Source organism: Stenotrophomonas sp. SKA14, assembly GCF_000158575.1.
Lineage (GTDB): Bacteria > Pseudomonadota > Gammaproteobacteria > Xanthomonadales > Xanthomonadaceae > Stenotrophomonas > Stenotrophomonas forensis.
Window position 1 is genome coordinate 1,309,909 of sequence record NZ_DS999412.1, and the last position, 55,620, is coordinate 1,365,528.

The 55,620-nt window shown below is 67.3% G+C and carries 54 protein-coding genes, 1 tRNA gene and 1 other RNA gene (2 of these 56 cut by a window edge); 25 read left to right on the forward strand and 31 right to left on the reverse strand.

Annotation, left to right across the window (positions count from 1 at the left end):
- Positions 1–1,243, reverse strand: the 5' portion of a protein-coding gene (locus SSKA14_RS06035; protein WP_008267687.1) for a 6-phosphofructokinase. It extends 14 nt beyond the left edge of the window; the window shows 1,243 of its 1,257 coding nt (coding positions 1–1,243); its start codon is at positions 1,241–1,243; its stop codon lies off the left edge, out of view.
- Between the two features lie 136 nt (positions 1,244–1,379).
- On the opposite strand from SSKA14_RS06035, the gene SSKA14_RS06040 reads away from it, so the two are divergent.
- The 3 genes from SSKA14_RS06040 to SSKA14_RS06050 all read left to right on the forward strand — a co-directional run bounded on the left by SSKA14_RS06040 (position 1,380) and on the right by SSKA14_RS06050 (position 4,212).
- On the forward strand, positions 1,380–1,943 hold the full coding sequence (locus SSKA14_RS06040; protein ID WP_008268721.1) for an adenylate kinase: 564 nt from the start codon (positions 1,380–1,382) through the stop codon (positions 1,941–1,943).
- Positions 1,944–2,272: 329 nt separating this feature from the next.
- Entirely contained in the window at positions 2,273–3,637 is a 1,365-nt protein-coding gene (gene mpl / locus SSKA14_RS06045) for a UDP-N-acetylmuramate:L-alanyl-gamma-D-glutamyl-meso-diaminopimelate ligase (RefSeq protein ID WP_008266496.1), read from the forward strand.
- Positions 3,634–4,212 carry an LON peptidase substrate-binding domain-containing protein gene (locus tag SSKA14_RS06050; RefSeq protein ID WP_008268241.1) on the forward strand — a complete coding sequence of 193 codons (579 nt, stop codon included), beginning with the start codon at positions 3,634–3,636 and terminating at the stop codon, positions 4,210–4,212. Before mpl ends, SSKA14_RS06050 begins: the two co-directional genes overlap by 4 nt.
- A 94-nt stretch (positions 4,213–4,306) precedes the next feature.
- Here the strand turns inward: SSKA14_RS06050 and SSKA14_RS06055 are convergent, their stop codons facing one another.
- Complete coding sequence (locus SSKA14_RS06055; RefSeq protein ID WP_040007145.1) at positions 4,307–6,304, reverse strand: bifunctional DedA family/phosphatase PAP2 family protein; 1,998 nt, start codon at positions 6,302–6,304, stop codon at positions 4,307–4,309.
- 85 nt (positions 6,305–6,389) lie between these two features.
- Here SSKA14_RS06055 and SSKA14_RS06060 point away from each other — a divergent pair, with 85 nt between their 5' ends.
- On the forward strand, positions 6,390–7,052 hold the full coding sequence (locus SSKA14_RS06060; protein ID WP_008265091.1) for a serine/threonine-protein kinase: 663 nt from the start codon (positions 6,390–6,392) through the stop codon (positions 7,050–7,052).
- On the forward strand, positions 7,049–7,555 hold the full coding sequence (locus SSKA14_RS06065; protein ID WP_040007147.1) for a DUF2867 domain-containing protein: 507 nt from the start codon (positions 7,049–7,051) through the stop codon (positions 7,553–7,555). The genes SSKA14_RS06060 and SSKA14_RS06065 overlap by 4 nt, the downstream gene beginning before the upstream one ends.
- A gap of 111 nt (positions 7,556–7,666) precedes the next feature.
- Here the strand turns inward: SSKA14_RS06065 and SSKA14_RS06070 are convergent, their stop codons facing one another.
- Complete coding sequence (locus SSKA14_RS06070; protein ID WP_008267214.1) at positions 7,667–8,350, reverse strand: hypothetical protein; 684 nt, start codon at positions 8,348–8,350, stop codon at positions 7,667–7,669.
- Between the two features lie 108 nt (positions 8,351–8,458).
- Between SSKA14_RS06070 and SSKA14_RS06075 the strand changes: the two genes are divergently transcribed.
- The 3 genes from SSKA14_RS06075 (at position 8,459) to SSKA14_RS06085 (ending at position 11,473) form a co-directional block, all read left to right on the forward strand.
- Positions 8,459–9,277 carry an NAD(P)-dependent oxidoreductase gene (locus tag SSKA14_RS06075; protein WP_040007149.1) on the forward strand — a complete coding sequence of 273 codons (819 nt, stop codon included), beginning with the start codon at positions 8,459–8,461 and terminating at the stop codon, positions 9,275–9,277.
- A gap of 93 nt (positions 9,278–9,370) precedes the next feature.
- Complete coding sequence (locus SSKA14_RS06080; protein WP_040007151.1) at positions 9,371–10,363, forward strand: YiiG family protein; 993 nt, start codon at positions 9,371–9,373, stop codon at positions 10,361–10,363.
- A 177-nt stretch (positions 10,364–10,540) separates the two neighbouring features.
- Positions 10,541–11,473, forward strand: a complete 933-nt coding sequence (locus SSKA14_RS06085) for a YiiG family protein (RefSeq protein WP_008267926.1) — start codon at positions 10,541–10,543, stop codon at positions 11,471–11,473.
- A gap of 62 nt (positions 11,474–11,535) precedes the next feature.
- Here SSKA14_RS06085 and SSKA14_RS06090 read toward each other — a convergent pair whose 3' ends face one another.
- Positions 11,536–12,408 carry an ion transporter gene (locus tag SSKA14_RS06090; RefSeq protein ID WP_008267646.1) on the reverse strand — a complete coding sequence of 291 codons (873 nt, stop codon included), beginning with the start codon at positions 12,406–12,408 and terminating at the stop codon, positions 11,536–11,538.
- A gap of 63 nt (positions 12,409–12,471) precedes the next feature.
- On the opposite strand from SSKA14_RS06090, the gene SSKA14_RS06095 reads away from it, so the two are divergent.
- Positions 12,472–13,698: an acetylornithine transaminase gene (locus SSKA14_RS06095; protein ID WP_008267566.1), complete on the forward strand. Its 1,227-nt coding sequence runs from the start codon at positions 12,472–12,474 to the stop codon at positions 13,696–13,698.
- Between the two features lie 33 nt (positions 13,699–13,731).
- On the opposite strand, the gene SSKA14_RS06100 is transcribed toward SSKA14_RS06095, so the two are convergent.
- Positions 13,732–14,334, reverse strand: a complete 603-nt coding sequence (locus SSKA14_RS06100) for an HAD-IA family hydrolase (protein WP_008267502.1) — start codon at positions 14,332–14,334, stop codon at positions 13,732–13,734.
- Positions 14,335–14,456: 122 nt separating this feature from the next.
- On the opposite strand from SSKA14_RS06100, the gene azu reads away from it, so the two are divergent.
- The gene (gene azu / locus SSKA14_RS06105) at positions 14,457–14,906 is read left to right on the forward strand and encodes an azurin (RefSeq protein ID WP_040007155.1); all 450 of its coding nucleotides are present in this window, start codon (positions 14,457–14,459) and stop codon (positions 14,904–14,906) included.
- Between the two features lie 168 nt (positions 14,907–15,074).
- Here azu and hemL read toward each other — a convergent pair whose 3' ends face one another.
- Together hemL and thiE are read right to left on the reverse strand one after the other, a co-directional pair.
- The gene (gene hemL / locus SSKA14_RS06110) at positions 15,075–16,364 is read right to left on the reverse strand and encodes a glutamate-1-semialdehyde 2,1-aminomutase (RefSeq protein ID WP_008267215.1); all 1,290 of its coding nucleotides are present in this window, start codon (positions 16,362–16,364) and stop codon (positions 15,075–15,077) included.
- A 16-nt stretch (positions 16,365–16,380) separates the two neighbouring features.
- On the reverse strand, positions 16,381–17,007 hold the full coding sequence (thiE, locus tag SSKA14_RS06115; RefSeq protein ID WP_008264571.1) for a thiamine phosphate synthase: 627 nt from the start codon (positions 17,005–17,007) through the stop codon (positions 16,381–16,383).
- 34 nt (positions 17,008–17,041) lie between these two features.
- Here thiE and SSKA14_RS06120 point away from each other — a divergent pair, with 34 nt between their 5' ends.
- Positions 17,042–17,266, forward strand: coding sequence for a rubredoxin (locus SSKA14_RS06120; RefSeq protein ID WP_006467103.1), 225 nt, complete (start codon positions 17,042–17,044; stop codon positions 17,264–17,266).
- 48 nt (positions 17,267–17,314) lie between these two features.
- On the opposite strand, the gene SSKA14_RS06125 is transcribed toward SSKA14_RS06120, so the two are convergent.
- From SSKA14_RS06125 to SSKA14_RS06155, 8 genes are all read right to left on the reverse strand, one after another.
- Positions 17,315–18,160, reverse strand: coding sequence for a SirB1 family protein (locus SSKA14_RS06125; protein ID WP_008268113.1), 846 nt, complete (start codon positions 18,158–18,160; stop codon positions 17,315–17,317).
- Positions 18,161–18,342: 182 nt separating this feature from the next.
- Positions 18,343–18,786, reverse strand: coding sequence for a DUF192 domain-containing protein (locus SSKA14_RS06130; RefSeq protein ID WP_008266483.1), 444 nt, complete (start codon positions 18,784–18,786; stop codon positions 18,343–18,345).
- Between the two features lie 20 nt (positions 18,787–18,806).
- Positions 18,807–19,454, reverse strand: a complete 648-nt coding sequence (rpiA, locus tag SSKA14_RS06135) for a ribose-5-phosphate isomerase RpiA (protein WP_008266405.1) — start codon at positions 19,452–19,454, stop codon at positions 18,807–18,809.
- Positions 19,455–19,476: 22 nt separating this feature from the next.
- Positions 19,477–19,956, reverse strand: a complete 480-nt coding sequence (locus SSKA14_RS06140) for an EVE domain-containing protein (protein WP_008264983.1) — start codon at positions 19,954–19,956, stop codon at positions 19,477–19,479.
- Positions 19,953–20,546 carry a 5-formyltetrahydrofolate cyclo-ligase gene (locus tag SSKA14_RS06145; RefSeq protein WP_008266179.1) on the reverse strand — a complete coding sequence of 198 codons (594 nt, stop codon included), beginning with the start codon at positions 20,544–20,546 and terminating at the stop codon, positions 19,953–19,955. The genes SSKA14_RS06140 and SSKA14_RS06145 overlap by 4 nt, the downstream gene beginning before the upstream one ends.
- Positions 20,547–20,629: 83 nt before the next feature.
- Positions 20,630–20,815, reverse strand: a non-coding RNA gene (ssrS, locus tag SSKA14_RS23290) — 6S RNA.
- Positions 20,816–20,912: 97 nt separating this feature from the next.
- Complete coding sequence (locus SSKA14_RS06150; RefSeq protein WP_006467013.1) at positions 20,913–21,209, reverse strand: cell division protein ZapA; 297 nt, start codon at positions 21,207–21,209, stop codon at positions 20,913–20,915.
- Positions 21,206–21,427, reverse strand: coding sequence for a TIGR02449 family protein (locus SSKA14_RS06155; RefSeq protein WP_005410898.1), 222 nt, complete (start codon positions 21,425–21,427; stop codon positions 21,206–21,208). The genes SSKA14_RS06150 and SSKA14_RS06155 overlap by 4 nt, the downstream gene beginning before the upstream one ends.
- Positions 21,428–21,578: 151 nt before the next feature.
- Between SSKA14_RS06155 and SSKA14_RS06160 the strand changes: the two genes are divergently transcribed.
- Positions 21,579–22,127 carry a UPF0149 family protein gene (locus SSKA14_RS06160; RefSeq protein WP_008265035.1) on the forward strand — a complete coding sequence of 183 codons (549 nt, stop codon included), beginning with the start codon at positions 21,579–21,581 and terminating at the stop codon, positions 22,125–22,127.
- A 5-nt stretch (positions 22,128–22,132) separates the two neighbouring features.
- Complete coding sequence (locus SSKA14_RS06165; protein ID WP_087944940.1) at positions 22,133–23,455, forward strand: aminopeptidase P N-terminal domain-containing protein; 1,323 nt, start codon at positions 22,133–22,135, stop codon at positions 23,453–23,455.
- A 624-nt stretch (positions 23,456–24,079) separates the two neighbouring features.
- Here SSKA14_RS06165 and pepQ read toward each other — a convergent pair.
- From pepQ to rph, 7 genes are all read right to left on the reverse strand, one after another.
- Positions 24,080–25,411 (reverse strand): Xaa-Pro dipeptidase, encoded by a 1,332-nt coding sequence (gene pepQ / locus SSKA14_RS06170; protein WP_008266915.1) that lies wholly within the window; start codon positions 25,409–25,411, stop codon positions 24,080–24,082.
- A gap of 75 nt (positions 25,412–25,486) precedes the next feature.
- Positions 25,487–25,861 carry a PilZ domain-containing protein gene (locus SSKA14_RS06175; protein WP_008265534.1) on the reverse strand — a complete coding sequence of 125 codons (375 nt, stop codon included), beginning with the start codon at positions 25,859–25,861 and terminating at the stop codon, positions 25,487–25,489.
- A complete protein-coding gene (locus SSKA14_RS06180) occupies positions 25,858–28,140 on the reverse strand; it encodes a DUF1631 family protein (RefSeq protein WP_008264622.1) in 2,283 nt (760 codons plus the stop codon). Before SSKA14_RS06180 ends, SSKA14_RS06175 begins: the two co-directional genes overlap by 4 nt.
- A gap of 199 nt (positions 28,141–28,339) precedes the next feature.
- Positions 28,340–29,566 carry a radical SAM family heme chaperone HemW gene (gene hemW / locus SSKA14_RS06185; protein WP_008266304.1) on the reverse strand — a complete coding sequence of 409 codons (1,227 nt, stop codon included), beginning with the start codon at positions 29,564–29,566 and terminating at the stop codon, positions 28,340–28,342.
- Positions 29,567–29,623: 57 nt separating this feature from the next.
- Positions 29,624–30,220, reverse strand: a complete 597-nt coding sequence (gene rdgB, locus SSKA14_RS06190) for an RdgB/HAM1 family non-canonical purine NTP pyrophosphatase (RefSeq protein WP_008267199.1) — start codon at positions 30,218–30,220, stop codon at positions 29,624–29,626.
- On the reverse strand, positions 30,217–30,606 hold the full coding sequence (locus SSKA14_RS06195; protein WP_008266541.1) for a VOC family protein: 390 nt from the start codon (positions 30,604–30,606) through the stop codon (positions 30,217–30,219). The genes rdgB and SSKA14_RS06195 overlap by 4 nt, the downstream gene beginning before the upstream one ends.
- On the reverse strand, positions 30,603–31,328 hold the full coding sequence (rph, locus tag SSKA14_RS06200; RefSeq protein WP_008267511.1) for a ribonuclease PH: 726 nt from the start codon (positions 31,326–31,328) through the stop codon (positions 30,603–30,605). Before rph ends, SSKA14_RS06195 begins: the two co-directional genes overlap by 4 nt.
- 124 nt (positions 31,329–31,452) lie before the next feature.
- On the opposite strand from rph, the gene SSKA14_RS06205 reads away from it, so the two are divergent.
- Entirely contained in the window at positions 31,453–32,313 is an 861-nt protein-coding gene (locus SSKA14_RS06205; protein ID WP_040007165.1) for a YicC/YloC family endoribonuclease, read from the forward strand.
- A 42-nt stretch (positions 32,314–32,355) separates the two neighbouring features.
- Here the strand turns inward: SSKA14_RS06205 and selD are convergent, their stop codons facing one another.
- The 9 genes from selD to fdnG form a co-directional block, all read right to left on the reverse strand.
- Positions 32,356–33,435, reverse strand: coding sequence for a selenide, water dikinase SelD (gene selD / locus SSKA14_RS06210; protein WP_040007167.1), 1,080 nt, complete (start codon positions 33,433–33,435; stop codon positions 32,356–32,358).
- A 26-nt stretch (positions 33,436–33,461) separates the two neighbouring features.
- A tRNA-Sec gene (locus SSKA14_RS06215) sits at positions 33,462–33,557 on the reverse strand.
- 24 nt (positions 33,558–33,581) lie between these two features.
- A complete protein-coding gene (selB, locus tag SSKA14_RS06220; RefSeq protein WP_008267379.1) occupies positions 33,582–35,513 on the reverse strand; it encodes a selenocysteine-specific translation elongation factor in 1,932 nt (643 codons plus the stop codon).
- Positions 35,510–36,934 carry an L-seryl-tRNA(Sec) selenium transferase gene (gene selA, locus SSKA14_RS06225; RefSeq protein WP_008265789.1) on the reverse strand — a complete coding sequence of 475 codons (1,425 nt, stop codon included), beginning with the start codon at positions 36,932–36,934 and terminating at the stop codon, positions 35,510–35,512. Before selA ends, selB begins: the two co-directional genes overlap by 4 nt.
- A gap of 4 nt (positions 36,935–36,938) precedes the next feature.
- Entirely contained in the window at positions 36,939–37,922 is a 984-nt protein-coding gene (gene fdhE, locus SSKA14_RS06230; RefSeq protein WP_008268058.1) for a formate dehydrogenase accessory protein FdhE, read from the reverse strand.
- Positions 37,903–38,052, reverse strand: a complete 150-nt coding sequence (locus SSKA14_RS23755) for a hypothetical protein (protein WP_008265633.1) — start codon at positions 38,050–38,052, stop codon at positions 37,903–37,905. The genes fdhE and SSKA14_RS23755 overlap by 20 nt, the downstream gene beginning before the upstream one ends.
- Positions 38,053–38,377: 325 nt before the next feature.
- Entirely contained in the window at positions 38,378–39,025 is a 648-nt protein-coding gene (locus SSKA14_RS06235) for a formate dehydrogenase subunit gamma (protein WP_008264964.1), read from the reverse strand.
- A complete protein-coding gene (gene fdxH / locus SSKA14_RS06240; RefSeq protein WP_008265598.1) occupies positions 39,022–39,936 on the reverse strand; it encodes a formate dehydrogenase subunit beta in 915 nt (304 codons plus the stop codon). The genes SSKA14_RS06235 and fdxH overlap by 4 nt, the downstream gene beginning before the upstream one ends.
- Positions 39,937–39,946: 10 nt before the next feature.
- The gene (gene fdnG / locus SSKA14_RS06245) at positions 39,947–43,015 is read right to left on the reverse strand and encodes a formate dehydrogenase-N subunit alpha (protein WP_157635916.1); all 3,069 of its coding nucleotides are present in this window, start codon (positions 43,013–43,015) and stop codon (positions 39,947–39,949) included.
- 293 nt (positions 43,016–43,308) lie between these two features.
- On the opposite strand from fdnG, the gene gmk reads away from it, so the two are divergent.
- The 11 genes from gmk to SSKA14_RS06305 all read left to right on the forward strand — a co-directional run.
- Positions 43,309–43,974 carry a guanylate kinase gene (gene gmk, locus SSKA14_RS06255; protein ID WP_006466566.1) on the forward strand — a complete coding sequence of 222 codons (666 nt, stop codon included), beginning with the start codon at positions 43,309–43,311 and terminating at the stop codon, positions 43,972–43,974.
- A gap of 110 nt (positions 43,975–44,084) precedes the next feature.
- The gene (gene rpoZ / locus SSKA14_RS06260; protein WP_005410877.1) at positions 44,085–44,384 is read left to right on the forward strand and encodes a DNA-directed RNA polymerase subunit omega; all 300 of its coding nucleotides are present in this window, start codon (positions 44,085–44,087) and stop codon (positions 44,382–44,384) included.
- 105 nt (positions 44,385–44,489) lie between these two features.
- A complete protein-coding gene (locus tag SSKA14_RS06265; protein WP_006466563.1) occupies positions 44,490–46,652 on the forward strand; it encodes a bifunctional (p)ppGpp synthetase/guanosine-3',5'-bis(diphosphate) 3'-pyrophosphohydrolase in 2,163 nt (720 codons plus the stop codon).
- A gap of 232 nt (positions 46,653–46,884) precedes the next feature.
- Entirely contained in the window at positions 46,885–47,271 is a 387-nt protein-coding gene (locus tag SSKA14_RS06270; protein WP_005410875.1) for a RidA family protein, read from the forward strand.
- A gap of 7 nt (positions 47,272–47,278) precedes the next feature.
- Positions 47,279–49,390, forward strand: coding sequence for an ATP-dependent DNA helicase RecG (gene recG, locus SSKA14_RS06275; RefSeq protein WP_008268112.1), 2,112 nt, complete (start codon positions 47,279–47,281; stop codon positions 49,388–49,390).
- 431 nt (positions 49,391–49,821) lie between these two features.
- Entirely contained in the window at positions 49,822–50,760 is a 939-nt protein-coding gene (locus SSKA14_RS06280; protein ID WP_040009406.1) for a nucleoside hydrolase, read from the forward strand.
- An 88-nt stretch (positions 50,761–50,848) separates the two neighbouring features.
- Positions 50,849–51,091 (forward strand): type B 50S ribosomal protein L31, encoded by a 243-nt coding sequence (locus tag SSKA14_RS06285; protein ID WP_005410871.1) that lies wholly within the window; start codon positions 50,849–50,851, stop codon positions 51,089–51,091.
- Between the two features lie 296 nt (positions 51,092–51,387).
- Positions 51,388–52,665: a citrate synthase gene (locus tag SSKA14_RS06290; protein ID WP_006466260.1), complete on the forward strand. Its 1,278-nt coding sequence runs from the start codon at positions 51,388–51,390 to the stop codon at positions 52,663–52,665.
- Positions 52,666–53,005: 340 nt separating this feature from the next.
- Positions 53,006–54,100, forward strand: coding sequence for a hypothetical protein (locus SSKA14_RS06295; protein ID WP_008264894.1), 1,095 nt, complete (start codon positions 53,006–53,008; stop codon positions 54,098–54,100).
- A 413-nt stretch (positions 54,101–54,513) separates the two neighbouring features.
- A complete protein-coding gene (locus SSKA14_RS06300) occupies positions 54,514–55,017 on the forward strand; it encodes a CS1 type fimbrial major subunit (RefSeq protein WP_008265457.1) in 504 nt (167 codons plus the stop codon).
- Between the two features lie 53 nt (positions 55,018–55,070).
- Positions 55,071–55,620, forward strand: partial view of a TcfC E-set like domain-containing protein gene (locus SSKA14_RS06305; RefSeq protein WP_040007177.1) — the start only. It continues 2,183 nt past the right edge of the window; only the first 550 of its 2,733 coding nucleotides appear in the window; it begins with the start codon at positions 55,071–55,073; its stop codon lies beyond the right edge, outside the window.

Here is a 55,620-nt window from a genome sequence, read left to right on the forward strand (position 1 = left end):
GCGGCAGCTTCTGCTTCACGGCCACGTTCTTCAGCGTCACGTACTTCGGCAGGCCGTCGGGGCCGTAAGGCAGCGGTGCTTCGCCCTTGATCAGCGGCGACAGGTAGGCGCGTGCCTTGGCGGTGATGCCGAAGCCATCGCGGCGGATGAAACCGGCCGGCATCTTCTTCTCGTGGTTGGCGATCTTCGACAGCGGCGCGGCTTCGATCTTCCAGCGGTACGGCGCGTCGCTGCTGCGCACGATCACCGGCATCACGCCGTTCTGGCCCTTCAGCGCCAACTGCACCGCAGCCTTGCCCACCGCCTGCGCCTGCTCCCAGTCGGTCTTGCTGGCCAGGTGCCGGGCCGAGCGCTGCAGGTAGTCCGGCAGGGCCCAGTGCACCTTCAGGCCCAGCTGGTCCTTGACCCGTCCGGCCAGGTGCGCGGCCACCCCGCCCAGCTGCGAATGCCCGAACGAATCCTTGCCGCCGCCGGCATCGGCAACGAAGCGGCCATCGGCGGTGGCGATGCCCTCCGAGGCCACCACCACGCAGTAGCCGACGCGCTCGACCACCGCCTTCACCTTGGCCAGGAACACCGCCTCGTCGTAGGCGCGCTCGGGCAGCAGGATGATGTGCGGGGCTTCGTCATCGCCGTTGCCGGCCAGGCCTGCCGCCGCCGCCAGCCAACCGGCGTGGCGACCCATCGCTTCGTAGATGAAGACGCGGGTGGAGGTCTCGGCCATCGCCGCCACGTCCAGCGCGGCCTCGCGCACCGACACCGCGGTGTACTTGGCGGCCGAGCCGAAGCCGGGGCAGGTGTCGGTCACTGCCAGGTCGTTGTCGATGGTCTTGGGCACGCCGATGCAGGTCAGGTCGTAGCCCGACGCCTTGGCCAGCTGCGAGACCTTCAGTGCGGTATCGGCCGAGTCGTTGCCGCCGTTGTAGAGGAACCAACGCACGTCGTGCGCGCGCAGCACTTCCAGCAGGCGGTCGTAACGCGCACGGTCGGCGTCCAGTGATTTCAGCTTGACCCGGCACGAGCCGAAGGCACCGCCCGGGGTATGGGCGAGGGCGCGGATGGCCGCGGTGCTCTCCTTGCTGGTGTCGATCAGCTCTTCGCGCAGGGCGCCGAGGATGCCGTTGCGGGCAGCGAGGACCTTGATGCCCTTGGCCCGGGCCTGCTCGATCACCGCGGCCGCGGTGGCGTTGATGACTGCGGTGACGCCACCGGACTGGGCATAGAGGAGAGTACCGTTGCGCATGCTTCTACCTGCTCGGGGGAGGGGACATTGCAGGGACATTACCCGGATGCGGTAAAGTGGCGCTATTGCGGTGCAGCGATACCGGTCCGTCCGGGACGCGAACCTTCTTTGTTTTCAACACGTTGGAGTCAGGTCAATGCGATTGGTTCTGTTGGGACCGCCCGGTTCGGGCAAGGGGACACAGGCGACGCGCCTGAAGGAAAAGCTGGGGATCGCCCACATTTCGACCGGTGACATGCTGCGCGCGGAAATCGCCGCCGGCACCGAGCTGGGCAAGCAGGCCAAGACGGTGATGGATGCCGGCAACCTGGTGTCGGACGACATCCTGCTGGGCATGCTGGAATCGCGCCTGACCCAGGCCGATGTCGCCAAGGGCTTCATCCTGGATGGCTACCCGCGCAATGTGGCCCAGGCCAATGCGATGGACGGCCTGCTGGCCAAGATCGGCCAGCCGCTGGACGCGGTGGTTCAGCTGGACGTGGCCACCGAGCTGCTGGTCGAGCGCATCGCCGGTCGTGCCAAGGAGCAGGGCCGTGCCGATGACACGCCGGAAGCGGTGCGCCAGCGCCTGCAGGTCTACAACGACCAGACTGCCCCGGTGGTCGACTTCTACGCCGGCCGTGGCACCCTGGCCCGCGTCGACGGCGTCGGTGAGCTGGACGAGATCGAAGCGCGCATCCTGGCGGCGATCAAGGCTTGATCCGGCGCGGCCGGGACACTGTTCCGGCCCCCGGCGCAAAAAAACACAGGCCTGGTCCGCGAGGATCAGGCCTGTGTCGTTTGATAGGCGCCAGCAGAGGGCTTGCTCAGGGCCCCGCAGCATGAGCTCCCTTGGGGATGGCCTCTTGGGGAGTAGGACCGGTTCGGGTACTGCGGCTGGCAGTTCGAATTGTGTCCGGGTTCACAGAACATCGCTATCGGGAATTCCCTGACAGATGATTGGAGTTTTCTCACATCCTGTGTAGGACTTGTCTTACCCAGGCGCGGACATTGGCCCTATACAGCCGTCATCGGTCACAATCCTCGGTCATGAGCAGCGTACATATCCTTGCAATCGCCGGCACCTTCATGGGCGGCGTGGCCGCCCTGGCGCGGGAACTGGGCCATCCGGTCAGCGGCAGCGACCAGGCCATCTATCCGCCGATGTCCACCCAGCTGGAACAGCTCGGCATCACCCTGGACCAGGGCTATCGCGCCGACAGCGTGCCGGCCGGCACCGATGAGGTGGTGATCGGCAATGCGCTGTCGCGTGGCAATCCGGCCGTGGAGGCCGTGCTCGATGCCGGCCAACGCTACATCTCGGGTGCGCAGTGGCTGTCCGAGCAGGTGCTGCCAGGCCGCGACACGCTGGCCGTGGCCGGTACCCATGGCAAGACCACCACCACCACCATCCTCACCTGGCTGCTGGAAAGCGCGGGGCGTTCGCCGGGCTTCCTGATCGGCGGCGTGGCCGAGGATTTCGGCGTCTCCGCGCGCCTGGGCCAGGGCCGCGAGTTCGTAGTCGAGGCCGACGAGTACGACACCGCATTCTTCGACAAGCGCAGCAAGTTCGTGCACTACCGGCCGCTGGTGGCCATCCTCAACAACCTTGAATACGACCACGCTGACATCTTCCCGGACGTGGCGGCGATCCAGCGCCAGTTCCACCATCTGGTGCGTACGGTGCCGGCACGTGGTCGGCTGATCGTCAACGGCGAAGACAAGTACCTGGCCGAAGTGCTGGCGATGGGCTGCTGGACTCCGGTCGAGCGCTTTGGCTTCGACCCGTCGCTGGAATGGCATGCCGAGCTGCTGGCTGCCGATGGCAGCGCGTTCCGCGTGCATCATCGTGGCCAGGCGCTGGGTGATGTGCGCTGGTCGCTGCTGGGCCGCCACAATGTGCTCAATGGCCTGGCCGCGCTGGCCGCCGCGCATGCGGTGGGCGTGGCACCGGCCGACGTCATTCCGGCGCTGGCGCGGTTCCGCAGCGTCAAGCGCCGCATGGAGGTGATCGGCAGCCATGACGGCATCACCGTCTACGACGACTTCGCCCATCACCCGACGGCGATCGCCACCACGCTGGAAGGGCTGCGTGCCAAGGTAGGCGATGCGCGCATCGTGGTCGCGATGGAACCGCGCAGCAACTCCATGCGGCTGGGCGCACATGCGCAGGCGCTGGCGCCGTCGCTGGCGCTGGCCGATGAAGTGGTGTTCCTGCACCGCCCGGAACTGGCCTGGGACGCTGCCGCGGTGATCGCCGCGGTGCGTGGCCAAGCGCACGCGGTACCCGATACCGATGCACTGCTGGCACAGCTGCAGTCCCGTGCACGCAGTGGTGACCATGTGGTGTTCATGTCCAACGGTGGCTTCGACGGCGCACCGCGCCGCTTCCTTGCCGCGCTGCAGGCCCGATGAGCGTCGACAGCTCGCTGCCACTGTTTCCGCTGCACAGCACGCTGGTGCCGGGCGCGGCGGTGGGCCTGCGCGTGTTCGAGCGGCGTTATCTTGATCTGGTCCGCGACAGCGGCCGCAATGGCGAGGGCTTTGGCGTCTGCCTGATCCTCGACGGCCAGGAAGTGGGCGCGCCGGCGACGCCGGCGGCGTATGGCGTGCAGGTGCGCATCGAAGATTTCGATGTCGGCGCCGATGGCGTGCTGCAGCTGCGCCTGCGTGGCACCCGCCGCTTCCATGTCGAGCGCACGCGGGTCCGTGACAACGGCCTGGTGGTGGCCGACGTGAGTTGGTGCGAGGAAGACCCCGACGACGAACTGCGGCCACAGCATGCGCTGCTGGCCACGGTGCTCGGGCACATCATCGAACAGGCGGGCGAGGCGTATGCGCCGGCCCACCCGGCGTTACTGGACCAGGCAAGCTGGGTCGGCTGGCGGTTGGCCGAACTGCTGCCGCTGAGCGAGCAGCAGCGCCTGCAGCTGCTGCAACTGGACGATCCGCACCAGCGCCTGCAGCAGTTGCTGGGCTGGATGCCGTAGCAGCCTGCCTCGGGTGGGTGTGCACCTTGGTGCACACGTTGGGGCTTGCGTGGAATGCCATCCACGCGTGGCGTGGATCGCGCACCGGTACCGGTCAGCGCGCGGTGGTCTTCAACCGCAATACCGGCAACCCGGTCTCGCCGTGCACGTCCTCGCGCTGCGGCAGGCCCTGTACGGCCTCCTTCACCGCGTTCATGGCCGGGTCGACGCCGCGCAGCGGGTGCCACATGCCGATCCATTCGAAGTGGCGCTCGTAGCGCAGGGTCTGTGCGCTGCCCAGCCACAGCGGAACACCGCCCGGCTGCAGCTGGGCCGGGGCCGGCCACAGGCGCAGTACGTAGCGCTCATCCGGCTGCGCACCCTGCCGCACCATCAGCAGCGCTTCCACCCGCGTTTCCAGCGTTGCCGGCAACACCGGCAGTTGGTCGGCGCCGGTGTTCTTGTCCAGCATCAGCAGGGCTTCCTGCCAGCCGGCCTGTTCCTGCCGCTTCCAGCCGCGGGCTTCCAGCTGTGCCTGCAGCGGCGCCAGCGGGCCGGCCACCTGCACGTCCAGCGGCCAGCGCTGGTCATCGTCGAACTCGTTGCGGCGCGCCGGCAGCGTCGACCAGTCGTGCTGCCACCACGCCTGCATGTCCATCGCCTGCGGCGCCGGCAGGGTCGGTTCAAAGCGCTCCAGCTTCACCGGGATGTGGCGCGGCGCGTACCACATCGCCGCCAGGGCGAAGACACCGTAGAACAGCCACGCCACCGGCTTCACCCAGAACGAGCGGTTGAAGCGGCGGCGGTAGGCGATGCCCAGCACCAGCAGCCAGAACGTGCCGAACAGCATGCCGCCGATCACATCGCTCAGCCAGTGTGCGCCCAGGTACAGGCGCGAGAAGCCGATCAGGCTGACCACGATGCCCGACACCAGGTACGGCCAGACGCGGGTGCGGCCCGGCATCTCGCGCGCGATCAGCACCGCGAAGAAGCCGAAGGTGATGGTGGCCATGGTCACCGACACCGACGGGAAGCCGAAGCCACTGCTGGCATCGACCGGGCGCACCACATCCACGGTGGCGCCGAGCAGCATGGTCAGCGCCAGGCCGAAGGCCAGTGCGGCCAGCCAGTGCGCAGCGGCCATCCAGCGTCGGCGCCAGATCAGGTAGCCCATCGCCGCCGCGGTGGCCGGCAGCAGTACCTGCCAGGCCCCCAGCGACGCCAGTGCCGCCATCGGGTAGTCGGCCAGCGGGTTGCGCAGCGCCAGCATGGCCTGGTGCACCAGCAGGTCGATCGCCAGCGGTTCGCCATGCGCGACCACCACGGTCAGCAGCGCGAACCAGCCCCAGCCAAGCACCAGCAGCATCAGCGCCAGCATCGCCAGCGGCACCGATTCACGGCGTTTCGGGTCGAGCACGCCGACGGTATAGCGGCCCAGCGTCGGGTGGCGGTTGGACCAGTCCAGCAGGCGCGCCAGCCAGTTGTCCATGCGTGCGGCCGACCAGCGGTAGCCGTACAGCACGATGGCCCAGACCAGGCCGAGGATCACCATCAGCAGGCCGACCACCACCACCAGGCGCCCGGCCACGGCGGCCACCGCGTCGTACGCTTCGCCCAGAACCCAGCCCGGGGCCAGGAACAGCACGGCCCAGGAAATGCTGGCGATGCCGCTGGCCTGCATGTAGCGGCTGGCCGGCATCTTCATCATGCCGGCGATGGCCGGCACGAATGGGCGGATCGCGCCGACGTAGCGTGCGATCAGGATGCTCTTGAACGCATTGCGGCGGAACAGGTTCTCGCCGCGATCGAGCAGCTGCGGATACCGGCTGAACGGCCAGACGCCGCGCAGGCGGTCGCCCCAGCGACGGCCGATCCAGTAGCTGATGCCATCACCAGCGAACGCACCCAGTGCCGCCGCCGCCACCGCGTACGGCCCGGAGATCTGGCCCAGGCCGATGAACACGCCCACCGCGAACAGCAGCGGCAGGGCCGGCACGATGGCGCCGAGAATGATGACCGCATCGCAGAAGGCGATGAGGAAGATAACGGCACCCGCCAGCACGGGGTGAGCGGCAATCCACGCGAGGGTGGCGTCGATCCATGAAGAGTCCATTGCCCGATTATAGGGGCGTGAAGGTGACTGGTTCCCAGCCGCTTCGTGACCGTTTGCAACCGGCGCCATCGCCTAGAATGGGCCCATGCCGCATTCGCCAGACTCGCCATCGCGCGCCCTCAAGGCCGACAGCTTCGGCCGCATCCTCCTTGTGAAAGGCCCCGATGGCCCGTTCGTGCGCCGCGATCTGGGCGCCACGCCGCTGTGGCTGCGGCTGCCTGCGTGGTGGCTGGCACGCCGCGAAGCCCGCGCGCTGCAGCACATCCATGGCATGCCTGACGTACCGCAGCTGCTGGCCTGGGATGGCCAGCACCTCGACCGCAGCTTCATGGCCGGTGATGCGATGTACCAGCGTCCACCCCGCGGCGACGTGGCCTGGTTCCATTCGGCGCGACGGCTGCTGCAGCACCTGCATCGGCGCGGCGTGGCCCACAACGATCTGGCCAAGGAAGCCAACTGGCTGGTCACGGAGGATGGCCGTCCAGCGCTGATCGACTTCCAGCTGGCGGTGATCGGCGATCCGCGTTCGCGCTGGATGCGCCTGCTGGCCCGCGAGGATCTGCGCCACCTGCTCAAGCACAAGCGCATGTACTGCCGCGAGTCGCTCACCCCGGTGGAAAAGCGTGTGCTCAAGCGTACTTCGTGGGTGCGCGAGCTGTGGTTCGCCACTGGCAAGCCGGTCTACCGCTTCGTCACCCGGCGCATCCTGCACTGGGAAGACAACGAGGGGCAGGGGCCGAAGCCGTGAGGGCACCGCAGGTGGTGACCGCCGCGCCGAGTGCGAGCAACGTGCTGCGCGCGCAGATGGCCGGTGCCGACTTTGTACATGCCTGCCAGGCCAGCACACACCGCGAGCGTCGAACTGCGTTGCAGGCCTACCGTGACTTGGCGGCGAGCATTCCCGGCTGGTTCGACGGGCTGATGGCACTGCGCAACCGCGGCATGCGCCTGCTCGGCATGAAGGACCTGGGTTCGCTGCGCGCAGTGCAGGACATCGAGCAGCCGCGTCCGGGGCAGCGGCTCGGCATCTTCACCCTGCAGTCGCTGGATGCCGATGCCATCGTGCTGGAAGACAACGACCGCCACCTGCGCGTGCAGCTGGCCCTGCAGTGGCAGGACGATGTGCTGGAAGTGGCGACGGTAGTGCACACCCACAACGCGTTCGGGCGCCTGTACATGCTGCCGGTGGCCCCGGTGCACCGGCTGATCGTGCCGCACTTGCTGCAGAAGCAGGTCCGCGCCTATGGGTAGGTCCACGCAAAGCGTGGATTCGCCGAGGCCGTTGTAGAGTCGAGCTCGCTCGACTGAAATGCCTGAATCAGTCGAGCAAGCTCGACTCTACGAAGATGAGTGCCGGTGACCTTACGGTGCCGCCGGCACCACCTGTTGACCGATGAAGTTGCGCTTGGCGTCGAAGTCGTAGGCCATCTGCAGCTGGCCCACATCCGGGCAGGCGTGGCAGTCGCGCAGCGGCGTGCGGTACAGCAGGCGGATGCCGCCGTTCTCCAGCGGCGTCGCTCCCGCCGACTGCGCGGGTGCGAACGGCGTCGCCTGCGGGTTGGCCTTCAGCAGTTCCTGCACCGTCGGATCCGCGCGCAGGGTGTCGTCCAGCTGCACGGCATCCACATCGATGCGCTTGCCGCTGGCGTCGACCAGGCGGGTGCCTTCGTTGGTATTGGCGCGGAACGGGTACTCCACCGTGGCCACGCCCAGCCCGTCACTCTCATGCCAGGCGGTCACGTAGGCCAGTTCGCCGCCGGTGGACAACTGTTCGGCGGCGGTGATCGCATCGGCGCTGGCGCCACCGGCGTGCATCGCATCGCGCAGGCAGTCGCGCGTGGCCGCATTCTCGCCCTGGCGGCAGGCGTTCAGGTCGCCATCCCAGACCACCGCCTCACTCCAGCGCATCCTGCCATCCGCAGCGGCCTTGGCTGCGCTGGGCGCGTCACCGGCGGGCGGCTCCTTGCCGGGTTCCGGCGAACGGCCCTGGCAGGCGGTCAGCAGGGCGAGCCCCAGGGCAGGCAGCAGCAGGCGGGAACGGCGCATGGCGTGGACCTCGTGCGTTGTCTGGAGGCCCGAGTATCGTCAAGGCCGGGTGAACTCCGCGTCGGCGCGGCATACTAGCGGCTCATTGCATACGCTGGAGTGTGGAACGTGGGCAGTCTGCAGGGCAAAACGCTTTTCATCACCGGAGCCTCGCGTGGCATCGGCCTGGCCATCGCGTTGCGCGCCGCGCGTGACGGTGCCAACGTAGCGATCGCCGCCAAGTCGTCGGTGCCGAACCCGAAGCTGCCGGGCACCATCCACAGCGCGGCCGAGGCGGTTACGGCGGCCGGTGGCCAGGGCCTGGCCCTGAAGTGCGACATCCGCGAGGAAGAGCAGGTGCAGGCGGCCGTCGCCGCCACCGTCGACACCTTCGGCGGCATCGACATCCTGGTCAACAACGCCAGCGCAATCTGGCTGCGCGGTACGCTGGATACGCCGATGAAGCGCTTCGACCTGATGCAGCAGGTCAACGCGCGCGGCAGCTTCCTGTGCGCACAGGCCTGCCTACCTTACCTGCTGCAGGCGCCGAATCCGCACATCCTGACCCTGGCACCGCCGCCCAGCCTGGAGCCGAAGTGGTGGGGCCCGCACACCGGCTATACGCTGGCGAAGATGGGCATGAGCTTCGTCACCCTCGGCCTGGCCGCGGAGTTCGGTCCGCAGGGCGTGGCGGTCAATGCGCTGTGGCCGCGCACGGTGATTGCCACCGATGCGATCAACATGATTCCGGGCGTGGATGCCGCCGGCTGCCGCACGCCGCAGATCATGGCCGACGCCGCGCACGCCGTGCTGGTGCGCGAAGCGGCCGGCTTCCACGGCCGCTTCCTGATCGATGATGAGGTGCTGGCACAGGCCGGTGTCACCGATCTGTCGGGCTATGCAGTGGATGCGTCGCGGCCATTGCTGCCGGACCTGTTCCTGGATTGAGCTTGAGCCGCTGGATGGGGCCGAAGGCTGCGACCCTCGGCCTGCTGCGCTAGAATGCGCGGCTGTAACCGTTTTCAACAAGGAAGTGAACGCATGTCACGCACTCTTTCCCTCGCGGCGCTGGCCGCGTCGCTGTCATTGATGCTGAGCGCCTGCGGTGACAAGGCGCCGGCAACCGCGGGTGACGCTGGCCCTTCAGGCAAGCCGGAGGCCAGCACCGCGACCTCCGACGCACAGCAGCAGTTGACCGCAAAACTCAACGCCTACATCGGCTGCTTCAACGCGCTTGATTCGAAAACACACGGCAGCATCGAGTCCTACACGCGCTGGATCAAGGACGTCGACGCCGGCCCGAGCGGGCGCGAGACGCAGGTGTACGGGCCGTTCGAGATCAGCGACTACGACATGAAGCAGTGCGACGCGCCGGTGACCGAAGCGATCGCTGCCAAGCCGGCCCTGGCCGATCTTGATACCGCTGCCGGCCGGTATCAGCAGGCGCTGAAGGCACTGGTGCCGCTCAGCAAGGACGCGCACGACTACTACGATCGCCAAGACTACGAAGACGATCAGTTTGCCAAGGGCAAGCAGATGCATGCGCCTTTGATGGCCGCCTTCAAGGACTTCGTGGTTGCCAGCGAAACGTTCAACACCGCACTGGAGCGCCACAACGACGCTGCCCAGCGCGAGCAGCTCAAAGCACTGGAACAGGCCGAGGGGCGCACGCGCGAGTACTACCGCCTGGCGATGATGCTGGAAGCGAAGGCGATCGTGGAGCTGATGACCGATGACGGCTTTGATCAGGCCGCGGCCCGCGAACATCTGGATGCCTTCAACCGCATTTCCGATGAAGCGCACGCCAAGGTTGCCGACCAGCAGCCGGGCAAGACGGACTGGGAAGGCTTCGAGCGTGGAGCCGAGAATTTCCGCCGCGAAGGCAAGGAGCGGCTGCAGCGTGTCAGCGAGAACAAGCCCTACACCGATTTCGAACGGCGCATGCTTGATTCGCCCTCGATGGCGCCGCGCGGCTCTGCCAGCAAGCTGATGCAGGAATACAACACGCTCGTTTTCCAGAGCAACCGCCAGTAACCGAGGCGTTCATCGCGTCATTTTGTCGTAATCGAACATGTCGATTGCGGCGCGACCCAGGACGGGGCTCCGAAGGGCGGCCTCTTCCGGCGCTGCCGGGACGGGCGTGGGCGCGATGAACCACGATGACTGCAGTTTTTACTTGTGCAAGGAACTGATTTGAACGCATCCACACGCATGCTCCCGTTGCTTCTGCTTGGCTCGCTGGCAGGCCTGACCGGCTGCAACAAGCCGGCGGGGCTGGCCGTGGCCGACCCGGGGCTGGTAAAGGTCAATGCCTACATCGAGTGCTACAACGGCGTCGAACAGCCCGTTCACGAAGGCTTCCAGACCTACACCGGCTGGATGAAGGATCCCGAGGCCGGCCCGACCGGCAAGGAAGCGCAACCGCGCTCGCCCGGCAAGGTGCTGTCGCACCGGATCGAGTATTGCGGCCAGCCGATGACCGACGCACTGGCGAAGACCCCGGCACTGCCGATGGATGGCCCCGCGCGCGACTATCAGCAGGCGTTCCAGGCCCTGAATGCCCTGACCGAGCGCGCCGATGGCTACTTCACCCGCGAAGACTATCGTCGTGATGGCGGCGAAGGCATGCGCGCGCAGCATGCGCCGCTGATGCAGGCCTATGCCGCCTTCTTCAAGGCCAGCGAAGCGATGGATGTGGCGCTGGAGAAGAACGAAAACGAGCGCCGCGCCGCGGAGCTGAAGCGGATCGAGGAAAGCGAGGGTCGCTCGCTGGCCTACTACCACCTGCGCATCCTCGGTGATGGCAAGCAGCTGGCCATGGCGTTCCAGGGGGACGCGCCGGACCTGGCGGTAGTGCGCAAGCAGCTGGCCGAGTATCAGGCGCTGGTGACCGAAGTGCAGAACGGCGGTGTCGGCAAGGACAACCCGATGTGGGGCCATGTGCAGCGCTCGGCCGACAAGCTGGTGCGTACCGCAGGCCGCGGCGTCGAGCGCCTGGAACAGGGCAAGCCGATCAGCGCCGAAGCGCTGGCGGCCGAGCGCAAGGCCTCGGGCAGCTGGCTCACCACCGATCCTGAAGGCGCGCAGTCGACGATCCTGGACGCGTACAACGATCTGGTGACCACCAGCAATCGCATGCGTTGAGGAGGATCCACGCATGGCGTGGATCTACCGAGGGTAGTGCCGGCCGCTGGCCGGCATGTGCCTCAATGGCTGAACGCATCCGGCAGTTCACCGCCGCACCTGCGGCAGTGGCGGGCGTCCGGCTCGTGGCCCTCCAGCCCGCAGTGCGGGCAGCCGCGGGCATCGCGGCGTGCGGCCAGCTCGGCCTCGCGCATGGTGCTGGCCAGTTCGGCGGTATAGATGCCGGTGGGCACGGCGATGATGCTGTAGCCGATCAGGATCAGCACCGAGGTGACGAAGCGGCCGAGTACGGTCTGCGGCACGATGTCGCCGAAGCCGACCGTGGCCATGGTCACCACCGCCCAGTACATGCTGGCCGGAATATTGCTGAAGCCATGTTCCGGCCCTTCGATCACGTACATCAGCGCTCCGGCGATGATGGTGATGGTGATCACCGTGAACAGGAACACCAGCACCTTGCGCCGGCTGCGCCACAGCGACGTCATCAGGACGCCGCTTTCCTCGATGTAGCGGGTCAGCTTGAGGATGCGGAACACGCGCAGGATGCGCAGCGCGCGCACCACCAGCAGGCTCTGCGCGCCGGGAATGAACAACGACAGGTAGGCGGGCAGGATCGACAGCAGGTCGATGATGCCCCAGATGCTTACCGCGTAACGCAGCGGGCGCTTGACCACCGCCAGGCGAAGCAGGTACTCGGCGGTGAAGATGATCGTGAACGCCCATTCCAGGATGTACAGGCCGGTGGACCATTCGGCATGCAGGTGCTGCACGCTGTCGATCATCACCACCAGGATGCTGGCGATGATCGCCACCACCAGGATCAGGTCGAAATTGCGCGAAGGCCGCGAGTCGTGGCGGTAGATGATGTCGAACCACCGACGGCGCCAGCCGGTCTCGGTGGCGGGGTTCAGCTGGGGGGCGGAAAACGGTCGCATGGGCGCATTGTGCCGCAGGGGTTCCGGCGCGAGAATGGGGATTCCTGAACCCTGCCGACTGCCATGACCGCCGCGACCGACCCGCTGATCTCCCTTTCGCACTACTACCTGCCGGTCTACAAGCCCCGCCAGGTGGTACTGGAGCGAGGCCAGGGCGCCCGCGTGTGGGACAGCCAGGGCCGTGAGTTCATCGACCTGGCCGCCGGCATCGCCGTGTGTGGCCTGGGCCACAACGATCCGGACCTGGTGGCCGCGCTGGTCGAGCAGGCCGGCAAGCTCTGGCACACCAGCAACGTGTTCTACAGCGCGCCGCCGCTGCACCTGGCCGAAGAGCTGGTCAAGGCCAGCCGTTTCGCCGAGCGCGTGTTCCTGTGCAATTCCGGCGCCGAAGCCAACGAAGTGGCGATCAAGATGGTCCGCAAGTGGGCCTCCAGCCAGGGCCGCCCGGCCGACAAGCGGGTGATCATCACCTTCCGTGGCAGCTTCCACGGCCGCACCCTGGGCGCGGTGACCGCCACTGCCCAGCCGAAGTACCAGGAAGGCTACGAGCCGCTGCCCGGCGGCTTCCGCTACATCGATTTCAACGATGAAGTGCAGCTTGAAACCGCAATGGCCGCCGGTGACGTGGCGGCGGTGATGCTGGAGCCGATCCAGGGCGAGGGCGGCGTGATGCCGGCCAAGTCCGGTTTCCTCAAGCGCGTGCGCGAACTGTGCGACCAGCACAACGCGCTGCTGGTGCTGGACGAGATCCAGGCCGGCATGGGCCGCACCGGCACGCTGTTCGCACACTGGCAGGACGATGTGGTGCCGGACATGGTCACCCTGGCCAAGGCGCTCGGCGGTGGCTTCCCGATCGGCGCGATGCTGGCTGGCCCGAAGGTGGCCGAGACCATGCAGTTCGGCGCGCACGGCACCACGTTTGGTGGCAATCCGCTGGCCGCAGCGGTCGCCCGCGTGGCCCTGCGCAAGCTTGCCTCGGCGGAGATCGCCGCCAACGTCAGCCGCCAGTCGAAGGCGCTGCGCGATGGCTTTGCGCGTATCAACGACGAGTTCGGCGTGTTCAGCGATGTGCGCGGTCGTGGCCTGATGCTGGGCGCGGTGCTGAGCAAGGACTTCGCCGGCCAGGCCGGTGCGATCCTCGACCATGCCGCCGAGCAGGGCCTGCTGACCCTGCAGGCCGGCCCGGACGTGCTGCGCTTCGTGCCGTCGCTGAACATCACCGACGAAGAAGTGGCCGAAGGCCTGAAACGCCTGCGCGCAGCGATTGCCGCGTTCATCGCCACGCGCTGATCCTTGGCGGTAGAGCCGGGCCGATGCCCGGCTCTACAGGATTGCGTAGCGCTTCAACACCTTCCCCAACCCGCGCCCGTCGCGTACCGTTTCGGCATGCAGGCCGGCCGCGCGCGCGCCACGCACGTTGGCGAAAAGATCATCGAGGAACAAGGTGTGCGCAGGCGCAACCTGCAGTGCCTCGAGCACGCGCTGGAACACCGTCGGCTGCGGTTTGCGCAGGCCGAAATCGGCACTGCAGAACACGCGGTCCTGCAGCGCCGGGAACAGGTCCGGCAGCAGGGCGGGCAATGCCTGCACCATCAGCGCGCCGTTGTTGGTCAGTACCGCCATGGGTAGTTGCAGGGTCTGCAGCCGCTGCAGCACGGCCACCTGCGGATGGCTGGCGGCCTGCCGTGCAGCCACCCAGGTGGCCATATCGACCGTCCTGCCCAGAAGCCCGCCCAGCTGCGCCAGATAGGTTGGGCCATCCAGTGCACCACGGTCATGCGCAGCTTCCAGCCCGCTGTCGTACAGCGCGGCCTGCACGGCCTGCGGGGAAACGTCCAGCGCTTGCGCCAGGTGCAGCACGCGCTGCGCGCGCTGGTACTGCACCAGCACGCCGTCCACATCCAGCAGCAACAGATCGATCCGCATTGGCCGAGCATGCCATTGCCATGGATGCGCGCAAACCCTGGAGCGTGCATGCGACAGACGGTCGCAGACGGGAGCACATGGGCCTGCCTAGAATGGCGTTTGAATCCGCAGGAGATGCAGCGATGAAGGCTTGGACGGTGGCGATTGGACTGGGTGCGCTGATGCTGGCGCCGTCGGCAATGGCGCGGGTGTGTGCGGTGAGCATCGACAGCACCGACCAGATGAGTTTCAGCAGCCGCGAGATCAAGGTTGCCGCCGACTGCAGTGCGGTGGACCTGACCCTGCGCCACACCGGCAAGCTGGCCGCTACCGCGATGGGCCACAACTGGGTGCTGACCCGCACGGCCGACTACCAGCCGGTGGCGATGGCGGGCATGCGCATGACCCTGGCCGACAGTTACCTGCCGAAGGCCGACAAGCGCGTGCTGGCCCACACCAAGGTCATTGGAGGTGGCGAGACCACGCGCGTGCGCTTCTCCACCCAGGGCCTGCAGAAGGGCGGCGACTACACCTTCTTCTGCTCGTTCCCCGGCCACTTCGCGATGATGAAGGGCAAGCTCGTCTTCGGTTGAGCGCAGTCACGCATGGCGTGGCTCTACTGGTAGATCCACGCCATGCATGGATGGGCCACGGCGGTAGATCCACGCCATGCGTGGATGGACCACGGCAGTAGATCCACGCCATGCGTGGATGCCGTACACGGCAGTGCCAACCAAGGTTGGCACCTACCGGGGCAGCACTCAGCCCTTGGCGGCCTTGAATGCCACGCGTGCAGCGGCGAGGGTGGCCTCGATCACGGCATCGTCATGGGCGCTGGACAGGAAACCGGCTTCGTACGCCGACGGTGCCAGGAACACGCCCTGTTCCAGCATCGCGTGGAAGAAACGGTTGAACGCCGGGATGTCGCAGGCGGTGGCCTGCGCATAGGTCTCTACCTTTTCGCTGGTGAAGAACAGCCCGAACATCGCGCCGACGCGGGTGGTGGTTACGGCCACGCCTGCTTCGGCTGCCGCCGCTTCCAGGCCGGCACACAGGCGCGCGGTGCGCTCGGCGAGGTCGGCATGGAAACCCGGCTGCTGGACAAGTTCCAGCATCGCCAGGCCGGCGGCCATCGCCACCGGATTGCCGCTGAGCGTGCCAGCCTGGTAGATCGGGCCGGCCGGGGCGATCTGCTGCATCAGCTCGCGTCGACCGCCATAGGCACCGACCGGCATGCCGCCGCCGATGATCTTGCCGAAGGTGGTCAGGTCCGGAGTGATGCCGTAGTGCGTCTGCGCACCGCCAAGGGCAACCCGGAAACCGGTCATCACTTCGTCGAAGATCAGCAGCGCGCCATGCTTCGTGCACAGTTCGCGCAGGTGCTGCAGATAACCGTCGCGCGGCGGAATGCAGTTGGCGTTGCCGACCACCGGTTCGATGATCAGGCCGGCGATGTCGTTACCCTGTTGTTCGAGCAGCGCCGTGGCCGCGTCGAAGTCGTTGTAGGGCAGGGTCAGGGTCAGCTCGCTCAGCCCGGCCGGTACGCCCGGCGAGGTCGGCACGCCCAGGGTCAGCATGCCGCTGCCGGCCTTGACCAGGAACGAGTCGCCGTGGCCGTGGTAGCAGCCTTCGAACTTCACGATGCGGTTGCGGCCGGTGGCGCCGCGCGCCAGGCGGATCGCCGACAGCGTCGCCTCGGTGCCGGAGTTGACCATGCGCACCATCTCGCACGACGGCACCAGGCGGGTGATGGTCTCGGCCATGGTCACTTCGGCCGCGCACGGCGCGCCGAAGGAGAGGCCGTTGTCGATGGCCTTCTTCACCGCCTGGCGCACCGCCGGGTGGTTGTGACCGACGATCATCGGGCCCCAGGAACCGACGTAGTCGATGTAGCGGTTGCCGTCGACGTCGTACAGGTAGGCGCCGTCGGCGCGCTCGACGAAGAACGGCTCGCCGCCGACCGACTTGAACGCGCGCACCGGCGAATTGACGCCGCCCGGCAGCAGCTGCTGGGCGCGGGAGAACAGGGCGTGGGACTGGTCGTGGTTCATGGGGCTTTCCTGGGTGTTACGCGAACTGGGCGAGGAGGGCGTGCTGGGTTGCGACCGGGTCTTCGGCGGCGAACACGCTGCTGACCACGGCGACCAGATCGGCGCCGGCGTCGATGATGGGACCGACATTGTCCGGGGTCAGCCCGCCGATCGCCACCCGCGGCACGCCCAGTGCGGCGCTTTGCCGCAGCAGGTCGGGGTGGGCGCGGCTGGTGGTGATCTTGGTGGTGGTGGGGAAGAAGGCGCCAAAGGCCACATAGCTGGCACCGGCGGCCACGGCCTTTTCTGCATTGGCCAGCTGGTCGTAGCAGGAGGCGCCGATGATGGCCTCGGCCCCCAGCAGGGCACGCGCGCTGGGGATGTCGCCGTCGGTGCCGCCCAGATGCACGCCGGCCGCGCCGACCGCCTTGGCCAGCAGCGGGTCGTCATTGATGATGAGCGGTACGCCATGGGCAGCGCACAGGCCCTGCAGGGCCCTGGCCTGCTCCAGCCGCAAGGCATCGCTGGCGGTCTTGTTGCGGTACTGCAGCCAGGTGGCACCGGCGGCCAGCAGCGGCGCGGTGCGCACCAGCAGGCGTGCGGTATCGGGTTCATCCGGGGTGATCAGGTAGACGCCGCGGGGCGCCGGGGAAGCTGAAGTCATCGATGGCTACCGGTGAGTGGACCGCGATGGGACAATGGCGGCCCGTGAATCCAGCCCTGATTATCCGATGAGCGATGCCACCCCCACCACCTTGCGTACCTGGATGTGCGTGGTCTGCGGCTTCCTGTACAGCGAAGCGGACGGCTTGCCGGAGGAGGGCATCGCGCCGGGCACGCGCTGGGAGGACATTCCCGAGACCTGGACCTGCCCGGACTGCGGGGTGACCAAGGCCGATTTCGAGATGGTCGAGGTCGATTGACCAGACCCTCCGGTGGGTGCGGACCGTTGGTCCGCACACCTGACAGAATCAATGCAGCCGCGGCATCGGCCCGCCGAGGTCGATCAGCTTCTCGCGCAGCCACTGCGCATCGCTGGCCTCCGGGTTGCGCTTCAGGTACTGGCCCAGGTCATGACGGGCACCTGCCAGGTACTCCAGCTGCAGGTAGGCCAGGCCGCGGTCGCGCAGGGCGTCGTTCTGTTCCGGGGCCAGCTTGAGCAGGCGATCGGCGCTGCGTGCAGCGCGGTCCCACTCGCCGGCTTCGGCATAGACGCCGTGCAGGTTGCGCAGCATGCGCATCAGGATCGCGCGCGCCGGCGCCGGGTCGAGGATCTGCGCCAGCACCTGGTCGTCGGGCATCTGCCCGCCCAGGTGTGACTTGGCCCGCTCGCGCAGTTCGTCCACGTCCAGTGGCCGGCCGCCGTTGAACGGGTCCATCACCAGCACGCCGTCATCCACCGGCAGGCGCACCAGGAAGTGGCCGGGGAAGGACACGCCATCAAGGGGAATACCCAGCCGGCGCGAGACTTCCATCTGCACCAGGGCCAGCGAGATCGGATTGCCCAGGCGGCGCTCGAACACCTGGTTGAGGTAGCTGTTGCGTGGGTCGTAGTACTCGTCGTGGTCGCCGCTGTAGCCCAGCTCGTCGAACAGGTGGCGGTTGATCGCCGCCATCTTCAATGGGCTGTTGTCGATGGCCTCCACTTCCGAGCGGAGGTGGTCGACATGGCTCTGGATCAGCGCGTCGTAGGTGGACGGCTGCAGATCGGGGTATTCATCGCGCGCGATCAGCAGCGCGGTCGGCAACAGTGGCAGCGCCTCGTCTTCGAGGTCGGCCAGTGCATCCCAGTCGGGGAGTGTGATCCGGTCCTGCATGGTCACAGACTGGCGTCATTCGCAGGCGGTTTCAAGCGGTGCCGCGTGAAAAAGCCATGGCCTGGGCCGATGGGCCTCCGGTGGGTGTGGACCTTGGTCCACACCACAGCCTGCCCGTGCACGGCAAGCCAGTGCCGACCAAGGTCGGCACCCACCGGTCCTGCTCAACGCAGGGCGAAGATCTACTCGATGCCCGGGCCGAAGGTCAGCGCGGTACCGTCCTTCAGCTTCAGCTTCTCGGCCTGGCCGGCATTGAGTTCCAGCACGTAGCGCGCCGGGCCGCCGCTGGGGTAGGGCGGGCACATGTCGCCGGCCGAGCACGGCGGCACGTCGCGCTGCTGGCTGACCAGTTTGCGTTCGTTGTCGAAGTACAGGATGTCCAGCGCGATCTTGGTGTTCTTCATCCAGTACGCCTGCATCTCTTCGCGGTCGTGGACGAACAGCATGCCGTGGTCGGCCGCCATCTGGTCGCGGAACATCAGCCCGCGTGCGCGGGTTTCATCATTGGTAGCCAGCTCGACCTGGTAGCGGGCGCCGTCCAGCTCGACCCAGTGGCGGGCCGCGTCGGTGGCGCAGCCGGCCAGGGCCAGCAGCGGAAGCATCAGCAGCGAACGCAACAGCGACATCGTCAGGATCCTTGGAAGGGTCAGAGCACGACCGGCGGCTCGCCGCCGACGATCACCACGTCGGCGCGACGGCGCGCGAACAGGCCCACGCAGACTACGCCCGGCAGCTGGTTGAGCTCGCGCTCCAGCTTTTCCGGATCGGTGATCTGCAGATTGTGGATATCCAGGATCTGGTTGCCGTTGTCGGTGACCACGCCTTCGCGCCAGGTCGGCTGGCCGCCGGTCATGTCGCGGATCTGGCGGGCGACCAGGCTGCGTGCCATCGGGATCACCTCCACCGGCAGCGGGAACGCACCCAGTACGGGCACCTGCTTGCTCGGGTCGACGATGCAGATGAAACGCTCGCTGGCCTCGGCGATGATCTTCTCGCGGGTCAGCGCGGCACCGCCGCCCTTGATCAGGCACTTGTTCGGGTCGCACTCGTCGGCGCCGTCCACGTACAGCGACAGGTTGCCGCTGTGGTTCAGCTCGATCACCTCGATGCCGTGCTGCTTCAGGCGCGCGGTGCTCTGCTCGGAGCTGGACACTGCGCCCTTGATGCGGTGCTGGATGCGGGCCAGGGCATCGATGAAATAGGCCACGGTGGACCCGGTGCCGACACCGACAATCATGCCGTCTTCGACGTATTCGATGGCTTTCTCGGCGGCCAGGCGCTTGGCTTCGGACATGGGAGAACTCTCAGGCAGGGAATCAGGATTTCTTTTCCAGCGACAGCAGCAGCTTCCACTGCGCGGCGGTCACCGGGAACACCGACAGGCGGTTGCCCTTGGCAACCAGCGGGAAGCCTTCGCCGAGTTCGTCGGCGTGCAGCTTGATCTCGTCCAGCGCGATCACCTGCTTGAGCTTGCGGTCGAAGGCCACGTCCACCAGCATCCAGCGCGGGTTCTCGCGCGTGCTCTTGGGGTCGTGGTAGTCGGATGCCGGGTCGAACTGGGTGTCGTCCGGATAGGCCGCGCTGGCCACCGTGGCCAGGCCGACGATGCCCGGCACCTTGGTATTGGAGTGATAGAACAGAATGCCGTCGCCGACCTGCATGCCATCGCGCATGAAATTGCGCGCCTGGTAATTGCGCACCCCGTTCCAGGGTTCGACCTTGACCTTGGCCAGGTCATCGATGGAGAAGGCGTCCGGTTCGGACTTCATCAGCCAGTAGCGCTTGCGGGCGGTCATGCGTTCACGGGGGCAGCGGAGGGGAACAGGGTGCCGCCTTCGGTGCAGATCGCATCCACCGGCACGTCCCACGACGCCACCGGCAAGGACTCGACCTGCTGCACCGCGAACGCCGCACCGACCAGCCAGGGCGGCGCCGGCCGGTCGTGGCGGAAGGCGAAGCTGCGATCATACCAGCCGCCTCCCATGCCCAGCCGCCGGCACTGCGTGTCGAAGCCCACCAGCGGGGCCACCACCAGCGCCATCTGCGCCGGTTCCAGGGTGTCCTGCAGTGCGATGTCCGGCTCGGGAATGCCGTAACGATTGCTGGTCAGTGGCTGCCCGGGCCGCCATGGCGCGAAGCGCAACACGTCGCCGGCCAGCACCGGCAGGCAGTAGGTCAGGCCGTCGGGCAGTTGCAGCTGCCAGCGGTGCAGGGCGATTTCGCCGTCCAGCGCCCAGTAGCCGGCCACGGCGCCTTCGCGCGGGGCGAACGGCAGTGCCAACAGGGCATCGGCAAGCGATTCGGCGGCGGCGATGCGCTCAGCGGCGGAAAGGTCGCGGCGGCGTTGCCGCAGGTCGTGGCGCAGGGCCTGGCGCGGGTCGGTCATGGCAGCGTGCGGCAAGGAACAGCCGTCATTGTGCCGCAAAGAACAAGGGCGACGCCCGAAGACGCCGCCCTTGCTGGAATATTGCATTCTCCGCAATGTCGATGCATGCGAAACGACCTTGAACCCGGGGGCTCAAGTGGGAACGCTGGAGAACCATCGGGCTTCCCGCTACAAGGCGGACCTGCACTCCCGGCGCTGTCGCGCTCCCGGTGTCGTTCTTAAGGGACAAGGCGAATGTTTGCACATGCCGTCGAGTACCGCAGAGAACGCGTGGCCATTATAGCCAGCGCGCAGGATCTGGATAGGCCGTTCGTCGGCAACAGTCCGTGCCAATTCAGATACGAGAAGACGCGTTGTGCGCGTTCTTCAGGCGCCGCCGTCGATCGCGCGGTCCAGGCGCCGGTTCAGGTCGGCCAGCGTCTGCTGCAGCGCCACCGCCTGGCGGGCGTTCTCGTCGCGCAGCAGTTGCAGTTCATGGGCCAGGTTCAACGCGGCCAGTACCGCCACGCGGTCCACGGCGGCCATGCGGTTGCTGCCGCGGATCTCGCGCATGCGGGCATCGAGCAGGCGCGCGGCGGCCATCAGGCTGTCGCGTTCATCGCCACCGACGCCCACGGTGTATTCACGATCGAGGATGCGGACACTGACCGGTTCGGCGCTCATGTGTGCTGCTCCAGGGATTTGAGCCGGCTGATCATTGCTTCCACCCGCGAGCGTGCCTGCTCGTTCTTGGCCAGTAGCGTGGAACGCTCGGCCACCAGCTGTTCCTGCTGGTGGCGCAGGCTGCGGTTCTCCTCGGCCAGGCGCTGGTTGCGTTCAAGCAGCGCCTCCACGCGGGCGGCGAAGTCCTGCAGCTGGGCAAGGGGATCGGCGGGTTCCATGCGGGCACGATAGGCAAGCCGGGCAAGGGCGGTCAAGCGTTGTCGCAGCAAGGCTGGACGGCCACGGGGAGGACGCCGCCGGATTGCTACACTACGGGGTCTCACGGGCGCGCCGGCGCGCCCCGGGTTTCCTTTCCGAACGAGCCGCACGATGACTGAACTTCCCTCCGTCGACGACGTTAACCGCGCCAGCCAGGAACTGGGCCTGGGCGCCACCGCTGCCGAGCTGCACGGCGCACTGTGCGGCTGGCTGGCCGCCGGCGGCGCCCCCGGCAACGACTGGCCGGCGCGCGTGCTGGCCGACGACAACCTGCCGCCGGTGGCCGCCGACAGCGTGCTGGGCCAGCTGCTGCAGGTCACCATCAAGCAACTGGAAGACCGCGACTTCGCCTTCGAGCTGTTGCTGACCGACAGCGATGACGTGGCCGCGCAGGCCGATGCCATGTTCAGCTGGACCCGCTCGTTCCTGGGCGGTTTCGGCCTGGGCAGCGGCGGCCGTCGCCCGACCCTGTCCGAAGAGGGCGAAGAGGCGCTGACCGACATGGCCAGCCTGGCCCGTGCCTCCAGCGAGGATTTCGAGGCCGGTGGCGATGATGACGACGACGCCCTGTCGGAGATCGAGGAATTCATCCGCGTGGCGGTGCTGCTGCTGCACGGCGACGTGGTGCTGGCCTCGCGCCATCGGCAGCGCCTGAACTGATGGATATCAAGCAGCGCACCGGCATCGCGGCCGGCGAATACAAGCGTCGCCGCCGCCAGCTGATGGACATGGCCGGCGAGGACGCGATCCTGGTGCTGCCGGCTGCGGCGGAGAAGGTGCGCAGCCTCGATACCCATTATCCGTTCCGGCAGGATTCGGATTTCCAGTACCTGAGTGGCTTCCCGGAGCCGGAAGCGGTGCTGGTGCTGATTCCCGGCCGTCGCCATGGCGAGGCCATCCTGTTCTGCCGCGAGCGTGATGCCGAGCGCGAGGCCTGGGACGGCAGCCGTGCCGGCCAGGAAGGCGCGGTGGCGCAGTTCGGCATGGACGATGCCTACCCGATCGACGATCTGGACGACATCCTGCCGGGCCTGCTGGAAGGGCGTTCGCGCGTCTACTACCACTTCGGCCGCGATGCGGATTTCGACCTGAAGCTGATCGGCTGGGTCAACCGCGTGCGCTCGCAGGTGCGTCACGGCGCACAGCCGCCACATGAGTTACTGGAGCTGGGCCACCTGCTGCACGAACAGCGCCTGTTCAAGTCCGGTGCCGAAGTGGCGCTGATGCAGCATGCCGCGCAGATCAGCGTGCGCGCCCACCTGGCGGCGATGAAGGCGGCCAAGGCGGGGATCCACGAGTACGAACTGCAGGCCGAGCTGGAACGTGTGTTCCGCGCCAATGATGCCGTACCGGCCTACTGCAGCATCGTCGGTGCAGGCCGCAATGGCTGCATCCTGCACTACCGCGACAACAACGCGCGGTCGCGTGATGGCGAGCTGGTGCTGATCGATGCCGGTGCCGAGTACCGCGGCTACGCCAGCGACATCACCCGCACCTTCCCGGTGAACGGCCGCTTCAGTGCCGAGCAGCGCGCGCTGCATGACCTGGTCGGTGAGGCACAGGCCGCGGCACTGGCGCAGGCGAAGCCGGGCGTGCCGTACGAGAGCGGCCACCTGGCGGCGGTGCAGACCCTGACCGAGGGCCTGCTGCGGTTGGGCCTGTTGAAGGGCACGCTGGAAAAGAACCTGTCCGAAGGCCTGTACCAGCGCTTCTACCGGCACAAGACCGGGCACTGGATCGGGCTGGATGTGCACGACGTGGGCGATTACCGCCTGGCCGGTGATTCGCGCCTGCTGGAGCCGGGCATGGCGTTCACCATCGAGCCGGGGTTGTACATCGGCGTGGATGACACGACGGTGGAGCCACGCTGGCGCGGTATCGGCATCCGTACCGAGGATGATGTGCTGATCACCGATGATGGCCATCGCGTGTTGACCGAAGGCCTGGCGCGCAGCGCCGACGAGATTGAAGCGGTGATGGCGGGGTAAGGGGCTTTTCTGCAGGGCTTGCAGCCCTGCACCTGCTCAATGCAACGGCAACGGCCAAAGCAAGAGCGGCATTCCGTGGGATGGCGGGGCGGTGTGGGTGGTCAGGACACGCCGTAAACCCCCCTCCGGGGTCCGGCCCAGCCGCTGGCGGCTGGGCGTTCGGGCGCTTGCGAAGCAGTGCTTCGCAAGCAAAGCGCCCTCACCCATGGGGGCTCGATGGCGCCATCCATGGCGCCAACGGTCCTGTCCACCCACACCGCCCCGCCTCTGACAGATCCCTGCGATCTGTCGGTGGGTGCAGACCGTTGGTCGGCACATCTGTCAGATATCGAATGAATCATCCACGCATGGCGTGGATCTACTGGCCACTGCGGCTGTTGGTGGGTGTCGACCTTGGTCGACACGGAGCGAGCGCAGCAAGCGACCCGCTTCTGCTTTTCTTTTTTCTTTTCCGTGGTTGGACGCGGCAGGAAACTGTCAGAGGTGGGGCGGGGTGGGGTCGCGGGGGTGTCCGCGGCATGGATGCCGCGGCCAAGCCCCCATGGATGGGTTCACGGCGTCCCCCGCGCCCCCACCCCGCCCCGCCAGGCGCGGCTTTTGATCCAGCATCCAACCACGAGGGGCTCAGCCGTTGGCCGCAGCAAACACCGGCCGCGTCAGGTTGTCCGCTTCGCCCTCGGTGCACAGCACTTCGTCCTCGATGCGGATGCCGCCATACGGACGGAAGAAGTCCACGCGGTCCCAGTTGATCGCATCGCCATGGCCGGCGTCCTTCACTTCGTTCAACAGCATGTCAATGAAGTACAGGCCCGGTTCGATGGTCACCACCATGCCCGGTTCCAGCACGCGGGTCAGGCGCAGGTAGGGATGCCCCGCCGGACGCTCGACGCGGCCGCCTTCGTCGCTGGCCGCGAAACCGGCCACGTCGTGCACCTGCAGGCCGATCAGGTGGCCAATGCCGTGCGGGAAGAATGCGGCGCTGACGCCGGTCTCCACGGCGGTCTGCGGCGACACCTTGATGACGTCGAAGTCCTTCAGTACGCCCATCAGCGAGAGATGCGCGTCCACGTGCAGCTGCTTGTAGTCGAAGCCGGCGCGCACCGCCGCACACATCTTCTGCTGGGCGGCATCGACGGCGGCGATCATCGCGGCGAACTCGTCGTGGCCGTGCGCGGCGTAAGTGCGGGTGATGTCGCTGGCGTAGCCGTGCGCGCTGGCGCCGGCATCGATCAGGAAGCTGCGCAGCGGCTGCGGCGCCTTGCGGCCCAGCTCGGTGTAATGCAGCACGGCCGCATGTTCGTTCAAGGCCACGATGTTGCCGTACGGCAGCTCGTTGGCATCCTGGCCCACGGCTTGGCAGTAGGCCATGTGGATGCTGAATTCGTCGGCGCCATTGCGGAATGCGGCCTCGGCGGCACGATGGCCACGCACGCCCAGCACCTGCGCCTGGCGCATCAACGCGATTTCATACGGCGTCTTGTAGGCGCGGTGCCATTCCAGGTAGTTCACCACCGGCGCCGGGTTGTTCGGCACGAATGCGCCCAGCGCGCTCTGCGGCTCGCCGAGGATCGCGCAGCGCGACGGGTCGGCCGGCAGCAGGGCCAGCGCCTCTTCCGGCTTGCGGATGATGTGGATGTCGAAGTGCTCCACCCACCAGCCGCTCGGTGCATCCGGCACCACGTGCCAGTAATCGAAGGGCTGGTGGAAGATCACCGCCGGGCGCTTGCCGGGCGTGAACACGATCCAGCTGTTCGGCACGCGGGTGAGCGGCAGCCAGGCCTTGAACTGCGGATTCACCGCATACGGGTAGTCGCGGTCGTCGAACACCTGGTAGTGCAGGGTGCCGCTGGGCACCACCAGGTGATCGAAGCCGCCGCGGGCCAGCGCCTGTTCGGCGCGCCGGCACAGCACGGCCAGGTGGTCGGAATACAGGGCGCCGGGGTCTTGCTGGATCATTGCGGTGGCTCGACACGGAAAACGGCCCTAGATTCTGCCGCATGCCGCGAAAAACCGCTGTGCCGGAACCGGCACTCAGGCCGTCGAAACCGGTCCCTCGTCGCTGTCTTCGCCCACCCACTGGCGCAGCAGCTGCCGATGTTCGCGTGACAGGGTGAGGAAGCGGAAGCCGGTCCAGCTCTGTCCCGGCACGTGCGCCGGTTCGCTCCACAGCAGGTGCACGCCCACGTCGATGGCTTCCTGGTGGCCATCGGCCATCGGCAGCGGGAATCGCAGCTGGTACAGCGCATCCTCGCGCAACGGCACGCTGGCCAGCATCAGCATGCCGGTTTCGGAGACGTTGCCGAGGCGGCCCACCACGCTGTCGCGCATCTGGTCGGTGACCGGCACCAGGTCCGCGACCTGGCGGCGCGGTGCGCGACGGGTGTCCTGTGGCGGCTGGGTGTTCATGCAGGGGTTTTCCGGCTGTTGCCTGCGGCCAGCGCACGCAGCGCATCGAGGCTGGCCTGCCAGGCACGATCGACCAGGCGGCCCTTGTCTTCGGTGACCAGCTGCGCGCGGCCGGCGCTGAGCTGGCGGGCGAGGGTGTCCAGGTCGGTATCGGCGATCTTCTGTCCGCGTGGATTGACCATCAGCGCGTGGCCGGTCAGCAGGCTGTACCACGACAGGCGCTGGCGGCGCAGCGTGCCATCGCCGGTGTCGATGTCGAACCAGCTGCCGAACGGCAGGGTGGACAGCTGCTGGTAGGCGGCTTCTTCGGCACTGCTGCGTGGCTCGGCGGGCGCGCCTGCGCTGGACGTGCCGGCATGTTCGCCCAGTCGCGCGCGTGCTTTCAGGCGTGCGCTGAGTTCGGTACGCGATGTGCTTTCGTCCTCGCCGCCGGGCGTGGCCAGGCGACGCGCGACGGCGGCGGCCTCCTCGGCGTGGTAGCCAACCTGCACCAGCGCCGCTTCCACCTCGGTGGCCAGCGCAGCGTCGGTGCCATCGGCAGCGTCCGCGGCCTGGGCGGTCACCGCCGCGATGCGCTGGGTCTGCTGCAGGCGCTCCTGCCACTGCGGTGAATCGTCACCATGGCGCAGGCGGGTCAATGTCAGGGCGTCGGCCCACGCCTGGCGCAGCAGGGTCTGCACGAAGCGCGGCGGCGCCTGCGTATCACAGCACTGGTCGATCTGTGCGCTGGCCTGGCGTCGTGCCAGGTCCAGGCGTTCCTTGCCGCGCGCGGCCTCGACGTGGCGGCGCTCGGCCAGCTCGGCGCGATGGGCGGCCGCGCGCTGGTGCTGCTGCACGTCTTCATTGGCGGCAGCGAAGGCCTCGGGCGTGCGCGCATCCTGGCCGAGCAGCCCCTGCACGCTCTGCGCCATGCGCTGCAGCAGCTGGGGGTCGACGTCATCATCGCCGAGCCAGTGGGCGCCGGCTTCGGCGATCTGGTTGAGCAGTTCGCGGGCGGGGTGCTCGTCACGCACGAAGAAGCCTGGGTCGGCCATGGCCGCGCGCGCCAGCGGCACCTGCAGGCGCGCCAGCAGCGCGGCCGGTACCGGGTCGGGACGTTGCTGCTGCTGTACCTGCTGCATCAGCAGGCGCAGCAGGTCGAGATTGTCGCGGTCGTGGCTGCCCAGCTGGGCCTGCGCGCCGTGTTCGCTGCGCAGCTGGGCGACCACCGCGGTCTGCAGGTCGGCAAGGCCGGTGGCGGCGCTGGACTGGGCCTGCAGGCGCGCGAGCACCGCATCCACGGCGGCGCTGGGTACCGCAGCGGACGGCGCGGGCGCGGTGCTGGCGTGCCGGGCCTGCTGCAGCAGGTCGTGCAGCGCACTGCCGGTGGAGGTGGTCAGCCCAGGCACGGCGGTGTCGCGGCCACCGGCGTCGCTGACCGCCTCCTGCACCAGGTTCGACCACGAGCCTGACGGTGCCGACCCGTTCCAGCCGGTCAGCGGCGCTGCCGGGGCACGCTTGGCCGGCTGCGTCGCGCGGCCACCGCCGACGGAGTGGGTGATGATGCGTCGCGTGCTCGACGAACGGGCCAGGTAAGGCGTGTAGACCAGGCCGGGCAGAACGCCGTTCTGGGCCAGCAGCGCGTTGGCGCGGTCGAGCACATCGCCCAGCCGTTCCAGTACCTGGCGCTCGAAGCTGCGATACAGCGCCAGCTGTACGTCGGCGCCGAGGGTGTCCTGCTCCGCGAGCCGGCGCACCATCGCGCACAATGCCTGCGGTGCCAGCGGCAGCGCGTCGGCCTCGAATGCCGGCGCCGCAGCCAGTACACCCAGCCGCTGCCCGAGCAGGTTCAGGGTATTGGTCGAGCGCAGGGTTTCGCGCCGGATCATCTCGGTCAGCAGCAGGTCGCGGTCGACGTCATGCTCGGCCACCAGCGACAGCCCCAGCATGCCCGGCAGCGGCGGCGGGGTGGCCCCGGCGGGGGTTGCAGCCGCAGGCTCGCGCAGGCGCGCCAGGGCCTCGGCAACGGCATCCAGCATCCGGTCGGGGAAATGACCGGCAAAGGCATGCAGCTGGCCGCGCTGGGCCATCAATTCGGCTTGTTGCAGCGGATTGCGCGCACGATCGGCGTCGTGCAGCAGGGTCTGTTCCAGCGCTTCGACGGTCAGGATCAGCGGCGCGGCCAGGGTCTGCCGGCACAGGCCGATCAACGCGCCCAGCAGTTCGCGCACCCGCGGCGGCAGGTCGGCCGCGGCCAGGCGGGCCTTGTCGGCAGGGGTGGGGGAAAAAACAGCTGACATCGGCGAGCGGTACCCGGATTCCCTCGGATCGATCTGGTGAATCTACCGTGTCGGCCGATGTCGGCGCTACTTTAGGGTGAATGTGAAATGCATCTGCCGGGCATGGCCCCGATGCGCGGTAGTGCCGGCCGCTGGCCGGCAACGCGATCCGCACCGGATTGCCGGCCAGCGGCCGGCACTATCCGTTACGGCGGAGGCCTTACTCGTCCAGGAACAGGCTCACCACATCATTGGTGAAGCGGCGGCCCAGCTCGGTTGGCTGCACGTGGCCGTCCGCCATATGCAGCCAGCCGCGCTGCACGGCGTCGGCCAGCGGTGCGTCCAGCACGCTGCGCGGCAGGCCGGTGCGCGATTCAAAATCGCGCAGGCTGAAACCTTCGTGCAGGCGCAGCAGGTTCAGCATGTACTCGAACGGCAGCCGCCCGGGGGCGATGACATCGTCGCCGCCGAACGAGGCGGGGGTGCCCGCGCTCTCGAGGTAGGCCTGCGGATGTTTCAGTTTCCAGCGTCGCAGTACGTGCTCCTCGGCACCGGAACTGATCTTGCCGTGCGCGCCGGCGCCGATGCCCAGGTAGTCGCCGAAGCGCCAGTAGTTCAGGTTGTGCGCACTCTGCCGGCCAGGGCGCGCATAGGCGCTGACCTCGTACTGGCCAAAGCCGGCCTGTGCCAGCAGGGCCTGGCAGTGTTCCTGCATGTCCCAGGCGTTGTCCTCATCGGGAATGCCCTGCGGCGGCCGTGCGAAAAACACCGTGTTCGGTTCCAGGGTCAGCTGGTAGTGCGAGATGTGCGCCGGCTGCAGTGCGAAGGCGCGCTCCAGATCGGCCTCGGCGCCGGCCAGGGTCTGTTCCGGCAGCGCGTACATCAGGTCGATGTTGAAATTGTCGTAGCCCGCGTCCTGCGCCATCTTCACCGCGCGCTCGGCCTCGCCACTGTCGTGGATGCGGCCCAGGCGCTTGAGCATCGCGTCGTCGAAACTCTGGATGCCGAAGCTGAGGCGGTTCACGCCGGCCGCGCGGTAGCGGTCGAAGCGGCCGTGTTCGGCGGTGCCGGGGTTGGTTTCCAGGGTGATCTCGGCATTGGGCGCGAAGCGCAGGCGCGCGCTGGCCTGCTGCAGGAAACGGTCGATCGCTTCCGGGGGGAACAGGCTGGGCGTGCCGCCACCGAAGAACACGCTGTGCACCACCCGGCCCCAGACCAGCGGCAGGTCCTGGTCCAGGTCGCGCAGCAGCGCGTCGATGTAGGCATCGAACGGCAGCTCGCCCTTGGCCTGGTGCGAGTTGAAGTCGCAGTAGGGGCATTTGCGCACGCACCACGGCAGGTGCACGTACAGCGACAACGGCGGCGGCACCAGGCGCGGCGGAGTGTCGTGGTCGCCCGGGCAGGTTTCGCCGGGCAGGTGGTTGCAGTGGTCGTGGGCGTGCGGCATGGGCTTCATCGGTAGTGCCGGCCGCTGGCCGGCTTCCCTTGGGTAATCAGGAACGCATCAATACAGCGTGGCCAGCTGCTGCTTGAGCTGCTGCAGGGCGAGGGCGCGGTGGCTGATGGCGTTCTTCAGGGGCGTTTCCATCTCCGCGGCGGTCAGGCCGTGGGTGGTATCCAGGAACACCGGGTTGTAGCCGAAGCCGTTGCTGCCGCGCGGTTCGCGGGTGATCTGCCCTTCCCAGCGGCCCTCGCAGATCAGTGGCTGCGGGTCGGTGGCATGGCGCAGCAGGACGATCACCGCATAGAAGCGGGCGCTGCGCTGGCCGTCGGGCACTTCGGCCATCGCGTCCAGCAGCTTGGCGTTGTTGGCCGCGGCATTGGTCGGCTGCCCGGCATAGCGCGCGCTGTACAGGCCCGGTGCACCGTCGAGGGCATCGACGATCAGGCCCGAATCATCGGCCAGCGCCGGCAGGCCGGTCGCTTGGCAGGCCGCGCGTGCCTTCAGCAGCGCGTTCTCGACGAAGGTCAGGCCGGTCTCTTCCACGTCGCCCAGGCCCAGCTCGGCGGCGGAGGTGATCTGCAACGGCAGGTCGGCGAGGATTTCCTGCATCTCCACCAGCTTGCCGGCGTTGTGGCTGGCCAGTACCAGTTTCTTCATTGGCGGGGCTCCAGCAGGTCCCAGGTATTGCCATACAGATCGCGGAACACCGCGACTGTTGCATAGGGTTCTTCGCGCGGTGCTTCCAGGAACTCGACCCCGGCGGCGAGCATCGCCGCGTGGTCGCGGTGGAAGTCATCGGTGTTGAGGAAGAAGGCGACCCGGCCACCGGTCTGGTTGCCGATGCGGCTGCGCTGTTCCTCGTTGCTGGCGCGGGCCAGCAGCAGGGCGGCGGCACTGCCGTCGGTCGGCCCGACCACCACCCAGCGCTTGCTGCCCTGGTCGATGTCTTCCAGCAGCGAGAAGCCGAGCTTGCCGGTGTACCAGGCGATGGCTTCGTCGTAATCGGCCACCACGAGGGTGGTCAGGGCAAGGCGCCGGTTCATGCCGACAGTGCCGCCTGCTGCGCGGCCAGCAGTTCGCGCACGCCCTTCTCGGCCAGGCCCAGAAGGGCGTCCAGCTCGTCGCGGCGGAAGGCGTGGCCTTCGGCGGTGCCCTGCAGCTCGATGAAGCCGCCACCGTCGTTCATCACCACGTTCATGTCGGTGTCGCAGTCGCTGTCTTCGGCGTAGTCCAGGTCAAGTACCGGCGTGCCGCGGTACACGCCCACCGACACGGCCGCGACCGCGCCCAGGATCGGGTTGCGCTTGATGTCGCCGCGCTTCATCAGCACGTTCACTGCATCGACCAGGGCCACGTAGGCGCCGGTGATGGCGGCGGTGCGGGTGCCACCGTCGGCCTGCAGCACGTCGCAGTCGAGGGTGATGGTGCGCTCGCCCAGCGCGTTGCGGTCCACGCAGGCACGCAGGCTGCGGCCGATCAGGCGCTGGATCTCCAGCGTGCGGCCGCCCTGCTTGCCACGCGCCGCTTCGCGGTCGCTGCGGGTGTGGGTGGCACGCGGCAGCATGCCGTACTCGGCGGTCACCCAGCCTTCGCCCTTGCCGCGCAGGAAGCCCGGCACGCGGTTCTCGACACTGGCGGTGCACAGCACGCGGGTTTCACCGAAGCACACCAGCACCGAACCCTCGGCATGGCGGGTGAAGCCGCGTTGGATGACGACCGGGCGGAGCTGGTCGGGCTGGCGGCCGCTGGGGCGGGAATCGGACATGGTGCAGGTTCCGTAATGGCGTGGGAGTACGCCGCCATGCCCGCGGCCTTCACGGGGCGGGCAAGGGGGCTCAGGTGAGGGCGCTAGGGTACCATTCCCCCTTTGCACGCACCGGACACATTCCATGATTCGAAGCATGACCGCCTATGCCGGCGGCGAGCGGGTCACCCCGTGGGGCACGCTGGGCTGCGAGCTGCGCTCGGTCAACCACCGCTTCCTGGAGGTGGGCACCCGCCTGCCCGAGGAACTGAGGGCGCTGGAGCCGCAGCTGCGTGAACGCATTGCGGCGCGCCTGAGCCGCGGCAAGCTGGATCTGGTGATGCGCCTGCGCGCGCCGGAAGCGGCGGGCAGCCTGCAGGTCAATGAGGTGCTGCTGGGGCAGCTGGGCCAGCTGGCACACAGGCTGACCTCCGATTTCCCGAACCTGCAGGTCAGCTTCACTGAACTGCTGCAGCTGCCGGGTGTGACCCAGGGCGAGGCGACCGACGCGGCAGCGTTGCAGGCCGAGGCGCTGTCGCTGCTCGATCAGGTGCTGGACGGCTTCGTTGCCGCCCGTGAGCGTGAAGGCGACAAGCTGTCCACGGCCATTGCCGAGCGCGTGGATGGCATCGAGCGCATCGCCGCCGAAGTGCGCACCTTGATCCCGGCCATTCGCGACGGCCAGCGCGCCAAGCTGGCCGCACGCCTGGCCGACCTGCCGCACCCGGTCGATCCCGGCCGCGCCGAGCAGGAACTGGTGCTGTGGCTGCAGAAGCTGGACGTGGATGAGGAACTGGACCGCCTGGGCAGCCACATCGTCGAGATCCGCCGGGTGCTCAAGCAGCGCGAGCCGGTCGGCCGCCGCCTGGACTTCCTGCTGCAGGAGTTCAACCGCGAAGCCAACACGCTGGGCTCGAAGTCGGTGGACAGCCGTACGTCCAATGCGGCGGTCGAACTGAAGGTGCTGATCGACCAGATCCGCGAGCAGGTACAGAACATCGAGTGAGACGGCTGGGGCGCCTTCGCGCGCCCTTCTTCGGTCCGCCGCTCAGACCACGCTGACGCCCGACGCTCCCGCGTTCAGGCGGCCCACCACGGCCGCCTGGGCGAACCCCGCATCGTGGAAACAGGCCAGCACCGCATCCGCCGCTTCCGGTGCACACGACACCAGCAGGCCGCCGCTGGTCTGCGGATCGGTCAGCAATGGCTGCCAATGCGCCGCCAGGCCCTCGGCGAACTGCACCTCGGCGCCATACGAGGCCCAGTTGCGGCTGGAGGCGCCGGTCACGCAGCCACGCTGCAGCAACGCCAGGGCCTGTGCCAGCAGCGGCACCTGTGCACTGTCCACCTCGGCAGCGACGCCGCTGGCGCGGCACACTTCCAGCAGATGGCCGAGCAGGCCGAAGCCGGTGACGTCGGTCATCGCGTGCACGCCGTCCAATGCGGCCAGCGGCACGCCAACGGTGTTCAGGCGGGTGGTTGATTCGACCATCTGCCGGTAGCCGTCGGCATCCAGCAGTTCCTTCTTCAGTGCCGACGAATACACGCCCACGCCGAGCGGCTTGCCCAGCACCAGCACGTCGCCGGCGCGGGCATCGGCGTTGCGCTTGAGCCGCTGCGGGTCGAGCACGCCGATCGCGGCCAGGCCGTAGATGGGCTCCACCGAATCGATGCTGTGGCCACCGGCGACCACGATGCCCGCATCGGCACAGGCGCGTTCGCCACCCTGCAGGATGCCGCGGATGTTGTCCTGCGGCAGCGTATTGATCGGCATGCCGACGATGGCCAGCGCGAACAGTGGCCGCGCGCCCATCGCATACAGGTCAGACAGCGCGTTGGTCGCGGCGATGCGGCCGAAGTCGAACGGGTCGTCGACGATCGGCATGAAGAAATCGGTGGTGGCGACGATCGCCTGGCGATCATCGAGGCGATACACCGCCGCGTCGTCGCTGGTCTCACGCCCGACCAGCAGTTCGGCCGGTGCGGGAAGCGCCGGAATCCCACGCAGCAGCTCGGAAAGCACCCCCGGCGCGATCTTGCAGCCGCAACCACCACCATGGGCCAGCGAGGTCAGGCGTTGCGGGGCATCGGCGGGTAAAGGGGCGGGGGACTGCGCGTGCGTGGCCATGCCGACATCTCCTGCGGAAACACCAATGGCGGAAGGCAGCAGGAGTCGAACCTACCAGGGAACGATCGACGCCCCCTACTGGGTTTGAAGCCCAGCCGCATGCCCGGATGCGCATGCCTTCCGAAAGTACGGCGATGCCGGTGTGCTCAACCGTGGGGGGCGTTCCATTGCAGATCGCCACGCGGCCGATGCTGGTCACCGACGCGTCGAGTGTAGCCAACGCGATTGAAGAACTCCAAAATCTGGATGCTGCGCTTGCGGCCCAGGCCGATGGCATCGCGGAAGGCGGCCGCATCCACGCTGCCCGTGGCCTGTGACAGCTGCGCGATGATCGCAGCGAGTTCGGCGATGCGGGCCGGTGCATAGAACAGGTCCGGTACCACCTGGAACAGTTCGCCGCGCGCTGCGGCACGGCGCAGGATCGCGCGGACGTCGTCTTCGGCGAGGCCAAGCCCGTCGGCCAGGGTACGCACCCATGGCGGATCGAATCCGCCGGCGTGCAGCTGTGGCAGCACGCGTTCGAGCAGCTGGCGTTCGCGTTCCGGTGGCGCGTGGTCGTGGCCGGGCAGGCGCCACCATGCCCCCACGCGCTGCACGCTGCCGTGGTCGAGCAGATCCTGCAGCAGCGCGTTCCACAGGCCGGCCGCCAGCGCAGGAAGGGTACTGCGCTGCAGGCGTCCGCTGTCGACACCGGGTTCGTCCGGTCGTCGCTCGTGCCAACCCCGCAGCGAGGTGATCACCTGCTCGCCAAGCGCCTGCCAGTGTGAGGCGAGGATGATTACCGTGTCATCGCGGATGGCGATGCGTCGCGTGTCCGCGGGCAGGTCGATGCGGTCGGCGGCACGTCGGCAGTAGCGTTGCAGGGCGGTAGCGGGAATGCCGGCAGGCGCCTGGTGCAGCAGCGGACCCGGCCCGGCGCCGGCCGCCAGTTGTTCCAGCGCCGCCAGCCACGCAAGCCGGGCCGGGCTGCGCCGTCGCCGTTGCGGAGGCTCCGGGTCGAGCACGATGCCGCCTCCCAACGTATGGGTGGCCGCCGAGTCGCGGGCGATGAAACGGTCGCCGCACATCGCGCAGACCGGTACATCGAACACCAGCTGCACGAGCTGTCCGTTGCCGTGGTCATGATCTTCCAGCAGCACCGCATGGGCCTGCCGGTGCATCGTGCCCCAGTGGATGTGCAAAGGCGCCCGGTCGCGCAGCGGCGGCGCCAGCGCGGAAAGCCGCAGGCGCACGTCGACGCGGGTGGTGGCCCGCATTGCACGCGGATCGGCAATCCAGTCGCCACGGTTGATGTCGTCGCGGGCGATGGCCGCCAGGTTCAGTGCGCAGCGCTGACCGGCCATCGCGTGGTCGCTGGCCTGGTTCTGCGCATGGATGCTGCGCACGCGCACGTCGGTGGAAGCCGGCATCAGCTGCAGGTGCTCGCCTGCCGTGGCGATACCGCCGTGCACCGCGCCGGTCACCAGCGTGCCGTGCCCCGCCAGCGAGAACACGCGGTCCACCGGCATGCGGAACAGTTCACGGCGCAGCGCGTCCTGGCGCGCGCTGGCATCGCCCGCGGCCCATGCGTGCAGGCGGGCGCGCAACGCGTCGATGCCTGCATCCTCGGGCGCGGTGCTGTTGCAGGCAAACACAGGGGAATCCTGCAGCGGCGTGCCGGCCAGCAGCGCGGCGATCTCGATCTCGACCCGGGCGATACGCGCGGCATCCACCCGGTCGATCTTGGTCAGTGCCACCACGCCGCGATCCACGCCCAGCAGCTGCAGGATCGCCAGATGCTCGCGGGTCTGCGGCATCACCCCATCGTCGGCAGCGACCACCAGCAGGGCGACGTCGATGCCGGTGGCGCCGGCCACCATCGTGTGCACGAAGCGCTCGTGGCCCGGCACATCCACGAAGCCCAGCATTGCGGCCGGGCCCTGCGCGTCGGTGCCTTCAAGGGGGACGTACGCGTAGCCCAGCTCGATGGAGATGCCGCGCGTGCGTTCTTCCTGCAGGCGATCGGTCTCGATGCCGGTCAGTGCGCGTACCAGGCGCGTCTTGCCATGGTCGATATGCCCGGCGGTGCCGACGATCATGCCTGCAGCGTGCTCCATTGGGCGAGGAAGTCCGCTTCGTCGGCGGGTTCCAGGCAGCGCAGGTCCAGCCACAGCGCATCATCGGCGACGCGGCCCAACACCGGCCGGGGCAGCTGGCGCAGGCGCGTGGCCAGGCGATCCAGACCACCACGACGGGCCGATGTGACCCGTAGCCCGGCGCTGGCCAGCTGCGCCTGCGGTTGCGCGCCGCTGCCGATCTGGCTGTGCATCGATGCCGGTTCAACGCTGTAGTCGGCCGTCATCGCGGACCGCATCGGCGGCAGCAGGCGCTGTGCCTGTGCATCGATGTCCTGCTGCGTGCGCGTCAGCGTCCGCAGGGTGGGCAACCGTTGCGTCAGGTACTCCGGCTCGCGGTACAGGGACAGTACCGCTTCCAGCGCGGCCAGGCCCATCTTGTCCATGCGCAGTGCCCGCTTCAGCGGGTTGCGGTTGATCCGCGCGATCAGGTCGGCCCGGCCGGCAATGATGCCGGCCTGCGGCCCACCCAGCAGCTTGTCGCCGCTGAATGAAACCAGATCGGCACCGGCAGCCAGTGCGTCCTGCACGGTTGGCTCATGTGGCAGGCCGAAGGTGGCCAGATCACACAGGCTGCCACTGCCCAGGTCCACTGCCAGCGGCAGCCCATGCTGGTGCGCGATGGCGGCCATCGCCGCGGTATCGACCTTGGCGGTGAAGCCGGTGATCGCGTAGTTGCTGGCATGCACCTCCATCAGCAGCGCGGTGCGGGCGCCGATGGCGTTGGCGAAGTCGGCCGGATGGGTGCGGTTGGTGGTGCCCACTTCCAGCAGCCGCGCCCCGGCGCTACGCATCACATCAGGAATGCGGAAGGCACCGCCGATCTCCACCAGCTCGCCGCGTGAGACCACCACCTCGCGGCGGTTGGCCAGGCTGTTGAGCAGCAGCAGGACCGCCGCCGCATTGTTGTTCACCACGGTGGCGGCTTCGGCGCCGGTCAGCTCGCAGACCAGCGCCTGCACCCGTGCATCGCGGTCGCCACGGCGGCCGAGGCTGACGTCGAATTCCAGATCGATCGGCGCGGTCATCGCGCGGGTGACCGCGTGCACGGCGGCTTCGGGCAACAGGGCACGGCCGAGGTTGGTGTGTAATACGGTGCCGGTGAGGTTGAACATCGGCTGCAGGTCCAGCCGCGCATCGATGGCCAGTGAGGCCTCGATCGCTGCGATCAGCGCCGGAGCGTCGATCGCCCCCTGCAGCTGCGTGGTCGAAAGCTGGCCGGCACTGATGCGGTCACGCAGGATCTGCAGATGCGCACGCAGCAGCTGGGTGATGCGGCTGCGACCGTGGCCTTCGATCAGTGCCGCCAACGCAGGCAGGCGCAGCAGCCGGTCCAGCGAAGGCAGGGCGGTGGCCGATGCCGGGGCGGGGGGCGTGACTGTCATCGCCTCAATCGCCGTCGGATTGCCACAGCAGCGGATTCTGGCTGGCACGTGCGTAGCCTTCCTCGCCCAGCAGCAGGTCCAGCGACAGCGTGCCGAGATCATCGGCGACCGGTTCCAGCGCCGGGTCCTTCTCCAGATACAGGATCTTGCGGTAGCTGTGGCAGTGATCGCAGGTCTCGGCACGTACGGCGCTTTCACGTACGGCTTCGCCGCTGTCGCCGTCCACATCGGCCAGAGCGCGGTAGGCGATGTCCTTGCCGGCGGCGCCGCACTGGCTGCACTGCACGCGCACGTAGTGCCACTGGCAGGCACACAGCGAGCACGAAAGATAACGGTAGGACGCGTAGGGCGGCCGTGCCTGCACCACGCTGGCCACCGGCAGGGTGCCGCACAACGGGCACAGCCCCGGCGCATCGGCCAGCGGTTTCAGGTCGGTCGGGCGGAAGCTGTCGGCCAGCACTGCCCAGTACACCTGCAGCGCGTTCATCACCAGCAGCGCGGCCACCGCATCCAGCGATGGCGCATCATCGCGCTCCAGCACGGCATGCGCCTGTGCATCGAGCCATGCGTCATCGGCAGCGGCAACGCGCTGGAGTTCCTGTCGGGTTTCCGCCGGCAGCCCGGCCTCATCGGCGCAGTGCCGGCACAATGTGCGTAGCCAGTCGCGCCAGTGCCCATCCAGCTGCAGCGTGTTGGCCGGCCGCAACGGCATCCCGGCGCCGGCCGCCGCACTCGATTGCTGGGAACGCGCCTGCGCCTGCAGGGTCTCGCATTGCTGCGGCGTCAACTCGTCCAACAGCGACTGCTGCGCATCGGCCAGGGCCGCCAGCAGCTGCAGATAGCCGCCGATGGCGCTGTGCGCAGCCAGGCTGCGCAATCGCGCCGCACGTCCAGCGAACAGCGAAGCGGTATCGGGCAGGATGATGCGCGGAACATCGCGCGAGGCCAGCGTCTCGATTTCACCGGGTTCAAGGATGCGTTGCGCCATGCCGGGCCAGCCAGAAGAACCAGCCTCCATCCTCGCCGTTGTCGGCGCTGGCGTCCAGCGCGTCAAAGTCACTGCAGTCGAGCAATGCAGTCGAGCATGGCTCGACCCTACAAAAGCCGACTTCGATCATTGCCGTTCATTGTGTCGACCAAGGTCGACACCCACCAACAGCAGCGGGAAACCAACAGCAGCGGGAAACTGTCGAAGGCGGGGCACTGTGGGTTTGCGGGGTGTCCGCGGCATGGATGCCGCGGCCAAGCCCCCAGGGGTGAGGGCGCTTTGCTTGCGAAGCACTGCTTCGCAAGCGCCCGAACGCACAGCCGCCAGCGGCTGGGCCGGACCGCGGAGCGGGGTTTACGGCGTCCCCGCAAACCCACAGTGCCCCGCCATCCCCCGGATAGCTGCTCTTGCTGTGGCTTTGGCTTGCAGCGGGTGCAGGGCCGCAGGCCCTGCCACTAACCCTCTTCCCGCCGCCCGCGCAGGATGTCCCGGAACCACTGCCGATGGTGCTTGTACGCCCACCCATAGGTCACCTTGCCCTGGGTCATCGCCCGCACCGAACCCTTGATCCAGATCGCCGCATAGATATGCACCACGATCGCGCAGACCAGCACCCAGCCGAACAGCGCATGGGCCAGCACTGAGAAACGGATCACCCCGATCGGGAAGAAGTGGCTGAAGTACTGCCGCCAGATCACGAAGCCGGTCAGCAGCAGCGCCGACAGGCAACCGATGATGGCCCAGAACAACAACTTCTGGCCGGCATTGAAGCGGCCCACCGGCGGCAGCTTCTCATCCTCGTTGCGCAGCACATCGCGCATGCCGCGCATCCACGCGCGGTCATCGGCGCTGAGGAAGTTGTCACGCCACATCCGCAGTGCCAGCAGGGCAAAGCCGATCACCATGGCCAGGCCGATGAACGGGTGCAGGATGCGCGTCCACGGCCCGCCACCGAACAGCTGGGTCAACGGAAACAGGGCAGGGTGGAACAGCGCCAGCCCGGACAGCGCGGTCAGCACGAAGCAGATCGCCACGATCCAGTGATTGATGCGGGTCGGCGTGCGGTAGCGGATGATCTCGCGGGGGCGTGGGGCGCGGCTCATGACCGGTCCTCCTCGATCTTCTCTGCCTCACGCTCGGCGTGTTCTTCCTCTTCCTCGTCCACCGTGTTGCGGCCGATGCCGATGTAATGCAGGAAGCCGACAAAGGCGGTAGCGGCAATGGCCAGCACGCCCAGCGGCTTGGCCACGCCCTTCCACACTTCCACCATCGGGCTGATGCGCGGGTCCCTGGGCAGGTCGGCGTACAGCTCGGGCTTGTCGACGTGCTGCAGCACGTACATCACGTGGGTGCCGCCGACGCCCTGCGGGTCATACAGGCCGGCGTTCTCGTAGCCGCGTGATTTCAGGTCCTCCACGCGGCCGGCAGCATGCTCGGTCATCGCCTGCTTGCTGCCGAAGGTGATCGCGCCGGTCGGGCAGGTCTTCACACAGGCCGGCTCCTGGCCCACCGCCACGCGGTCCGAGCACAGCGTGCACTTGTAGGCCTTGTGGTCCTTCTTGGAAATGCGCGGGACGTCGAACGGGCAGCCGGTGACACAGTAGCCGCAGCCAATGCAGTTCTCTTCCTGGAAATCGACGATGCCGTTGGCGTACTGGATGATCGCGCCCGGCGACGGGCAGGCCTTCAGGCAACCCGGATCGCTGCAGTGCATGCAGCCTTCCTTGCGGATCAGCCATTCCAGCTTGCCCTGCTCGTCCTCGTACTCGCGGAACTTCATCACCGTCCACGACTGTTCGCTCAGGTCGGGCGGGTTGTCATAGCTGCCGACGCAGCTGCCGACCTCGTCGCGCAGGTCGTTCCACTCCATGCAGGCAACCTGGCAGGCCTTGCAGCCGATGCATTTGCTCACATCGATCAGCTTGGCGACCTGGCCGGTGTGCGCACCACGCGCCTCCGGCGAGGGCGTGGTGGTGGCCGAGCGGCGGATGATGTCCAGCGATTGCAGTGACATGACGTGTCTCCTACACCTTCTCGACCTTGACCAGGATGCACTTCGATTCGGGCGTCTGCGAGTTGCCGTCACCGATGGCGTTGGTCAGCGTATTGGCGATGTAGCCGGGCTTGGCCGCACCGAGGAAGCCCCAGTGGATCGGCACGCCCACCTGGTGCACGGTGCGGCCATCGATCTGCAGGGCCTTGATGCGCTTGGTCACCATCGCCACCGCTTCGATGTGGCCACGCTTGGAACTGACCCGCACGCGGCTGCCGTTGTTGATGCCCAACTCGTCGGCCAATGCCGCGCCGATCTCGACGAACTGCTCGGGCTGGATGATGGCGTTGAGCTTGCCGTGCTTGGTCCAGAAGTGGAAATGCTCGGTCAGGCGGTAGGTGGTGGCCACATGCGGGAACTCATCCGGTGAACCGATCTGCGCGCGATCGCTGGCGAACACGCGCGCCGCCGGGTTGTTCAGCGTCAGCGCCTGGCCGGGGCTGAGCGGGTTGCTGCGCAATGGAGTATCGAACGGCTCGTAGTGTTCCGGGAACGGGCCCTCGGCCATGCCGGCCTTGGCGAAGAAGCGGGCGATGCCTTCGGGGTTCATGATGAACGGCCCCATGCCGCCGGCCGGATCTTCGTCGGCCTTGAAATCCGGCACGTCCACGCTGCCCCAGTTCTTGCCGTTCCATGCCAGCAGCGTGCGGCGCGGATCGAACGGTTGGCCAGCCACGTCGCACGAGGCGCGGTTGTACATCACGCGGCGGTTGGCCGGCCACGCCCAGGCCCAGCCCAGCGTATTGCCGATGCCAGTGGGGTCGCTGTTGTCACGCCGCGCCATCATGTTGCCGGTCGGGCCCCAGGCGCCGATGTAGATCCAGCAGCCCGACGAGGTGGTGCCATCGTCGCGCAGGTCGCCGAACGCGGCCAGCTGCTCGCCGGCCTTGCGCACCAGCTTGGTCGGGTCCTTCGGATCGAACACGTCCGCCAGCGCCTTGCCGTTGTATTCCATCGCCAGTTCTTCCGGCGTCGGCACCTCCGGGTTGGAATACTTCCAGGCCAGATCGCGCACCGGTTCCCACCATGCGCCGCCATCCTTCTCGTACATCGCCTTGATGCGATGGAACAGCTCGGACATGATCTCGATGTCGCTGCGCGCCTCGCCCGGTGGATTGGCGCCTTTCCAGTGCCACTGCAGCCAGCGCGAGGAGTTCACCACCGCGCCGTTTTCCTCGGCGAAGGAGGTGGTCGGCAGGCGGAACACTTCGGTCTGGATGGCGCGGGGATCGACATCGTTCAGCGCGCCGTGGTTCTGCCAGAAGGCAATCGTCTCGGTTTCCAGCGGGTCCATGCTGACCATGAACTTCAGCTTGGAGAACGCGCTGATCAGCTTGCCCTTGTTCGGCGCCGAGGCCAGTGGATTGAAGCCCTGGCAGATGTAACCGTGGATCTTGCCTTCGTTCATCAGCTCGTACGCCTGCAGCATGTCGTACGGCTTGTCGAGCTTGGGCAGGTAGTCGAAGCACCAGTTGTTGTCGGCGGTGGCGGCGTCGCCCCACCACGATTTCATCAGGCTGACATGGAACTTCGGATAGTTCTGCCAGAACGACATCTGGTTGGCGCGCAGCGGCTTCTGCGTGCGCTTGGCGATGTAGGCGTCGTAGTCCTGTTCGTCCTGTTTCGGCAACGTCAGGTAGCCGGGCAGCAGGTCGGACATCAGGCCGATGTCGGTCAGGCCCTGGATGTTGGAATGCCCACGCAGCGCGTTCATGCCGCCGCCGGCCACGCCGATGTTGCCCAGCAGCAGCTGCACCATGGTGCCGGCACGCACGTTCTGCGCGCCCACCGAGTGCTGCGTCCAGCCCAGCGCGTACAGGATGGTCATCGCCTTGTCCTTGCCGGCGGTGGACGCGATCATGTCCCAGACCTGGCGGATGCTGTCGGCCGGCGTACCGCAGATGCGTTCGACCATCTCCACGGTGTAGCGCGCGTAGTGCTGCTTGAGCAGGGTGTAGACGCAGCGCGGGTCCTTCAGCGTCGGGTCGCTGCGTACGAAGCCATCATCACCATACACGTAGTCCCAGCTGGAACGGTCATAGCTGCGCTTCTCTTCGTTGTAGCCCGAATACAGGCCATCCTTGAAGGCGAATTCGTCCTTCACCAGGAACGACATGTCGGTGTAGTTCAGCACGTACTCGTGCTGGATGCGGTCCTCGGTCAACAGGTAGTTGATCAGGCCGCCCAGGAACACGATGTCGGTGCCGGTACGGATCGGCGCATACACGTCGGCCACCGCGGCCGAGCGGTTGAAGCGCGGATCGACCACGATCAGGCGGGCCTTGTTGTGTGCCTTGGCTTCGGTCACCCATTTGAAGCCGCACGGGTGCGCCTCGGCGGCATTGCCACCCATGATCAGGATCAGGTCGGCATTCTTGATGTCGACCCAATGATTCGTCATCGCACCACGGCCTAGCGTCGGGGCAAGACCTGCCACCGTCGGGCCGTGTCAGACACGTGCCTGGTTGTCGAACGCCAGCATGCCGAGGGAGCGGACGACCTTGTGGGTCAGCACCGCGGTTTCATTGCTGGTGGCCGAGGCCGCCAGCATGCCGGTGGTCAGCCAGCGGTTGACCGTCTGCCCGGCCTCGTTCTTCTCTATGAAGTTGGCATCGCGGTCTTCCTTCATCAGCCGCGCGATGCGGTCCAGCGCATCGTCCCAGCTCAGCCGCTTCCACTCGTTCGAGCCCGGTGCACGATACTCGGGGTAGAGCAGGCGCGACTTGCTGTGGATGATGTCGGCCAGACCGGCACCCTTCGGGCACAGCGTGCCGCGGTTGACCGGATGGTCCGGGTCGCCTTCGATATGGAAGATGCTCGGCTCGGCGTTCTTGGCACCATCGCCGAGGCTGTACATCAGGATGCCGCAGGCCACCGAACAGTAGGTACAGGTGTTGCGGGTCTCGGTCGCGCGGGTCAGCTTGTACTGCCGGACCTCCGCGAGCGCGATGCCGGGCGCGAAGCCCATCAATGCCAGGCTGGAGCCCACCAGGGTTGTCCCGGTGACCTTCAGGAACTGGCGGCGACTCATCGAGGGCATGCCGTTCTCCTTGGATGGCGGGGCGGCACGCAGTCCACCCGGCTGTCGGTAGGTACGGCCCGGTTATAGCACAGGCCCCCGGATGCCCATGTGGCACAAGGTCCGGCCGCCTGGCCAAGGGGCGCGAAAAGGGGCGGCTCTGGTAAAGTTGCGTGCCCGCACCCCGGGGAGCCGTCTGCCGGGCCTGGTTCCAGGATGTTCCGTGCAGCCTCCGCCGTCCTGGCGCGATCCTCCGCGCCGGATCTGGAACATCGAGGAAAAATTTTGCGAAATCAACCAGTTGGGTTCCGTGCATGAGCGCCCCGTCACCTTCGTCGGACGCCGTCGCGCGCGGCACGCTGTACATCGTTGCCGCCCCCTCCGGCGCCGGCAAGAGCAGCATCGTCAACGCCACGCTGGCGCGTGATCCGCAGATCGCCCTGTCGATTTCCTTCACTTCGCGTGCGATGCGCCCGGGTGAAGTGAACGGCCAGCACTACCACTTCGTCAGTGCCGAAAAGTTCGAGCAGATGATCGCCGCCGGCGATTTCTTCGAGCATGCCTGGGTGCATGGTGACTGGAAGGGCACCGCCCGGCAGTCGGTGGAACCGCAGCTGGCCGCCGGCCAGGACGTGCTGCTGGAGATCGACTGGCAGGGCGCGCAGCAGGTGCGCCAGCTGGTGCCGGGCACGGTCACCGTGTTCATCCTGCCGCCGTCCAAGCAGGCGTTGCAGGACCGCATGCGCAAGCGTGGCCAGGACAGCGAGGCGGTCATCGCCCAGCGGCTTGGTGCGGCGCGTGACGAGATGCTGCACTTCAACGAGTTCGACTACGTGATCGTCAACGAGGTGTTCGACACCGCCGTCGACGAGCTGTGCGCCATCTTCACCGCCAGCCGCCTGCGCCGGGAGGCCCAGAAGGTCCGCCACGCCGGCCTGATCCAGGCCCTGTTGACCCCCGATCCGGGCGCAACTGACTGATTCCAAAAGAATCGGGTGGGGGTTGGCTTGATTTTGTCCAGCCCCTGCCAGTACACTCCGTCCCCTTTCCCTCATTCGACTGAGCGGCCGACCGGTCGCCGGGAGCCCGTATGGCCCGCATCACCGTAGAAGATTGCCTGGAAGTCGTTAACAACCGTTTCGAACTGGTCATGATGGCTTCCAAGCGTGCCCGCCAGCTCGCCAACGGCGTGCAGGCCACGCTGGACAACAGCGAGACCGAGGACAAGCCGACCGTGCTGGCGCTGCGCGAGATCGCCGCCCGCAAGATCGACAACGCGCTGATCGACGAAGTCGAGAAGGCCGAGCGTGAGCGCGCCGAGCGCGAAGCGCTGGAGTGGGCCGCCGCGGAAGTGGTTGCCGACGAAGACATGTCCAAGAACGACGATTGATCGCATCGATCAGAGTCATTGCTGGATAGCCGAACAGCCCGCCCCGCGCGGGCTGTTTCGCATTCAGGATTTGCCGTAAACGTCGCGCTGGAATAGGCTTCGGGCATGAACCCAGGCCCCACTGCCAAGGTCGCCGCAGCCGCCACTGCCGCCGTACCCGACTACGTCCTCCAGCTTGAACGCGCCGCCCATTACCTGCCTCCGGAGCAGCTGCCGCTGCTGCGCCGTGCCTGGGAAGTCGGATCCGCCGCGCACGCTGGGCAGACGCGCAAGTCGGGCGAGCCCTATATCACCCATCCGGTGGCCGTGGCCCAGGTGCTGGCCGAGCTGGGCCTGGACGTGGAAGCACTGATCGCCGCGATCCTGCACGACACCATCGAAGACACCCCGCTGACCCGCGAGGAACTGGCGTCGGAGTTCGGTGAAGCCGTGGCCGAGCTGGTCGATGGCGTGACCAAGCTGGACAAGCTGAAGTTCCGCGACCGCCAGGAAGCGGCCGCCGAGAGCTTCCGCAAGATGCTGCTGGCGATGTCGCGCGACCTGCGCGTGATCATGATCAAGCTGGCCGACCGCCTGCACAACATGCGCACACTGGGTGCGCAGAGCCGCGAGGCGCGTGGCCGCATTGCCCGCGAGACGCTGGAGATCTACGCACCCATTGCCCAGCGGTTGGGCATGAGCCTGGTCAAGAGCGAACTGCAGAACCTCGGGTTCAAGGCGCTGTATCCGTGGCGCCACGCAATCATCGAAAAGCACATCCGCAGCCAGCCGGTGGTGCGCCGCGAAGCGATGGCGCAGGTGGAGGTGCAGTTGTCGCAGCGCCTGGCCAAGGAAGGGATCGAGCATCGGCTGATCAGCCGCATCAAGACCCCGTGGAGCATCTACAACAAGATGCGCGACGAGAACAAATCCTTCGACCAGGTGATGGACGTGTTCGGCTTCCGCCTGGTCGTGCGCAGCGTGCCCAGCTGTTACCACGCGCTGGGTTCGGTGCATGCCACCTTCAAGCCGCTGGATGGGCGCTTCCGCGATTTCATCGCCATTCCCAAGGCCAACGGTTACCAGTCGCTGCACACCGTGCTGTTCGGGCCGTATGGTTCGCCGATCGAAGTGCAGATCCGCACCGAAGAGATGGACCTGATCGCCGAACGCGGCGTGGCCGCGCACTGGACCTACAAGTTCGGTGGTGATTCGCCCAACAGCGCACAGAGCCGTGCCCACGCCTGGATCGTCGAGCTGATCGATTCGCAGCGCGCCGCCGGTTCCTCGCTGGAGTTCCTCGACAACGTCAAGGTTGACCTGTTCCCGGACGAGGTCTACCTGTTCACCCCGAAGGGCAAGATCCTGGCCCTGCCGCGCAACTCCACCGCGCTCGATTTCGCCTATGCCGTGCATACCGATGTCGGCAACATGGCGGTGGCCTCGCGGGTGGACAAGAAGCTGGTGCCGCTGCGCACCAAGCTGGTGTCCGGCCAGTCGGTGGAAATCATCACCGCGCGCTCGGCCACGCCGAAACCGCAGTGGCTGGAGTTCGTGGTCACCAGCAAGGCACGCACCGCCATCCGCCACCAGCTCAAGCAGCTGGAACACGAAGATGCCGTGCAGCTGGGCCATCGCATGCTCGACCGTGCGCTGGAAGCCATGGATTCCTCGCTGGAGCGGCTGCCGAAGGGGCGCCTGGACGCGTTCCTGGCCGAGCACCGCTTCCCGCGCCTGGAGGCCCTGCTGGCCGAAGTCGCACTGGGCAACTGGATGCCGACCCAGGCTGCGCAGGCGCTGATGGCCTACGCCGAACTGCGCGGTGGCCCGCATTCGCGCCACCACTCGCAGGAAAAGATCCTGATCAACGGCAGCGAGCGCGGCGTGGTCACCTTCGCCGGCTGCTGCCAGCCGATTCCCGGCGACGAGATCATGGGCTACCACACCGCCGGCAAGGGCATCGTGGTGCACCGCATGGACTGCCCGAACCTGGCCGAACTGCGCAAGTCGCCCGAGCGCTGGGTGCCGATCGGCTGGGACACCACCGTCTCCGGCGACTACGACACCTCGCTGGTGGTGGAAGTGGAGAACGGCACCGGTGTGCTGGCGCAGCTGGCGGCCGCCATCGCGCAGAGCCACTCCAACATCGAGCGCGTGGACTACCTGGACCGCGACTTCAACGCCGCCGTGCTGGCGTTCAACATCCAGGTGCGCGACCGCAACCACCTGGCCGAAGTGATGCGCCGCCTGCGCCGCCTGTCGGTCGTGCAGTCGGTACGCCGCCAGTAGATCCACGCCATGCGTGGATGATGGCCCGTCGCTACCGGTTGCATCGCAGTAGATCCACGCCATGTGTGGATGCTCCCGGTAGTGCCGGCCGCTGGCCGGCAACCTCGCGATGCCGGCAAGCGTTCATGGAGTTGCCGGCCAGCGGCCGGCACTACCCTCATCTGTGCAGGGTCAAAGCCGCCCCCACCCGGTACAATCACCGCTCTGTTTCCCCCAAGCTCCGGAGCGACCCATGTCCCGCCAGATCATCAACACCGAAAAGGCTCCCGCCGCCATCGGCCCGTACTCGCAGGCCGTGCGCGCCGGCAACACCGTGTACTTCTCCGGGCAGATCCCGCTCGATCCGGCTACCGGCGACATCGTCGGCGCCGGTGATGTCGAAGCCCAGGCCCGCCGTGCCTTCGACAACCTCAAGGCCGTGGCCGAAGCCGCTGGTGGCTCGCTGGACAAGGTCGTGCGGCTGGGCCTGTACCTGACCGACCTGGGCGAATTCGCCAAGGTCAACGCGGTCATGCAGGACTACTTCCAGGCGCCGTACCCGGCCCGTTCCACCATCGAAGTCTCCGGCCTGCCGAAGGGCGCCAACTTCGAGGTCGACGCGGTGATGGTCATCGACTGACCGCCACGTGGCACGCAAGGCGGCGGTCACCCCGGTCCTGTCACCGTCCGGCGAAGCATCCCTGGCGATGCTCGCTGGCGTGGGCCCGGCCGTGGCCGCCAAACTGCAGGCGCGTGGCCTGGCCACCCTGCAGGATCTCTGGCTTCACCTGCCGCTGCGCTATGAAGACCGCACCCGGCTGACGCGCATCGAAGACCTGCGCAACGGCGTGCCGGCGCAGGTGGAAGGGCGGGTGGTCGCGGTCGAGCGCGGCATGCGCTACCGGCCGATGCTGAAGGTTGCGGTGGAGGACGAAGGGCAGGGCACCCTGGTGCTGCGCTTCTTCCATTTCCGCCAGCAGCAGGTCGGCCAGTTCGCGGTGGGCAACCGGCTGCGCTGCTTCGGCACGCCCAAACCCGGCCACCTCGGCCTGGAAATCGTCCATCCCAGCTACCAGGTGCTGGGCCGCAATGACGATCCCGAACTCGGCGACCGCCTCGACCCGGTGTATCCCACCGTCGAGGGCGTTGGCCCAATGACGATGCGCAAGCTGATCGGCCAGGCCCTGGACCGCCTGCCCGAAGAAAGCACGCTGGAACTGCTGCCCAGTGGCTGGCTGGACGGCCTCAAGCTGCCCTCGCTGCGCAGCGCGCTGCTGACCGTGCACCGGCCGCCGCCGGATGCGGACCTGGCCGCACTGGCCGCAGGCACCCATCCGGCGCAACGTCGCCTGGCGATGGAAGAGCTGCTGGCGCACCACCTCAGCCTGCGTCGCCAGCGCATCGCATTGCAGGCGCATCACGCGCCGCCGCTGGCCGGCCCGGGCACGCTGGCCAAGGCACTGCTGAAGCAGCTGCCGTTCGCGCTGACCGGTGCGCAGGCACGCGTGTTCAAGCAGATCCGCGAAGACCTGTCGCGGCCCAGCCCGATGCTGCGGCTGGTGCAGGGCGACGTCGGCTCCGGCAAGACCGTGGTCGCTGCGCTGGCGGCGATGCTGGCGGTGGAGCAGGGCAAGCAGGTCGCATTGGCGGCGCCCACCGAACTGCTGGCCGAACAGCATCTCAACAACCTGCGCGGCTGGCTGGAACCGCTTGGCGTGCGCATCGCCTGGCTGGCCGGCAAGGTCACCGGCAAGGCGCGCGCCAAGGTGATGGAACAGGTCGCCAACGGCGAGGCGCAGGTGGTGGTCGGTACCCACGCGCTGATGCAGGACGCGGTGGTGTTCCAGGACCTGGCCCTGGCCATCGTCGATGAGCAGCACCGCTTCGGCGTGCACCAGCGCCTGGCCCTGCGCGACAAGGGCGCGGGCGGCAACAGCGTGCCGCACCAGCTGGTGATGACCGCAACGCCGATCCCGCGCACGCTGGCGATGTCCGAGTACGCGGATCTGGACGTGTCCGCCATCGACGAGCTGCCGCCCGGCCGCACGCCGGTGCAGACCGTGGCGCTCAACAACGACCGCCGCCCCGAACTGATCGAGCGCATCGCGCTGGCCTGCCGGGAAGGGCGGCAGGTGTACTGGGTGTGCACGCTCATCGAGGAGAGCGAAGAGCTGGATGCAACGCCCGCGCAGGCCACCTACGAATCACTGCAGGCGCTGCTGCCGGGCGTGCGCGTCGGGCTGGTGCATGGCCGCCTGAAGGCCGCCGAGAAGCTGGCGACGATGGTGGCGTTCAAGACCGGCGAGATCGATCTACTGGTCGCCACCACCGTCATCGAAGTGGGCGTGGACGTACCCAATGCCTCGCTGATGGTGATCGAGAACGCCGAGCGGCTGGGCCTGGCCCAGCTGCACCAGCTGCGTGGCCGTGTCGGCCGTGGATCGGCCGTGTCGCGCTGCGTGCTGCTGTACCAGGCGCCGCTCTCGCAGATGGCGCGCGAGCGCCTGCAGACCATGCGCGAAACCAACGATGGTTTCGTCATCGCCGAGAAGGATCTGGAACTGCGCGGCCCCGGCGAACTGCTCGGCACCCGCCAGACCGGACTGGCCGGATTCCGCATTGCCGACCTGGCCCGCGACGCTGGCCTGCTGCCCGGCGTGCACGACCTCGCCGAACGCCTGCTGGCCCAGCAACCCGCACTGGCAGACCGCGTGGTGCAGCGCTGGATCGGCACCGCCGTGCGCTACGCCTCGGCGTAATGCCGCTTGGGTGGGTGTGGACCTTGGCCCACACATCCACGCTGCGCGCGTGAGTCGAGCATGGCTCGACCCTACAGAGCGCCTTTTCGATGAATCTGTGGATGTGTCGACCAAGGTCGACACCCACCAAAGGCAGCGCAGAGCGCCGTTCGGGCAGCCGCGGAAATCTGTCGAAGGCGGGGTGGGTCCGGTGGCAGGGGTGTGAGCGGCATGGATGCCGCGACCAAGCCCCCATGGACGGGTTCACGGCGGCCCCTGCCACCGGACCCGCCCCGCCATCCCCAGGAAACCAGCTTTTGCCGTTGCTGTTGCCGTTGCTGTTGCTCCTGCCTCTGCGGGTGCAGGGCGCAGCCCTGCCGAACCCCAACCCCCGTACTTGCAACGGTCATCATCCCGGTCCACACTTCGTTGCCGATCTGAAGACGGCAACGATGACCCACAAGATCCCCCTGTTGATCGACACCGACCCCGGTGTGGACGACGCCCTGGCCCTGCTGATGGCCTTTGCCGATGAACGGCATGACGTGGTCGCCCTGACCATCGCCGCCGGCAATGTCGGCCTGCAGTACACCGTCCGCAACGCCCTCAAGCTCTGCGACATCGTTGGCCGCGCCGACGTGCCGGTGTTTGCCGGCAGCCCGGATCCGCTGCTGCATCCCTCCGTCGACGCTGCCCACGTGCATGGCCGTGACGGTTACGGCGATGTGGACCTGCCGCCGCCGAGCCGCCAGGCCGAAGCCGAACATGCCGCGCTGGCCATCCTGCGCCTGTCGCACGAACACGCGGGCGAACTGATGCTGGTGATGCTCGGCCCGCTGACCAACCTGGCGCTGGCGCTGAAGCTGGACCCGACGCTGCCCCAGCGCATCAAGCGCATCGTGGTGATGGGCGGCGCGGTCACCTGCCACGGCAACATCACCCCGGCCGCCGAATTCAACATCGCCTTCGATCCGGAAGCGGCGCATGTGGTGTTCACCTCGTTCAAGCACCTGCTGGTATCGGACTGGGAAGCCACCGTTGCCCATGGCCTGCCGCTGCAGGACGCCGAGAAGTGGCTGCAGGCCGATTCCGATCGTGCCCGCTTCTACGAGCTGATCTCGCGCAAGACCCGCGGCCTGTCCGAGGACAGCAAGGGTGGCCGCTGGTACACCGCCGACGCGGTGGCCATGGCCTGGGCGTTGAACCCGGATGGGCAGCTGCAGGTCGAGTCACGGCCGCTGAATGTGGAACTGAACGGCACGTTCAGCCGCGGTGCCACCATCGTCGACTGGAACCGCCAGACTGGCCAGCCGGACAACTGTGATCTGCTGATGGCCTACGACCAGCAGCGTTTCGAGGCCCTGGTACGCCAGGCCCTGGGCGCGGACTGACGTCGATGTCCCGGCACCGGTTGCCCCGGGCGGCAACCGGTGCTTATAATGCCGCTCTTGACCACCAGCCCATTTACGGTGTGAGCCCATGAAGGCCGATATCCATCCGAACTACCGCGACGTCGTCTTCCATGACGTCACCTCCGATTTCAAGATCCTGACCCGCTCGACCATGGCGACGAAGGAAACCATCCAGTGGGAAGACGGCAACGAATACCCGCTGGTCAAGGTTGAAATTTCCTCGGCTTCGCACCCGTTCTACACGGGCAAGCACAAGGTCATCGACACCTCGGGCCGTATCGACAAGTTCCAGAAGCGCTACGCGCGCTGATCTGTCGATCCAGCTTCGAACCGACGGCCGCGCTCTGCGCGGCCGTTTGTTTTTCCCCAACGCCTGCCCAACGGGCGTTTGGATGGACGGAACACTGCGTTCGTGTGACAACGCTTTTGCCGATCCGGGCCGCTCAATGGCCGGGTTCTGGCCGCCTGTCGTCTACGACTTCTGTCTAGCGCCGGGCAAATGCTGCTGTGCGATAATGGCGTGATCCCCGGCACAGGCCGAGGACGTCATTCACGTGCCTGACCAATGCGCTTGGGCAGGCGCCTTCCCATGAAGGAGCGCACACAGTGTCCGATCTTGATCAGGTCACGCTCAACGCCGGCGATAAGTCCGTCGTTCTGCCCGTCATCAAACCCACCCTTGGCAACGACTGCGTCGACATCGCGAAGCTGACCAAGGAAACGGGGTATTTCACCTACGATTCCGGCTTCACCGCGACGGCCAGCTGCAAGTCCGCCATCACGTACATCGACGGCGACAAGGGCGTGCTGCTGTATCGCGGCTACCCGATCGAACAGCTGTCGGAAAAGTCGAGCTACGTCGAAGTGGCCTACCTGCTGATCAACGGCGAGCGCCCGAGCGCCGAGCAGCTGAAGGCCTTCACCGACGAGCTGGCGGCCGAAGCCAATGTCGATGAGTCGATCAACACCCTGATCGGCAGCTTCGCCAAGGATGCCCACCCGATGGCCATCCTGACCGCCGCCATCGCGCAGCTGTCGGGCATCTACCACGCCTCGCTGGATCTGTCCGACGCCGAACAGCGCCGCCAGGCTGCCGTGCGCCTGATCGCCAAGGTGCCGACCCTGTCGGCGCTGATCTACCGCCATGGCAAGGGCCTGCCGGCCAACAAGCCGGACACCTCGCTGGATTACGTCAGCCGCTTCCTGAAGCAGACCTTCGAGTCGGCCGACGGCCAGTACGAGCTGAACCAGGACGTGGTCAAGGCGCTGGACCTGCTGTTCATCCTGCACGCCGACCACGAGCAGAACGCGTCGACCTCGACCGTGCGCCTGGTCGGTTCGACCGGTGCCAACCCGTATGCGTCGGTCGCTGCGGGCGTCACCGCGCTGTGGGGTCCGGCCCACGGCGGTGCCAACGAAGCCGTGCTGAAGATGCTGGAAGAGATCGGCACTGCCGACAACGTCGAGTCCGCCGTGCTCAAGGCCAAGGACAAGACCTCCGGCTTCCGCCTGATGGGCTTCGGCCACCGCGTCTACAAGAACTTCGACCCGCGCGCCAAGGTCATCGGTGAGATGACCGGCAAGGTGCTCAAGCAGCTGGGCGTGCAGGATCCGCTGCTGGACGTGGCCGTGAAGCTGGAACAGGCCGCGCTGCAGGACGAGTACTTCGTTGCCCGCAAGCTGTACCCGAACGTCGATTTCTACAGCGGCATCATCTACAAGGCGCTGCAGATCCCGACCGAAATGTTCACCGTCATGTTCGCCCTGGGCCGTACCTCCGGCTGGGTGTCGCATTGGCTGGAACAGCAGGTCGATCCGGAAATGAAGATCGGCCGTCCGCGCCAGGTCTACACCGGCAGCGACGTGCGCGACTACCAGGGCTGATCGCTCCGCGTAGGTTGTGCTGAAGACGCCCCGCATCCGCGGGGCGTTTTTTTTGCGTCGCTTGGGTGGGTGCCAACCTTGGTTGGCACGCTTTCGGCCCAAACCATCCACGCCCGGCGTGGATCTACCGACGCCCGAGCTTTGGTAGGTGCCAACCTTGGTTGGCACGCATCCTGCGCAAACCCTCCACGCGTCGCGTGGATCTACCGGGCTCGACGGGCGTTGAACCACCACCGCGCCAAGACCGCGTGATTCAAGGGTCTCATCCGCTTCACAACGGCTCGCGCAGCCTCAGGACGCCAGCTGCATTCGCAGCCCATGAAATGGAGCGTCCATCCCGATGAGTACCCGATTTGATCCACCCGAGCGCGGACCGCTCGGCCCCGACGTCGCCACCGTCGTCACCGCCCCCATCGTTCCGCCCGCCAGCGAAAGCGCGGTGTCCTGGGGCGCGATCTTTGCCGGTGCCGTCGCCGCCGCCGCACTGTCCCTCATCCTGCTGATCCTTGGCGTCGGCCTCGGCCTGTCGTCGGTGTCGCCGTGGTCGTTCGAAGGTGTCAGCAAGGAAACCTTCGGCTGGTCCAGCATCGCCTGGCTCACCTTCACTGCGCTGGCCGCGTCGGGCCTGGGCGGCTACCTGGCCGGTCGCCTGCGCACCAAGTGGACGCTGATCCACGGTGATGAAACCTACTTCCGCGACACCGCGCATGGTTTCGTGTCGTGGGCGGTGGCCACGCTGCTTACCGCCGGCCTGCTGACCTCGGCCATCGGTGGCGTGCTGGGTGCGGGCGCCAAGGTCGCCGGTGCCACGGCAGGTGCAGCCGCCTCGACGGCAGGCGTTGTCACGGCAGCAGCCGGCACCGCCGCTGCAAGCAATGCGCAGGAAGGTGACCTCAACTATTGGGTCGATTCGCTGTTCCGCAGCGCGGCTCATCCGGCACCGGGCGCACCGGAGGCGGGCGCGCCGCCGGCACCGGGCACGCCGCCGGCACCGGGTGCGATGAACGATCCGGCCGCACCGCCGCCGCCGGCCGCACCGAACGCCAGTCCGCGTCCGGCCGGCATGACGCCGCCGCCGCGCCCGATGGCGGTTGGCCCTGATGGCGATCGTCGCGAGGTGCGCGCGGAAGTGAACCGCATCATCGTCAACAGCCTGCAGGGCGATGGCCTTGACCCGGCCGATACCCAGTACCTGTCGCAGCTGATTGCCCGCGAAACCGGCATGAGCGAAGCCGAAGCGCAGGCCCGCGTGACCGACGTGCAGACACGCATGCGTGCGGCGCTGGAGAAGGCCAAGACCACGGCCAAGCAGGCCGCCGACGATGCACGCAAGGCGACGGCGTACGCCGCACTGTGGCTGTTCATCACCCTGCTGATCGGCGCGTTCTTCGCCAGCCTCAGCGCCACTTGGGGCGGCCGTCGCCGCGACCTGTAATTCCCATTGCTTCAGGAGAACGGATATGAAGATGTTGCTGCTATGGCTGCTGGGCGTTCCGATCCCGCTGCTGATCCTGTACGCGATCTTCTTCTGACGATTGCGTAGCGCGTGAATCCTCAGGCCGCCGCAAGGCGGCCTGAGTCATTATGAAGTACAGGTTTCATGGTGTTTTCGCAGGGCAATGAGAAATGTTGCAAAACAGGTTGAGAGATATTGAGTAATTCCAAAACCTTGAGCGGATTCAAGAATTTTCAACAACGTTCAGCGTTTTAGGAATGCTTGAATGGTTTGTGGGGCAATGGATTCCTAACATTCTCTCCGTCGCCCGCATCCACCTCCGCGGGCGGCGCTTCCCTCCCTTGAAAGGGGAGGGAAGCTTTCACGTTTCCTGTCCGAGAGAGACACGCCCCATGAACGCCATCATCAAGAAAGCCGCGCTCGCTGCAGCGCTGGCTACCGTTTCCACGTCCGCATTTGCCATCGACACCAGCATCACGCTTTACGCCAACGTGGATTCCACGCTGGCCTTCCAGAAGGAAGACGGCAGCGCCCTGGACGATAGTGTCATCCTGACCTATCAACCCGGCGGTCGTGGTCTTAGCCCATGGAGAGAGAACACTCGCATCTTCTCCAACGACGAAAGCAAGGACATCGAAGTCAAGCTGGGCAGTGACGTCGAGCTGATTCCGAATACCGGTAGCCCCGGCGCAAAGCGGGTTCCGATGACGGTCAGCCTCAATAACATGAAGTTGACGACGGCTGCACAGGACCTGTTGGCCAGCCAGATCTTCGATGGTGCAATCCAGGGGCGTTCTATTGTCCTGCCGCTGGTTATCGAGCAGACCACTGTGGGCGATCTTTCCTCGGCCCAGTATCAAGGCATGGCGACCATCGTGCTGAGCCAGAAGCCGTAAGCAACCCCGCCGGCCCGTCAGCACGGGCCGGCCTTCCAACGCGATTTCCCCGAATGAATTCTCCCGCACCCGCCGTGACCCGGCTGGCGATGGCGCTCGCCCTGGCGTTGGCGCCAACGCTGGCCCACGCCCGCAGCGTCCCCGCTGGCTTTGAAGATCTGGTGGAAGGCCAGACCGAGCAGCTGGACGTCAGCCTGTTCGGCCAATCGGCCGGGCTGTCGCCGGTGCGGGTGACGCTGGACGAGGTACAGCTGCTGGAGCCGCAGCGCGTGGCCCAGGCGCTGGGCCTTTCCACGGAAGCGCAGGCCGCACTGCTGCCGGCGCTGTCGCAGCCAATGCCTCGCAACAGCCATCTGGCGTGCCGCTTTGGCGGCGCTGCGGCCGGCTGCGGCTACATGGCGCCGCCGGAAGATCCTGCGGCTGTGCACGCGCTGTATGACGAAGGCGAAGGTGTGCTGCGCCTGTTCATTGCCCAGCAGTGGATTCCCGGGCAGACACCGGATGCGCATCGTTTCCACAACGTGACCGCCAACGCGGAGAACGCCTGGCTGCACCGGCAGACCTTCAACATCAGCGGTGGCCGCGACTATCAATCGCTGAGTG

What these genes read in the sequence shown, in the direction of transcription:
- SSKA14_RS06040 (WP_008268721.1), top strand. Translation starts at nt 1,380, where the DNA reads ATGCGATTGGTTCTGTTGGGACCGCCCGGTTCGGGCAAGGGGACACAG.
- mpl (WP_008266496.1), top strand. Translation starts at nt 2,273, where the DNA reads ATGAGCAGCGTACATATCCTTGCAATCGCCGGCACCTTCATGGGCGGC.
- SSKA14_RS06050 (WP_008268241.1), top strand. Translation starts at nt 3,634, where the DNA reads ATGAGCGTCGACAGCTCGCTGCCACTGTTTCCGCTGCACAGCACGCTG.
- SSKA14_RS06055 (WP_040007145.1), bottom strand. Translation starts at nt 6,304, where the DNA reads ATGGACTCTTCATGGATCGACGCCACCCTCGCGTGGATTGCCGCTCAC.
- SSKA14_RS06060 (WP_008265091.1), top strand. Translation starts at nt 6,390, where the DNA reads ATGCCGCATTCGCCAGACTCGCCATCGCGCGCCCTCAAGGCCGACAGC.
- SSKA14_RS06070 (WP_008267214.1), bottom strand. Translation starts at nt 8,350, where the DNA reads ATGCGCCGTTCCCGCCTGCTGCTGCCTGCCCTGGGGCTCGCCCTGCTG.
- SSKA14_RS06080 (WP_040007151.1), top strand. Translation starts at nt 9,371, where the DNA reads ATGTCACGCACTCTTTCCCTCGCGGCGCTGGCCGCGTCGCTGTCATTG.
- SSKA14_RS06085 (WP_008267926.1), top strand. Translation starts at nt 10,541, where the DNA reads ATGCTCCCGTTGCTTCTGCTTGGCTCGCTGGCAGGCCTGACCGGCTGC.
- SSKA14_RS06090 (WP_008267646.1), bottom strand. Translation starts at nt 12,408, where the DNA reads ATGCGACCGTTTTCCGCCCCCCAGCTGAACCCCGCCACCGAGACCGGC.
- SSKA14_RS06095 (WP_008267566.1), top strand. Translation starts at nt 12,472, where the DNA reads ATGACCGCCGCGACCGACCCGCTGATCTCCCTTTCGCACTACTACCTG.
- SSKA14_RS06100 (WP_008267502.1), bottom strand. Translation starts at nt 14,334, where the DNA reads ATGCGGATCGATCTGTTGCTGCTGGATGTGGACGGCGTGCTGGTGCAG.
- azu (WP_040007155.1), top strand. Translation starts at nt 14,457, where the DNA reads ATGAAGGCTTGGACGGTGGCGATTGGACTGGGTGCGCTGATGCTGGCG.
- hemL (WP_008267215.1), bottom strand. Translation starts at nt 16,364, where the DNA reads ATGAACCACGACCAGTCCCACGCCCTGTTCTCCCGCGCCCAGCAGCTG.
- thiE (WP_008264571.1), bottom strand. Translation starts at nt 17,007, where the DNA reads ATGACTTCAGCTTCCCCGGCGCCCCGCGGCGTCTACCTGATCACCCCG.
- SSKA14_RS06120 (WP_006467103.1), top strand. Translation starts at nt 17,042, where the DNA reads ATGGCGGCCCGTGAATCCAGCCCTGATTATCCGATGAGCGATGCCACC.
- SSKA14_RS06125 (WP_008268113.1), bottom strand. Translation starts at nt 18,160, where the DNA reads ATGCAGGACCGGATCACACTCCCCGACTGGGATGCACTGGCCGACCTC.
- SSKA14_RS06130 (WP_008266483.1), bottom strand. Translation starts at nt 18,786, where the DNA reads ATGTCGCTGTTGCGTTCGCTGCTGATGCTTCCGCTGCTGGCCCTGGCC.
- rpiA (WP_008266405.1), bottom strand. Translation starts at nt 19,454, where the DNA reads ATGTCCGAAGCCAAGCGCCTGGCCGCCGAGAAAGCCATCGAATACGTC.
- SSKA14_RS06140 (WP_008264983.1), bottom strand. Translation starts at nt 19,956, where the DNA reads ATGACCGCCCGCAAGCGCTACTGGCTGATGAAGTCCGAACCGGACGCC.
- SSKA14_RS06145 (WP_008266179.1), bottom strand. Translation starts at nt 20,546, where the DNA reads ATGACCGACCCGCGCCAGGCCCTGCGCCACGACCTGCGGCAACGCCGC.
- SSKA14_RS06150 (WP_006467013.1), bottom strand. Translation starts at nt 21,209, where the DNA reads ATGAGCGCCGAACCGGTCAGTGTCCGCATCCTCGATCGTGAATACACC.
- SSKA14_RS06155 (WP_005410898.1), bottom strand. Translation starts at nt 21,427, where the DNA reads ATGGAACCCGCCGATCCCCTTGCCCAGCTGCAGGACTTCGCCGCCCGC.
- SSKA14_RS06160 (WP_008265035.1), top strand. Translation starts at nt 21,579, where the DNA reads ATGACTGAACTTCCCTCCGTCGACGACGTTAACCGCGCCAGCCAGGAA.
- pepQ (WP_008266915.1), bottom strand. Translation starts at nt 25,411, where the DNA reads ATGATCCAGCAAGACCCCGGCGCCCTGTATTCCGACCACCTGGCCGTG.
- SSKA14_RS06175 (WP_008265534.1), bottom strand. Translation starts at nt 25,861, where the DNA reads ATGAACACCCAGCCGCCACAGGACACCCGTCGCGCACCGCGCCGCCAG.
- SSKA14_RS06180 (WP_008264622.1), bottom strand. Translation starts at nt 28,140, where the DNA reads ATGTCAGCTGTTTTTTCCCCCACCCCTGCCGACAAGGCCCGCCTGGCC.
- hemW (WP_008266304.1), bottom strand. Translation starts at nt 29,566, where the DNA reads ATGCCGCACGCCCACGACCACTGCAACCACCTGCCCGGCGAAACCTGC.
- rdgB (WP_008267199.1), bottom strand. Translation starts at nt 30,220, where the DNA reads ATGAAGAAACTGGTACTGGCCAGCCACAACGCCGGCAAGCTGGTGGAG.
- SSKA14_RS06195 (WP_008266541.1), bottom strand. Translation starts at nt 30,606, where the DNA reads ATGAACCGGCGCCTTGCCCTGACCACCCTCGTGGTGGCCGATTACGAC.
- rph (WP_008267511.1), bottom strand. Translation starts at nt 31,328, where the DNA reads ATGTCCGATTCCCGCCCCAGCGGCCGCCAGCCCGACCAGCTCCGCCCG.
- SSKA14_RS06205 (WP_040007165.1), top strand. Translation starts at nt 31,453, where the DNA reads ATGATTCGAAGCATGACCGCCTATGCCGGCGGCGAGCGGGTCACCCCG.
- selD (WP_040007167.1), bottom strand. Translation starts at nt 33,435, where the DNA reads ATGGCCACGCACGCGCAGTCCCCCGCCCCTTTACCCGCCGATGCCCCG.
- selB (WP_008267379.1), bottom strand. Translation starts at nt 35,513, where the DNA reads ATGATCGTCGGCACCGCCGGGCATATCGACCATGGCAAGACGCGCCTG.
- selA (WP_008265789.1), bottom strand. Translation starts at nt 36,934, where the DNA reads ATGACAGTCACGCCCCCCGCCCCGGCATCGGCCACCGCCCTGCCTTCG.
- fdhE (WP_008268058.1), bottom strand. Translation starts at nt 37,922, where the DNA reads ATGGCGCAACGCATCCTTGAACCCGGTGAAATCGAGACGCTGGCCTCG.
- SSKA14_RS23755 (WP_008265633.1), bottom strand. Translation starts at nt 38,052, where the DNA reads ATGATCGAAGTCGGCTTTTGTAGGGTCGAGCCATGCTCGACTGCATTG.
- SSKA14_RS06235 (WP_008264964.1), bottom strand. Translation starts at nt 39,025, where the DNA reads ATGAGCCGCGCCCCACGCCCCCGCGAGATCATCCGCTACCGCACGCCG.
- fdxH (WP_008265598.1), bottom strand. Translation starts at nt 39,936, where the DNA reads ATGTCACTGCAATCGCTGGACATCATCCGCCGCTCGGCCACCACCACG.
- gmk (WP_006466566.1), top strand. Translation starts at nt 43,309, where the DNA reads ATGAGCGCCCCGTCACCTTCGTCGGACGCCGTCGCGCGCGGCACGCTG.
- rpoZ (WP_005410877.1), top strand. Translation starts at nt 44,085, where the DNA reads ATGGCCCGCATCACCGTAGAAGATTGCCTGGAAGTCGTTAACAACCGT.
- SSKA14_RS06265 (WP_006466563.1), top strand. Translation starts at nt 44,490, where the DNA reads ATGAACCCAGGCCCCACTGCCAAGGTCGCCGCAGCCGCCACTGCCGCC.
- SSKA14_RS06270 (WP_005410875.1), top strand. Translation starts at nt 46,885, where the DNA reads ATGTCCCGCCAGATCATCAACACCGAAAAGGCTCCCGCCGCCATCGGC.
- SSKA14_RS06280 (WP_040009406.1), top strand. Translation starts at nt 49,822, where the DNA reads ATGACCCACAAGATCCCCCTGTTGATCGACACCGACCCCGGTGTGGAC.
- SSKA14_RS06285 (WP_005410871.1), top strand. Translation starts at nt 50,849, where the DNA reads ATGAAGGCCGATATCCATCCGAACTACCGCGACGTCGTCTTCCATGAC.
- SSKA14_RS06295 (WP_008264894.1), top strand. Translation starts at nt 53,006, where the DNA reads ATGAGTACCCGATTTGATCCACCCGAGCGCGGACCGCTCGGCCCCGAC.
- SSKA14_RS06300 (WP_008265457.1), top strand. Translation starts at nt 54,514, where the DNA reads ATGAACGCCATCATCAAGAAAGCCGCGCTCGCTGCAGCGCTGGCTACC.